At 59.6% G+C, this 53824-nt stretch carries 64 protein-coding genes and 1 tRNA gene (2 of these 65 only partly in view); 19 read left to right on the plus strand and 46 right to left on the minus strand.

Annotated elements, in window-relative coordinates:
* From NTD89_RS15175 to NTD89_RS15240, 14 genes are all read right to left on the minus strand, one after another.
* Positions 1-123, minus strand: the 5' portion of a protein-coding gene (locus NTD89_RS15175; RefSeq protein WP_370881244.1) for a DUF6890 family protein. The gene continues 21 nt to the left of window position 1, outside the view; the window shows 123 of its 144 coding nt (coding positions 1-123); its start codon is at positions 121-123; its stop codon lies off the left edge, out of view.
* Positions 124-143: 20 nt separating this feature from the next.
* Positions 144-431: a putative phage tail assembly chaperone gene (locus tag NTD89_RS15180; protein ID WP_262208457.1), complete on the minus strand. Its 288-nt coding sequence runs from the start codon at positions 429-431 to the stop codon at positions 144-146.
* A gap of 32 nt (positions 432-463) precedes the next feature.
* Complete coding sequence (locus NTD89_RS15185; protein ID WP_262208458.1) at positions 464-922, minus strand: lysis protein; 459 nt, start codon at positions 920-922, stop codon at positions 464-466.
* Positions 922-1455 (minus strand): lysozyme, encoded by a 534-nt coding sequence (locus tag NTD89_RS15190; protein WP_262208459.1) that lies wholly within the window; start codon positions 1453-1455, stop codon positions 922-924. The genes NTD89_RS15185 and NTD89_RS15190 overlap by 1 nt, the downstream gene beginning before the upstream one ends.
* Complete coding sequence (locus NTD89_RS15195; protein ID WP_063033543.1) at positions 1452-1658, minus strand: hypothetical protein; 207 nt, start codon at positions 1656-1658, stop codon at positions 1452-1454. The genes NTD89_RS15190 and NTD89_RS15195 overlap by 4 nt, the downstream gene beginning before the upstream one ends.
* On the minus strand, positions 1655-1873 hold the full coding sequence (locus tag NTD89_RS15200; protein WP_003235240.1) for a TraR/DksA family transcriptional regulator: 219 nt from the start codon (positions 1871-1873) through the stop codon (positions 1655-1657). Before NTD89_RS15200 ends, NTD89_RS15195 begins: the two co-directional genes overlap by 4 nt.
* Positions 1873-2322 (minus strand): DUF2597 family protein, encoded by a 450-nt coding sequence (locus NTD89_RS15205; RefSeq protein WP_262208462.1) that lies wholly within the window; start codon positions 2320-2322, stop codon positions 1873-1875. The genes NTD89_RS15200 and NTD89_RS15205 overlap by 1 nt, the downstream gene beginning before the upstream one ends.
* A gap of 6 nt (positions 2323-2328) precedes the next feature.
* Positions 2329-3456: a DUF2586 domain-containing protein gene (locus NTD89_RS15210; protein WP_262208464.1), complete on the minus strand. Its 1128-nt coding sequence runs from the start codon at positions 3454-3456 to the stop codon at positions 2329-2331.
* Between the two features lie 11 nt (positions 3457-3467).
* Positions 3468-4148 (minus strand): phage virion morphogenesis protein, encoded by a 681-nt coding sequence (locus tag NTD89_RS15215; RefSeq protein ID WP_262208466.1) that lies wholly within the window; start codon positions 4146-4148, stop codon positions 3468-3470.
* Positions 4138-4587: a phage tail protein gene (locus NTD89_RS15220; RefSeq protein WP_262208467.1), complete on the minus strand. Its 450-nt coding sequence runs from the start codon at positions 4585-4587 to the stop codon at positions 4138-4140. The genes NTD89_RS15215 and NTD89_RS15220 overlap by 11 nt, the downstream gene beginning before the upstream one ends.
* Positions 4584-5054 carry a head completion/stabilization protein gene (locus NTD89_RS15225; RefSeq protein ID WP_262208575.1) on the minus strand — a complete coding sequence of 157 codons (471 nt, stop codon included), beginning with the start codon at positions 5052-5054 and terminating at the stop codon, positions 4584-4586. The genes NTD89_RS15220 and NTD89_RS15225 overlap by 4 nt, the downstream gene beginning before the upstream one ends.
* Before the next feature lie 97 nt (positions 5055-5151).
* Entirely contained in the window at positions 5152-5877 is a 726-nt protein-coding gene (gpM, locus tag NTD89_RS15230; RefSeq protein WP_262208469.1) for a phage terminase small subunit, read from the minus strand.
* Positions 5874-6896 (minus strand): phage major capsid protein, P2 family, encoded by a 1023-nt coding sequence (locus tag NTD89_RS15235; protein WP_262208470.1) that lies wholly within the window; start codon positions 6894-6896, stop codon positions 5874-5876. Before NTD89_RS15235 ends, gpM begins: the two co-directional genes overlap by 4 nt.
* 1 nt (position 6897) lies before the next feature.
* Positions 6898-7812 (minus strand): GPO family capsid scaffolding protein, encoded by a 915-nt coding sequence (locus NTD89_RS15240; protein WP_262208471.1) that lies wholly within the window; start codon positions 7810-7812, stop codon positions 6898-6900.
* Between the two features lie 163 nt (positions 7813-7975).
* Between NTD89_RS15240 and NTD89_RS15245 the strand changes: the two genes are divergently transcribed.
* From NTD89_RS15245 to NTD89_RS15255, 3 genes are all read left to right on the plus strand, one after another.
* Complete coding sequence (locus NTD89_RS15245) at positions 7976-10027, plus strand: terminase large subunit domain-containing protein (RefSeq protein WP_262208472.1); 2052 nt, start codon at positions 7976-7978, stop codon at positions 10025-10027.
* Positions 9939-10808 (plus strand): phage portal protein, encoded by an 870-nt coding sequence (locus NTD89_RS15250; RefSeq protein WP_262208576.1) that lies wholly within the window; start codon positions 9939-9941, stop codon positions 10806-10808. The genes NTD89_RS15245 and NTD89_RS15250 overlap by 89 nt, the downstream gene beginning before the upstream one ends.
* A gap of 74 nt (positions 10809-10882) precedes the next feature.
* Positions 10883-11140, plus strand: coding sequence for an ogr/Delta-like zinc finger family protein (locus tag NTD89_RS15255; RefSeq protein WP_262208473.1), 258 nt, complete (start codon positions 10883-10885; stop codon positions 11138-11140).
* A 38-nt stretch (positions 11141-11178) separates the two neighbouring features.
* Here NTD89_RS15255 and NTD89_RS15260 read toward each other — a convergent pair whose 3' ends face one another.
* Complete coding sequence (locus tag NTD89_RS15260) at positions 11179-11364, minus strand: hypothetical protein (protein WP_262208474.1); 186 nt, start codon at positions 11362-11364, stop codon at positions 11179-11181.
* A gap of 75 nt (positions 11365-11439) precedes the next feature.
* The gene (locus NTD89_RS15265; RefSeq protein ID WP_262208577.1) at positions 11440-11733 is read right to left on the minus strand and encodes a helix-turn-helix domain-containing protein; all 294 of its coding nucleotides are present in this window, start codon (positions 11731-11733) and stop codon (positions 11440-11442) included.
* Positions 11734-11874: 141 nt separating this feature from the next.
* On the opposite strand from NTD89_RS15265, the gene NTD89_RS15270 reads away from it, so the two are divergent.
* The 9 genes from NTD89_RS15270 (at position 11875) to NTD89_RS15310 (ending at position 18016) form a co-directional block, all read left to right on the plus strand.
* Positions 11875-12087 carry a DNA-binding protein gene (locus NTD89_RS15270; RefSeq protein ID WP_262208476.1) on the plus strand — a complete coding sequence of 71 codons (213 nt, stop codon included), beginning with the start codon at positions 11875-11877 and terminating at the stop codon, positions 12085-12087.
* 29 nt (positions 12088-12116) lie between these two features.
* Positions 12117-12596 (plus strand): YmfL family putative regulatory protein, encoded by a 480-nt coding sequence (locus tag NTD89_RS15275; RefSeq protein WP_315975610.1) that lies wholly within the window; start codon positions 12117-12119, stop codon positions 12594-12596.
* The gene (locus NTD89_RS15280) at positions 12593-12829 is read left to right on the plus strand and encodes a hypothetical protein (protein ID WP_262208478.1); all 237 of its coding nucleotides are present in this window, start codon (positions 12593-12595) and stop codon (positions 12827-12829) included. Before NTD89_RS15275 ends, NTD89_RS15280 begins: the two co-directional genes overlap by 4 nt.
* Before the next feature lie 74 nt (positions 12830-12903).
* Complete coding sequence (locus NTD89_RS15285; RefSeq protein WP_099312178.1) at positions 12904-13137, plus strand: hypothetical protein; 234 nt, start codon at positions 12904-12906, stop codon at positions 13135-13137.
* A 4-nt stretch (positions 13138-13141) separates the two neighbouring features.
* Positions 13142-15940 carry a toprim domain-containing protein gene (locus NTD89_RS15290; protein ID WP_262208481.1) on the plus strand — a complete coding sequence of 933 codons (2799 nt, stop codon included), beginning with the start codon at positions 13142-13144 and terminating at the stop codon, positions 15938-15940.
* 15 nt (positions 15941-15955) lie between these two features.
* Positions 15956-16249 (plus strand): hypothetical protein, encoded by a 294-nt coding sequence (locus tag NTD89_RS15295; protein ID WP_262208482.1) that lies wholly within the window; start codon positions 15956-15958, stop codon positions 16247-16249.
* Between the two features lie 64 nt (positions 16250-16313).
* On the plus strand, positions 16314-16562 hold the full coding sequence (locus NTD89_RS15300; protein ID WP_262208483.1) for a hypothetical protein: 249 nt from the start codon (positions 16314-16316) through the stop codon (positions 16560-16562).
* Positions 16555-16725, plus strand: coding sequence for a hypothetical protein (locus NTD89_RS15305; protein WP_262208484.1), 171 nt, complete (start codon positions 16555-16557; stop codon positions 16723-16725). The genes NTD89_RS15300 and NTD89_RS15305 overlap by 8 nt, the downstream gene beginning before the upstream one ends.
* Positions 16726-16831: 106 nt before the next feature.
* Positions 16832-18016, plus strand: a complete 1185-nt coding sequence (locus NTD89_RS15310; protein ID WP_262208485.1) for an Arm DNA-binding domain-containing protein — start codon at positions 16832-16834, stop codon at positions 18014-18016.
* Here the strand turns inward: NTD89_RS15310 and NTD89_RS15315 are convergent.
* From NTD89_RS15315 to NTD89_RS15340, 6 genes are all read right to left on the minus strand, one after another.
* The gene (locus NTD89_RS15315; RefSeq protein ID WP_410017219.1) at positions 18000-18212 is read right to left on the minus strand and encodes a hypothetical protein; all 213 of its coding nucleotides are present in this window, start codon (positions 18210-18212) and stop codon (positions 18000-18002) included. The two genes, NTD89_RS15310 and NTD89_RS15315, sit on opposite strands and share 17 nt — an antisense overlap.
* A gap of 35 nt (positions 18213-18247) precedes the next feature.
* Complete coding sequence (locus NTD89_RS15320; protein WP_262208489.1) at positions 18248-18493, minus strand: hypothetical protein; 246 nt, start codon at positions 18491-18493, stop codon at positions 18248-18250.
* Entirely contained in the window at positions 18490-18735 is a 246-nt protein-coding gene (locus NTD89_RS15325) for a hypothetical protein (protein WP_262208491.1), read from the minus strand. Before NTD89_RS15325 ends, NTD89_RS15320 begins: the two co-directional genes overlap by 4 nt.
* Positions 18732-19016, minus strand: a complete 285-nt coding sequence (locus NTD89_RS15330; protein ID WP_106576209.1) for a hypothetical protein — start codon at positions 19014-19016, stop codon at positions 18732-18734. Before NTD89_RS15330 ends, NTD89_RS15325 begins: the two co-directional genes overlap by 4 nt.
* A 159-nt stretch (positions 19017-19175) precedes the next feature.
* Complete coding sequence (locus NTD89_RS15335) at positions 19176-19412, minus strand: hypothetical protein (protein ID WP_262208492.1); 237 nt, start codon at positions 19410-19412, stop codon at positions 19176-19178.
* A gap of 1172 nt (positions 19413-20584) precedes the next feature.
* Positions 20585-20674: transfer RNA gene (locus NTD89_RS15340), tRNA-Ser, on the minus strand.
* Positions 20675-21010: 336 nt separating this feature from the next.
* Here NTD89_RS15340 and NTD89_RS15345 point away from each other — a divergent pair.
* The 3 genes from NTD89_RS15345 (at position 21011) to NTD89_RS15355 (ending at position 23763) form a co-directional block, all read left to right on the plus strand.
* Positions 21011-21703, plus strand: coding sequence for a crotonase/enoyl-CoA hydratase family protein (locus tag NTD89_RS15345; RefSeq protein WP_145159212.1), 693 nt, complete (start codon positions 21011-21013; stop codon positions 21701-21703).
* Between the two features lie 212 nt (positions 21704-21915).
* The gene (locus NTD89_RS15350) at positions 21916-22656 is read left to right on the plus strand and encodes a 1-acylglycerol-3-phosphate O-acyltransferase (RefSeq protein ID WP_262208494.1); all 741 of its coding nucleotides are present in this window, start codon (positions 21916-21918) and stop codon (positions 22654-22656) included.
* Positions 22657-22791: 135 nt separating this feature from the next.
* A complete protein-coding gene (locus NTD89_RS15355; protein ID WP_058420797.1) occupies positions 22792-23763 on the plus strand; it encodes a magnesium and cobalt transport protein CorA in 972 nt (323 codons plus the stop codon).
* Positions 23764-23796: 33 nt separating this feature from the next.
* Here NTD89_RS15355 and NTD89_RS15360 read toward each other — a convergent pair whose 3' ends face one another.
* The 3 genes from NTD89_RS15360 to NTD89_RS15370 all read right to left on the minus strand — a co-directional run bounded on the left by NTD89_RS15360 (position 23797) and on the right by NTD89_RS15370 (position 28110).
* Entirely contained in the window at positions 23797-24525 is a 729-nt protein-coding gene (locus tag NTD89_RS15360) for an amidotransferase (RefSeq protein ID WP_262208495.1), read from the minus strand.
* Positions 24526-24740: 215 nt separating this feature from the next.
* Positions 24741-26888, minus strand: a complete 2148-nt coding sequence (locus NTD89_RS15365) for a 3-hydroxyacyl-CoA dehydrogenase NAD-binding domain-containing protein (protein WP_262208497.1) — start codon at positions 26886-26888, stop codon at positions 24741-24743.
* 16 nt (positions 26889-26904) lie between these two features.
* The gene (locus NTD89_RS15370; RefSeq protein WP_262208498.1) at positions 26905-28110 is read right to left on the minus strand and encodes an acetyl-CoA C-acetyltransferase; all 1206 of its coding nucleotides are present in this window, start codon (positions 28108-28110) and stop codon (positions 26905-26907) included.
* Positions 28111-28757: 647 nt separating this feature from the next.
* Here NTD89_RS15370 and NTD89_RS15375 point away from each other — a divergent pair.
* Positions 28758-29564, plus strand: a complete 807-nt coding sequence (locus tag NTD89_RS15375) for a c-type cytochrome (protein WP_262208499.1) — start codon at positions 28758-28760, stop codon at positions 29562-29564.
* Positions 29565-29808: 244 nt separating this feature from the next.
* Here NTD89_RS15375 and NTD89_RS15380 read toward each other — a convergent pair whose 3' ends face one another.
* The 14 genes from NTD89_RS15380 to NTD89_RS15445 form a co-directional block, all read right to left on the minus strand.
* Entirely contained in the window at positions 29809-30612 is an 804-nt protein-coding gene (locus NTD89_RS15380; protein ID WP_145159228.1) for a transglutaminase N-terminal domain-containing protein, read from the minus strand.
* Complete coding sequence (locus tag NTD89_RS15385; protein WP_106576198.1) at positions 30609-31559, minus strand: alpha-E domain-containing protein; 951 nt, start codon at positions 31557-31559, stop codon at positions 30609-30611. The genes NTD89_RS15380 and NTD89_RS15385 overlap by 4 nt, the downstream gene beginning before the upstream one ends.
* 4 nt (positions 31560-31563) lie before the next feature.
* Complete coding sequence (locus tag NTD89_RS15390; protein ID WP_145159230.1) at positions 31564-32973, minus strand: circularly permuted type 2 ATP-grasp protein; 1410 nt, start codon at positions 32971-32973, stop codon at positions 31564-31566.
* A 483-nt stretch (positions 32974-33456) separates the two neighbouring features.
* Complete coding sequence (locus tag NTD89_RS15395; RefSeq protein WP_003193463.1) at positions 33457-33798, minus strand: ribonuclease E inhibitor RraB; 342 nt, start codon at positions 33796-33798, stop codon at positions 33457-33459.
* Between the two features lie 213 nt (positions 33799-34011).
* Positions 34012-34248, minus strand: a complete 237-nt coding sequence (locus NTD89_RS15400; RefSeq protein WP_106576196.1) for a hypothetical protein — start codon at positions 34246-34248, stop codon at positions 34012-34014.
* A gap of 103 nt (positions 34249-34351) precedes the next feature.
* Positions 34352-34957, minus strand: a complete 606-nt coding sequence (locus tag NTD89_RS15405; RefSeq protein WP_064453725.1) for an START domain-containing protein — start codon at positions 34955-34957, stop codon at positions 34352-34354.
* A 67-nt stretch (positions 34958-35024) separates the two neighbouring features.
* Entirely contained in the window at positions 35025-35279 is a 255-nt protein-coding gene (locus tag NTD89_RS15410; protein ID WP_083357231.1) for a YkgJ family cysteine cluster protein, read from the minus strand.
* Between the two features lie 160 nt (positions 35280-35439).
* The gene (locus tag NTD89_RS15415; RefSeq protein WP_262208501.1) at positions 35440-35934 is read right to left on the minus strand and encodes a translation initiation factor 2; all 495 of its coding nucleotides are present in this window, start codon (positions 35932-35934) and stop codon (positions 35440-35442) included.
* Between the two features lie 117 nt (positions 35935-36051).
* Positions 36052-37491, minus strand: a complete 1440-nt coding sequence (locus NTD89_RS15420; RefSeq protein ID WP_106576193.1) for a PLP-dependent aminotransferase family protein — start codon at positions 37489-37491, stop codon at positions 36052-36054.
* Between the two features lie 273 nt (positions 37492-37764).
* Positions 37765-38580: an OmpA family protein gene (locus tag NTD89_RS15425; RefSeq protein WP_145159233.1), complete on the minus strand. Its 816-nt coding sequence runs from the start codon at positions 38578-38580 to the stop codon at positions 37765-37767.
* Positions 38577-38939, minus strand: a complete 363-nt coding sequence (locus NTD89_RS15430; protein ID WP_242196081.1) for a DUF4398 domain-containing protein — start codon at positions 38937-38939, stop codon at positions 38577-38579. The genes NTD89_RS15425 and NTD89_RS15430 overlap by 4 nt, the downstream gene beginning before the upstream one ends.
* 9 nt (positions 38940-38948) lie before the next feature.
* Positions 38949-39770, minus strand: a complete 822-nt coding sequence (locus tag NTD89_RS15435) for a substrate-binding periplasmic protein (RefSeq protein ID WP_242196084.1) — start codon at positions 39768-39770, stop codon at positions 38949-38951.
* A gap of 81 nt (positions 39771-39851) precedes the next feature.
* A complete protein-coding gene (locus NTD89_RS15440; RefSeq protein ID WP_145159239.1) occupies positions 39852-40781 on the minus strand; it encodes an electron transfer flavoprotein subunit alpha/FixB family protein in 930 nt (309 codons plus the stop codon).
* Between the two features lie 2 nt (positions 40782-40783).
* On the minus strand, positions 40784-41533 hold the full coding sequence (locus NTD89_RS15445) for an electron transfer flavoprotein subunit beta/FixA family protein (protein ID WP_057009251.1): 750 nt from the start codon (positions 41531-41533) through the stop codon (positions 40784-40786).
* A 532-nt stretch (positions 41534-42065) separates the two neighbouring features.
* Between NTD89_RS15445 and NTD89_RS15450 the strand changes: the two genes are divergently transcribed.
* On the plus strand, positions 42066-43730 hold the full coding sequence (locus NTD89_RS15450) for an electron transfer flavoprotein-ubiquinone oxidoreductase (RefSeq protein ID WP_262208503.1): 1665 nt from the start codon (positions 42066-42068) through the stop codon (positions 43728-43730).
* 176 nt (positions 43731-43906) lie between these two features.
* Here NTD89_RS15450 and NTD89_RS15455 read toward each other — a convergent pair whose 3' ends face one another.
* Positions 43907-44797, minus strand: a complete 891-nt coding sequence (locus NTD89_RS15455) for an AraC family transcriptional regulator (RefSeq protein ID WP_106576185.1) — start codon at positions 44795-44797, stop codon at positions 43907-43909.
* A gap of 181 nt (positions 44798-44978) precedes the next feature.
* Here NTD89_RS15455 and NTD89_RS15460 point away from each other — a divergent pair, with 181 nt between their 5' ends.
* A complete protein-coding gene (locus NTD89_RS15460) occupies positions 44979-46031 on the plus strand; it encodes an NAD(P)-dependent alcohol dehydrogenase (RefSeq protein WP_017138342.1) in 1053 nt (350 codons plus the stop codon).
* Here the strand turns inward: NTD89_RS15460 and NTD89_RS15465 are convergent, their stop codons facing one another.
* The 6 genes from NTD89_RS15465 to NTD89_RS15490 form a co-directional block, all read right to left on the minus strand.
* Positions 46032-46835: an IclR family transcriptional regulator gene (locus tag NTD89_RS15465; RefSeq protein WP_106576182.1), complete on the minus strand. Its 804-nt coding sequence runs from the start codon at positions 46833-46835 to the stop codon at positions 46032-46034.
* Between the two features lie 186 nt (positions 46836-47021).
* Positions 47022-47987: an L-arabinose ABC transporter permease AraH gene (gene araH, locus NTD89_RS15470; RefSeq protein WP_106576704.1), complete on the minus strand. Its 966-nt coding sequence runs from the start codon at positions 47985-47987 to the stop codon at positions 47022-47024.
* Positions 47988-48004: 17 nt separating this feature from the next.
* Complete coding sequence (araG, locus tag NTD89_RS15475; RefSeq protein WP_262208505.1) at positions 48005-49504, minus strand: L-arabinose ABC transporter ATP-binding protein AraG; 1500 nt, start codon at positions 49502-49504, stop codon at positions 48005-48007.
* The gene (locus NTD89_RS15480; protein ID WP_242196091.1) at positions 49501-50481 is read right to left on the minus strand and encodes a substrate-binding domain-containing protein; all 981 of its coding nucleotides are present in this window, start codon (positions 50479-50481) and stop codon (positions 49501-49503) included. The genes araG and NTD89_RS15480 overlap by 4 nt, the downstream gene beginning before the upstream one ends.
* A 29-nt stretch (positions 50482-50510) precedes the next feature.
* Positions 50511-51332: an SDR family oxidoreductase gene (locus tag NTD89_RS15485; protein ID WP_262208507.1), complete on the minus strand. Its 822-nt coding sequence runs from the start codon at positions 51330-51332 to the stop codon at positions 50511-50513.
* A 771-nt stretch (positions 51333-52103) separates the two neighbouring features.
* On the minus strand, positions 52104-52583 hold the full coding sequence (locus tag NTD89_RS15490; RefSeq protein ID WP_119742815.1) for a GNAT family N-acetyltransferase: 480 nt from the start codon (positions 52581-52583) through the stop codon (positions 52104-52106).
* A gap of 191 nt (positions 52584-52774) precedes the next feature.
* On the opposite strand from NTD89_RS15490, the gene NTD89_RS15495 reads away from it, so the two are divergent.
* Positions 52775-53824, plus strand: the 5' portion of a protein-coding gene (locus NTD89_RS15495; RefSeq protein WP_262208509.1) for an MFS transporter. It continues 156 nt past the right edge of the window; only the first 1050 of its 1206 coding nucleotides appear in the window; its start codon is at positions 52775-52777; the stop codon falls past the right edge of the window.

Below are 53824 nucleotides of genomic sequence, written 5' to 3' on the forward strand. Positions count from 1 at the left end.
GATGCCATTGGCAATGGCGATTTCCATGCGGCGCCAATGCTCGTCCTCCAGCCACTTGGCCGTTCCCATCACCTCGGCGGTGGGCTCGGCACCTGGTAGCCAGCGGCCGGCCAGAGCCACCAGTTGGCCCAGGCCGTTTTCGGTCAGTCGTTCGGCGTGGTCGAGGGCTTTTTTACGGTGATTTCAACGTCTGGGCCGTACTCTTCCAGGAGCGCGCCGGCCAGTTGCATGACCAACACCGGGTTGCCCAACAGGGGCTTGAGGGTGGCGCGTTGTTCCTGCTTAACGGTGGTCACCAACAGGTTATTCGCCGGCGAAACCTTGTTGGCCTGGGTCACGGCGTTGAAGTACTTCGTCACGTCCTGGGGGGTCAGGGCGAAGGTGAATTCCTTGTCGCCTACTTCCAGGGTGATATCGCGTGTATCGGTCATGGGTGTTGCTCCGTTCAGAGGTTAGGTGTCAGTTATGGTTGGCGCGGGCAAACCCGCAGGGCGTGGTCTTGCAAGCCCAGGATCATTTGCCGGCTGAGGGCGAGTTGATCTCTGAGGGTGAAATAATCCGATCGAGCGTCTGCTGTGAGTTCGGCGGTGCCTGCATGAGCCACGCCGCCGGCGCCGGCACTGGCGGGCACTGGGGCGCTGCAGGTGGCGTTGAGCCGCAACCGCTTACGGCCAGTGGCAACATCGAGACGCAGAGCATCGTTTTCAGCCCGTTCATGGTTCAGTTCCTGGGTACGTTGAAGGTCGATGGCGTCACGCTCTGCCAGCATCACGCCGCTGATGCGCGCCGCCTCTCGCAGGCCGTTCACTTCAAACAGCGCCGCGTCACGCTCTATCCGTGCGGTGTCCCGCTGGTCCTGCAGCAGGTCAAAGCCGAACCAAGCCACCAGGCACAGCACCAGGATGAAAGTGCCTTCGCGCATCACAGGCCCGCCTTACAAAGCTCGGCTTCGGCCAATCGGCGTTTATGCAAACCTGGGACTAATTCCTTCTTGCCATCGGCGGTGGTGATGAAGGCCCATACCGGTGTTTTGCCGTCAGGCGCCCAGGCCAGCGCCTGGCAGCCCTCTTTGATACGGCCGGCATTGATCAAGCCAACGGCGCGGCTCGCGCATGTGCTGGCAGTGCCGAAGTTGTGGCCATGGCTACTCAGGGCATCGAATGTGTTCTGGCCCACGTCCTGGTTGGTGATGCAGTCGGCCAGCTGCAGTTGGCCCCTACTGATCACCAGTTGCTCCACCTCGCTGCAGCGCGCATCCGACCAGTAGTCGCCTACAACCACCGGGTAGGGGCTTGTATGGCGGGTGATGCCCTTGCACACGGTGGGTAGGCCACGGGCCAGCTTGTCCGCATAAACGGTGTTCTGGGCGTTGCCTTCCCAAGTGCCCAGGAAAACCACCAGCGCAGAGCTGCAGAGCGTGACAGCGCCGGCGGCGATCTTGCCGCGCAGGCTCATGGCTTCACCTTCCAGTCGCGCAGCATCTGGCGATACTTGGGAACCAACAGCAGGATCTGCAGCACCATGTAAACGGCAGTCAGCATGTAGGCGACAGCCGACCAGTCGACGGCCCCTGTCGCCCCAGTGGCGGCTACACCGATCGCAGGTGAAGCCTTCGCCAGTGCGATGGCGGTGTCCTGGGCCGCCTGATTCGTGCTCATCGCTGCACTCCTTTTTCGAAAAAAGACTGGCACGGGACGCAGCGGGTCTTGCCGCCGAGCGCCTGGCGCGCTGCCGGAATCTCGTTATCACAGTCCTGGCAGTGAGTAAGGCTTGGGCCCGCTGACTCACGCCGTGCCTGGGCCAACTGGGCGTTGATAGCCTGGTCCCGCTGACGTTGTTCCAGGGCTTGGGCGCGATCGAACGGGCATACCATCAGCTAATGCCCTCGATCTCGGTGGAATCCAGGTAAGGCACGCCGTTGATGCGGATAAAGTCCGGACTGGTGACCTCAAACGGCACCTTGTGCTTGGTCTTCTCGCTGCCCTTCGGATCAATGCTCAGCAGGCTGGAAATCTTCAACTTGCAGCCGAAGGCCTCGATGCGCAGCTCGTCGTCGCCAGCCTTGGCGAAAAACACCACGTCGAACGCATCCAGCTTGCGGAAGCTGCCGGCAGTGCGTGCCGCTTCGACCACCAGGTTAAAGTTGGTCGAGTCCAGCTCAACTTCACCTGCCGCCGCTACGTCGCCGTCGACGTAGCCATCAGGCACGCCCCGGGTTTGCGCGGTCTTGCTGTTGTCGGTGATATCCAGGGTGCAGCTTTCGACGTGTACCTGCAGATCGCCCAGGTTCACGTCAAAGTTCTTGCCGCCAATACGTGACATGGGGGGTTACTCCGAAACGTCGTTGGAAAGATCCAGGGCGATGTTCGCCGTGAGGTCTTTCGGGCAGTTGTGGGGCTTGAGCTTGATGTACGCCTCGACGGCGGTTTTGCTCTTCCAGGTCAGCACGATGTCGCCGTCTTTCGGCGTCTCGATCTCCCCCGGGAACACCTGGCCGGCGAACTTGACCGACTTGGCCATCTGGCGCAGTGGTGCCATCAGCGCGTTGACGTTCACGGCCATGCTGTTGGGGGTGTTGTTCAAGCGACGATCAGCCACACGGCGGATCAGCAGCGGCCGCACCTGGCGCGCCGCCTTGTCCGTGAGGCGCAGATATTCGACTACCTGGTAGTCGCTGCCTGGGGTGTCCAGCATGTTGCCGTCGCCCCAATAAACACCCGGGTAGTCCGGGTAGGTCTGGGAAACAGAAAAGCGAGACTTGTCCAACTCGGCGCGGATCGCGGACGGCAGCGGCACGCCCTCTTTATCGACCGGCACACTGCCCAGACCGGTTACGGCACCGGTGGCCACACGCATTGGGCTGTCGGCAATACTCACGGCAGCGTTGGCCAAGCGACCGGCGAACACGCCCAGGTCATTGCCGTGCAGCTGCGGCACCACCATCACCCGCGGCGCGGCCACGTTGTTGGTAATTGCCTTTTGCTCGGACACATATTCCGACCAGGACTGCAGCACGGTCGGGCTGGCAGTTGCGGCCATCACGAACAAGCGGCGGCCGTAGACGTTATTAACCAGCACCGCCGCGTCGTGCATGGCCGCCAGGTCGTCGCCCTTGGTCACAGGCTGGGTGATAACGACTGCCTCGACCGAAAAGCCCTGCTGCTGGCAAGTTTCCAAAGAGGCGCGCCAGTCGGTATCGGCCACGATCGGTGCCGCCAGACAGGCCCAGCGATCGCCACCGTTCGAGCGAGCGGCAGTGATCTGGGTTTTCAGGTCGCTGGCAGCGATACCCAGGGCGGCATCGAGGTCGCTTTCGGTATTGAGCGGCACAAGTTTGCCGATGTTTTTTGGAGCGGTTTTCGGACCAGGCCCGATAAACAGAAAATAGCGTTCGATCTCAGTCACGGCGCCTTGGCCCAGATTGAGATTGTTAACGCTGACTTTGCCAAGTGCCATGCTGTGCCTCGTTAGCGGGGTGAATTAAGGATTTGTTCAAAGACCTGGTTAACCAGCTCGCGGGTTTCGCCGCTGGTTTCCACGCCCAGGAACTGGCGTTTTGGCAGGGTGATGTCCCAGCTTTGCGCGCCCGTTTTCTCGGTTCGTTCATCGTTCAAAATGCGGATCAAAAGGCCGGCCTTGGCGTAATTCACATGCTCCTGAATCCAAGCCACCGACGGCCTGGCCAGCGCCCTTTTGCCTTTGTGCCGGACACGAAAGCCCAACCGGCGCAGGCGCTTGGCCTGTTTTTCGGTGCATGCAATGCCTGGTGGGACTTTGTTCCAGCGGCGCATCTGTGCAGCGGTGCGCCGCTCGCTGACGCCGTTGTGCTGCTGGGCGGCGACCCAACGGGTCAAGGCGTTTTTCCAGCCCAGTTCGGCTTCATCGGAACTGACGCGGGTGACCTGCAGCAGCTTGGCCAGGCCGGCTTCCATCTTCTTTTTGCCTTTGGCGCTGCCCTTGCGTTCAGCGAACGGGGTGCCGTCGGTGTTCTTCTGCTCACGCACCCGCTTACGGCTCATCGTCCGCACGCGTGTAGTCACTCTGTTCAGCAATCGCCGGCGGAGCTGCGGCGACAACTCAAGCAACGCCAACTGGGCGTCGACGTCCAGCAAGCCCCTGATATCGAGGTTGAGCGGGTTAGCGGCCATTGCTGCCCACCTCGCCATGCTCGGCAATCCACAGATCGAACGGGACGAAGGCCCAAGTTTTGCCGAATGCCTCGATCTCGCCGGCAGGGTCTTGGGCTAGGTACTGCGGCTCGACAAATTCCAGCGACAGTTCAACGTCGAAGCTGTCCTGGTCGAGCGGCTCGACGGTGAACATCGGCGCGGGCAGTTCGTGGCGGTCGCGGTCGGTGTCGTGGGTTTCCAGCCAACTGCCCACCAAGGCCATCAGCCTGGCGGGATGGCCGGTGAAACGCTCCAGGGAAAACGCGGCGCGATAGCGCATGTCAGCCATGTGCAGGCCGTCGCGGTCAGGCTTCCAGATCAGCTCAAGGCTGACCTGTTCGGTCCAGCTGTCGAACTGCTCAGGCGGCACCAGGTTGCGGGCCATCAGGTAGGCGGTCAGCGCCTGCAGCTGGATCATTGCAATGACGCCGTTATGCGGCCACGGCCCTGCAGGGCGCGCACGGCCTGCTGGCTGAAGGCCAAGAACGTTTCCGCCCGCTCGGGGGCTTCCTTGCCGGTGTTTTCGGCGCTTTCGCGACGGGTCACGGTGGCAAACTGGGGCAGCGAATTGCCCTTGGCTCGGCTGTAGACGGCGCGTTTATAGAGCGTGACTTTGTGGGCATAGGCCCATTCAGCCGGAGTCGCCACACCTGCAACTGCCTGCAGATTCGAAATACCAGCCGCCTGCAGCGCCGCCTTCACGCGGGCCAGGTCGGTATTTACCTCGAACATTGCGCTTTTCAGTGTGTCGGCCAGCAGCTCAACCAGGTACTCAGCCGGCAGGCGTTGTTCCTTCTGGAATTCGGACACAGAGAGGTCTGGCCAGAAGCCGTCGTTCTCGATCGTCAGTTCCACGAAGGTGGTGGTTTTCCCGGAAAAGCTCATTGCTGGCCGCTCAAATAGGGCGGGAAGCCTGTTTTCAGTGGGACGGTCCATAAATGGACGGCTCACTTCCACAGGTTCCCGCTGGGGGGGTAGTCGGTTATTCGGTAGCCGGGTTAACGGCCGCTTGTTTTGCCAGGATCTTGCGAATCTTTTTGATGCGAGTGTCGTTCCCGGCCGGCGCGTGCAGCTGAGTGGAGCGTTCCAGATGCTTGAGCGCGGTGTCCCACTGCTCGGCCTCCATGGCGCGCATGCCAATCAACTTGTGGTACTTGCTGGGGATCTGCTCTGTCAGGTTCCACTCGCCGTCAACGCGCGGCAGTAGGTCGGACAGATAAGGCTCCGGGCTGCGCTTGGCGTTGTATTCGGCATAGGCCCACTCGCACACGGCGTCAGCAACAAACGTCCGGATGTCCCGACGCTTGAAACGCTCAGGCATTTCCTGGCCCTGTTCCATCAGGAAGTCGGCTAGCTCCAGGGCGTCTTCGAACTGGGCGGTGTCGAACAGCCAGACCATCACCTGCACCGCGACGCGGTTGGGAAAGTTCAGCCCCGATTCGCAGTAGCGCTGGACGTATTCCTGGTACTTGGGCAGCAGCTCTTCCCGCTTGAGCGACTGTTTGCTGGCCAGGTTCTTGAGATCACTCAGGCGCGCCAGGTCCTGGTCCAATGCCGCTTCCTGCAACAGCAAGTGTTTACGTGCGTTGGCGGGGCTGCTCAGGGCATCAGCCGGGGAGTAGGCCAAGCCTGCAGTAGCGGCGAGCGCCGCTACTGCAGTGCTGCCCAAGGCCAGGGTGCGGCGCTTGTGCGCCAGTGCCAGGCTCACGCGGCCACCAGCTCAACGTTTTCGGTGAGCGCGATCTTTTCCAGTTGCTCGATCACGTAGCCTTCATTGCGGCTGTTGTAGTCCTCAACGCGGGAGCGCTTCGGGTTCTCGATCGTCTGCTTACGCCAGCTGGTGTCCTGGAAGTAAATCGAGAGGTTGTCCCAACTGGTGACCAGCACCGCATTGACCGGAAAGTTCGGCACGCTGAACGCCGGCAGACCGCCATAGGTCGCAATGACCTGCGCGTCTTCGATGCGCTCTTTTTCGGTCGGCTTGTCGCCTTGCTTGGTGTAAAGCTTGGCTTTGTCAGCCGCCAACAGATCGGTGCCGATAATCGCTACCAGGTCGCCGTCTTCGCGCAGGATCTCGTCGACCATCTGTTTGGTGTCGTGCACCAGGGCATCAAGGTTGGCGTAGTCACCACCGGCGCCCAGCGTGACCTTGCCGGCGGCGCCTCCCTCTTTCAGCACCTGCTGCGGGGCCTGCTCGCGCAGTTGCTGCAGCCAGCCTTTGTTCACGTCCTGCAGCTTGGGGAATTTCTCCAGGTCGGTCTGCGTAGCGGCGTGGGTGCCATGGAAACCGATAACGATTCGGTCCTGCGCGATGCGCTTCTGCACTGCGGCGGAATAACGCTCTTTGAAGTCTGGAAACTTCGCCCAAGCATCGATCTTGGCGTATGGAAGGCCCACGTCCGACTGGGTATCAGCCAGTTCGTATTGGGTGTTGTCCAGCGCCGAAGCGTCCTTGGCTTCTCGATCGGTGGTCTTGGTGTTGGTGCGGCCAGTAACTGGGCCATTCACACCGATGAAGACCTTTTCACCCTTGATCTCACTCACCGGAACGATGTTGATACGCTCCAGGAAATCAGCCTTGGCGGTGATCGCGTCGTTCAGCTCCTGGGCGATCGTGGGTTCCACACTGAACATGCGGCTCGATCGCTCGACGCCATAGGCTTCGGCCATCGCTTCCTGCAGCTCGGCATATTGTTTGGCGCCACGGGCGCTTAATGGCTGGGCCATATCAGAGCACCCGCTTTTTGGTGGTGGTCACCGGGCCGGCGTTGCGGGGCAACTGGCGACCGGTGGAGGTGTTCTGCAGTGCGGAGAACTGCTTTTGCAGCTTCTCCAACTGAACCAGAACGGCCTTGTTCGACCCACCGCTACGGCGGAACTCACGTTCCTCCTCGGCGGTTGTGACGATATCGTCCACGGCCGCGCTCACGTCGTCGATGGGTGCTTGGTCTGGTTCTGGCGCATCTGCGGCGGCGGGTTCAATCACAGCCTGAATGCCGGCAGCGACGACAAGCAGCTGCTCCAGCAGGGCTTTAAGGGCCGTTGCGGTAGCTTCATCCATTGGGGTTTTGCTCTCAGTTGGGGTGGTGGGTTCGGCGGGCTCGGCATCCGTGGCAAAGCGCTTGAATAGGCCAGTGAGCAAACCGATCAGCTTGCCGACCTCGCTCTGCGGTTCGGCTTCAAAGGAGCCCAGCTCGACGGAGGCGGCATAGAAGGAGTTTTGGTGGGTCTGCTTGGAAAAATAGAGTTCCTGGGTGCCCAGGCTGGCGGGCTCATCGGTGACGCCAAGACCTGTCAGGTAGGCTTTTCCGCTGCCGGCGAAGTTCGGGGTGATCTCGATGCTGGAGAAGAGCTTTTGGCCCTGATCATTCAGCTGCAGTAGGCGATCATTGGGCTTGAGCTGTGCCTCCAAGGCGATTTGCCCAGGTTCAAGGTCTTCGCCCTCTTCCACCAGGCGCACCGCAAAGACGGTACCGTGGGAACCGCTCCACCGTTCGTGGTCGCACCAGATCACCGCCGTGTATTTCGAAGGCTTGTAGGTTTCAGCGATATCGCGCAGTTCCTGGGGAAGGATCTCGCGACCATCGGCGGTGGTGCCGCTGGTGGCGACACGTTTCCAGTACGAAACAAGGGAACGGGGCATGGGCGTTAACTGCGCTCAATCGGTTGAATGAGCCGCCAAGATAGGGAGCCCTCAGCCCTCAAACAAACGGTTCAAATGCGCGTTTCTCCTATATCCGCTATATAGGTGAATCACGGAATTTAACCCCGCGTTTCAAGCGTTTTCGCCGCATAGACTGCGGCCCATGTACTACTCGACCGAAGTTAAAGAAGCCGCTAAACGCTTGTTTCTACGCCGCTGTAAGGCCAAGGAAATTCAGGCGCAGCTCAACCTGCCAAACATCCGCATCGTCTACTACTGGATACGCCAGGGCGGTTGGGAAGACATGCTGTCGGATGAAGAACCGCTGACGGCCGTAGGCCGGCGAATCACCCTCCTCCTGGACAAAACCGGCAGTCTGACCAAGGACGACCTCAACGAGCTGGACCGGCTGACCACCGTGCGCGAACGGCTGTTAAAGCAAGCAGCCAAACCCTTGCCAGCACCGATCGAGGAAACTTCCGGCGAGCCACAGGAAGGCCGCCAGCGGTCTCGGGGCGAACGCTCGGCGCGTGGCGATAGCAGCGGGAAGAAACGCGAGAAGAAAGCCAAGAACGACATTAGCGGGCTGACCGAAGTCGACTTCCTGGATAAGTTCATCAGCAAAATGTACCGCTATCAGCAGGAGTTGTTCGCAGCCAAGCAAAACCCGCTGACGTGCCGAATCCGCAATATCCTGAAAAGCCGGCAGGTGGGCCTGACGTACTACTTCGCCGGCGAAGCGTTCATGGACGCCGTGCTGACCGGCGATAACCAGGTGTTCCTGTCGGCCAGCCGCTCGCAGTCGGAAATTTTCCGCAGTTACATCATCCAGTTTGCCAAGCAGTGGTTTGACATCGAGCTGACCGGTAACCCGATTACGCTCAGCAATGGCGCCGAGCTACGTTTCTTGTCGACCAACAGCAGCACCGCACAGGGCTACCATGGCCACGTTTACGTCGATGAGTATTTCTGGATACGTGACTTCGACAAACTCAGCACCGTGGCCAGTGCCATGGGCACCCACAAGAAGTGGCGCAAAACCTACTTTTCGACGCCCAGCGCGGTCTCGCACCAGGCGTACCCGTTCTGGTCGGGCGAGGAATTCCGCAATAGCAAGCGCGGCAAGAAGGCCGGCGGCACCTGGCCCACCGAGGCGTCATACACCCAGGGCGCACTGTGCCCCGACGGCCAATGGCGCAAGACCATCACACTGGACGACGCCATCGCCGGCGGCTGCGATCTGTTCGACCTCGAGCAGCTGCAGCTGGAGTACGACGAAGACAAATTCCAGCAGTTGTTCTACTGCAAGTTCATCGACAGCAGCCAGAGCGCGTTCGGGCTCAAGGATCTGGAGCGGTGCTACTCCGACCTGTCGTTGTGGGAAGACTTCAACCCGGATCTGGATCGGCCGTTCGGCAATAGCCCGGTGTGGCTTGGTTACGATCCGAGCCGCACCCGCGACGACGCCACTTGCGTGGTGGTCGCTCCGCCACTGGAACCCGGGGCGAAATTCCGCATCCTGGAAAAACACAGTTGGCGTGGGCAGTCGTTCAAGTACCAGGCCGAACAGGTCAAGAAACTTACCGAGCGTTTCAACGTGCAGCACATCGGCATCGACACGACCGGTATTGGCTACGGCGTGTTTGACCTGGTGCGCGACTTCTATCCGCGTGCGACCGCGATCCACTACAGCCTTGAAACCAAAAACACCCTGGTACTCAAGGCCCAAGACACGATCCAGGGGAGCCGCATCGAATGGGACGCTGGCTGGACCGATATCGCCCAAGCGTTCCTGACCATCAAGCGCGGCACCACCACCAGCGGCCAGGTCACCTACAGCGCTTCGCGCACTGACGCCACCGGCCACGCCGACATTGCCTGGTCGATCATGCACGCCCTGTTCAATGAACCCCTCAACACCAACAAGCGGCGCCGTAGCCGCTACGTCACGAGCGGAAACAATGCCCAAGCAACGACACAAAAAGCCCCAAATCAACCAACCGGCGCGACAGCCACAGCCCATGCGGGCGTTCACGTTCGGGGAACCCGAACAGGTGCTGTCCGGCAACATCGGCGAATACCTGGGGGTGTTTCTCAGCGACGACGGGGAAATCTACAAGCCGCCGGTGTCCCGGGCGGGCCTCGCCAAGTTGCTACGCGCCAACGCGCATCACGGCGCCATTCCAAAGTTCAAACGCAACCTGCTGCTGCGTGAGTTTATTCCGTCCGAGGGGTGCAGCACTCAGACCATGGGCCGGGCCAGCCTGGACTATATGGTGTTTGGCGAGGCCTATTTTTACCGCGATACCAACGCCTTTGGGGAAGTGCTGGAGCTGCAGCACCTGCCAGCGATCAACATGCGGGTGAAGGTCGACGGCGGATTCAGGATGTTGCTGCCAGACAGCAACTACATGGACTTCGACCAGGACGAAATCGAACACGTCCTGGACTACGACGTGGAACAGAACATCTACGGTGTGCCTGACTACCTGGGCGGCTTGCAGGCGCTATTGCTCAACGAAGCCGCGACCCTGTTCCGCCGGCGGTACTACAGCAACGGCGCACACGCGGGATACATCTTCTACACCAACGACCCGGACCTGACTGAGGAAGACGAAGAGAACCTGCGCGCCCAGATCAGCGCCAGCAAGGGCGTGGGCAATTTCCGCTCGATGTTCGTCAACATCCCCAACGGCAAGGAAAACGCAATTCAGATCATCCCAGTGGGGGACTTTCAGGCCAAGGACGAACTGGAGAAGGTGAAGAACATCACCCGTAACGATGTGATCGCCGCCTGGCGGATGAACCCTGCCCTGGCCGGGATCATCCCGGAAAACAACGGCGGGTTCGGGGATATCGAAAAGATCGATCGCGTTTATACCAGCAACGAGATTAGGCCGATCTGTCAGCTGTTCAGTCAGCTGAATGAGGTGCTTCGACGTGACAGGCGTATCAACTGGAAAAAGATCGATAGCACAGGGGAAACCTCTGTCTGACGCCTAAGAAATAGAGAAATATACTGCACTACATGCGAACATAGTGGCAATAGGCTGCACCCTGGGGAGGGAATATGAGAGTTACTTGCAAATGCGGACACAAAGGGCGAATTGCGTCACGTGAGGTTCTGTCAGACGATTTCGCGAAGCTTTACTGCCAGTGCCTCGATGCAAAGTGTGGGCACACCTGGGTCGCTAATCTCACTTTTTCTCATACGTTAAGCCCGTCCGCTCAGACGTTCGACAGGCTGCTGATGGATCGTCTTAGAGACATGCCAAGAGCCCAACAGCAGGAGCTGTTTGAAAAGCTTGGATCGCAGGCCGTCGCATGAAGCGCGCCACCGACAATCGAGTGCCGGCGGCGCTGGATTCAGCCTTCGTCCGAATGATCCGGGTTGCTTATCAGCGCTTCGGTCAGTCTTCTCAACTTCTCTTTGTCGCGAGGGCTCAACTGACGATACAACCCAATCAGACGTCGCTCAATGTGCGAAAGCTCATACCGCGCAGATGCCGCAATTTCAACGTAAACAACATCCGCGTTTGTGCGATCCAACATGCTTACCACTCCATAAAATCCATTGCTGTAGCAATGATATGGGGGCAAGCCGCTGGTAAGACGGGACCAGAGGGGTCAGCTCACTCCTTTGGCAGCATCGTCAGCCAAGGCCTGAATAAACCGCCGAATCGCTCTTTGATCATCCGCAGGGATACTGCGGTATTGCTGAACAATTCTGTCCTCAATCTCATCCAGCGAATCAAGGGCCAGGGTGCTACGCCGTCCGGTGAGGATGTAGGGCACATCGAATTCGAACTGGACCGCCACCTTACTCAGGTAGGACGCCGTAGCATCGCTAGATCCCGCCTCGTAGTTCGCCTGTGTGCGCTTCGCAATCCCAAGTGCTTCCGCGACCTGGTTCTGTGTCATGCCGCTTCGCTTCCGTTCTTCTTGCAGCCGAGAACCGATATCTTCAGAAAGATGCACTTTTTTTCATCCTTACTATTTACAAGTGCACCTAAGTGCATCATTGTGCATCTCACACCACATGAAATTGCACGGATCTGCACTATGCCGAACACCAGCGTTAACGAGCAAGCCCGTCATAAAGCACGGGAAGCATTAGAAAAACGGGGCCAGTCAGCTAAGGACTTCGCGGCCCAACATCAACTCAACCCCAGCACCGTCTATGCGGTATTGAGCGGGCAAAGCCAATGTCGTCGCGGGGAGGCTCATCGCGCAGCCGTATTACTCGGGATCAAAGACGGCGTGATCGAACAGTAATGGCCAGATCTCTGAGGGAACAACAGAAGATGAAAAGTCAGGTTCTGAAAACACGGCGTGAGGTCGTCAGTGCGATCATTTGCACCTTCGAAGGTGGCCGCGAAAGCGCCGCTGCGCGCATCGGCCTACCACTCAAGAAGTTCGATAACCACGCTTACGAGAACAACAACTGCCGCCCGTTGACGGACCTACAGATCTTTCAACTGGAACAGGTCACAGGCACTCAGCACCTGGCCAACTACGTTGCGGCAATGTACGGCGGAATGTTCGTGCCGGTCATCCAACCGGAAAATCTAGACAACGTTGAGATGTACGCGCGGGCAGTGCAGACCTCGGCCAAACAGGGCACGGTCGACCAGGTTATCGCTCAGGCTATCGAGGATGGCGTGATCACCGAAGACGAGGCGGAATTAATCCTGAACGCGCACATCTTGCACATAGCTGCACGTACTGCCGAAATTCATGCCGCCATCGACCTCTACCGCGCTAAGTCAGGGAAAGGCCAATGAACATTCAGACAAACGCTTTGGACTACCAACAATGCGTGCAGAACGCTGCACTGGCATTCCTTAAGCGCCACCAAGCCGAACACTTAGGCGACTTGTCGGCACTGTGTAAACGGGCGGTTATTCATCTGGTGGAGAACCTCGACGTGTCCGAACCGGTTGCAACCAAACTGACAGACCTTGCCCACATTGAGTTGTTGGACCTGGCACACCGCCAACGCTCCGCGAACTCGTAACACTCAACCCTACCAATCGCCGGCCCCACGTCCCGTGGGTTTGGGTGAGCTGCGCCCGAAATTGAGGTTTAACGATGACAAACGCCGTAATTGTCACCACACAACTGCCTCCAGCCGAGGCCGAAGCGTTGCTGGCCAACCTGCGTGAACAGTATCGCTTGAGCCTCAACGAACACTGGTACGCCGACCAATTCCGCCTCGTTGCAGCCGGTCTGCGCCACGGCGCGATTCTCGCCCATATCCCGGTCATGGCTGCGCAAAAACGCCTCATGGCAGCCCTGTCCCACAGTCTCAAAGCAGTGAAGTAACCCCATGAAAGAAGACCTTCGTCACGACGTGCTGCAACGCCTTCAGGCCGACTTCGGGCTCAAGCACCGCGCGGGCACCGACTACATGCGCGGCGGCACCTGCCCGAAGTGCAAAAAGAAAGAACTGTATTCCCGCTTTGATACGCCATGGATGGTGATATGTGGTCGCCCCGAAAAGTGCGGCCACACCCTGCACGTGAAAGAGCTTTACGACGATCTGTTCGAAGACTGGAGCAAGCGAGCGCCGGCGACAGACCAGCACCCTAACGCAACGGCGCGCGCCTACCTGGAGTTTGCCCGGGGCTTTCGGTTTGAACTGATCCAGGGCTGGTTCACACAGGAAACGTTCTACTCCGCTGAACACAACGCAGGCAGCGCGACGGTGCGCTTCGCCCTGGAAAAAGGCGGTTGGTGGGAACGTCTGATCGATCAGCCGCACCGCTTCGGCAAGATGAAAGCCCGCTTCAAATCCAAGGACAGCTATCGCGGCGTCTGGTGGTGCCCGCCCTGCGTCGACCTTCTTGAAGCTAAGGAAATCTGGATTGTCGAAGGGATCTTCGATGCCATCGCTTTGGTGCACAACGACATCGCGGCTGTCTCGGCCATGTCCTCTAATGCGTTCCCAGGGGATTCGCTTAAAGCGTTGGTGAAGATCCGCGATGGCGGGAAGTTGCCCAAGCTGGTTTGGGCGCTTGATAACGAACCCAGCGCCAACGCATACACCCGGCGCTGGGTACGCGAAGCCCGCGCTCTGGGCTTTGTTTGTGAGTCTGCGCAGATCCCACAACGTGACGGCCGCAAGTCAGACTGGAACGACCTTCATCAGCGCTGGAGCTTCATCCAGGACGACACCAAGCGTGCCGCACAGATCGCTGCTGACCTCAAGCAAGCCCGTCACCAGGGCGCCCTGTTGCTGGCAGAGAGCGCAGCGGAAAAGGCGTTGCTGATGTACGACTGGAACAAGCGCGGGGAATTTCACCTGGGCTTCGGTAGCCGCCTGTACTGGTTCAAGTTGGACATGGAGAAATTCAACCGGGCCATGTCCGACATCGAGGACAGCGAGAACCACGACGACCAACTGCTCAACCAGGCGCAACAACGCGAAAAAGCCCTGCAGCAGTCCGGTAGTGTTGTGGAGATTGCCAACTGCTACCCACAAGCCCTGTACTTCCAGCGTAACGAGGTAACAGACGAATCCTGGTACTACCTGCGCGTGGACTTCCCGCACGACTCCGAAAGCGTGAAAAACACCTTCACCAGTGGCCAACTGTCTGCCGCGAGCGAATTCAAAAAACGGCTGCTCGGCATGGCGGCAGGTGCGATGTTTACCGGCAGTGGCCAGCAGCTCGATAAGCTCATGAAGGATCAACTGTTCGGCATCAAAACTGTGTCGACTATCGACTACGTGGGCTACAGCAAGGAATACGCCTGTTACGTCTACGGCGATATCGCGATCAAGGACGGCACCACCTACAAGGTCAACAGCGAAGACTATTTTGAGTTCGGCAAGCTGCGCCTAAAAACGCTGCAGAAAGGCGTCCCCATCAAGCTGCAGCGCGAAGCAAAGGGCTTTGATGAAAAGTGGGTGCAGTTGCTGTGGACCTGTTTCGGCGCCCAGGGCTTCGTCGCGCTGGTGTTCTTCTTCGGCTCGCTGTTCTGCGAGCAGATCCGCGCTCGTTACCAGTCCTTCCCGTTCCTAGAGGCCACCGGTGAGGCCGGCGCCGGTAAAACCACTCTGCTGAACCTGCTCTGGAAGTTACTCGGCCGCGAAGGCTATGAGGGCTTCGACCCCATGAAATCGACCAAGGCCGGACGCTCGCGCCTGATGGGCCAAGTCTCTGGCATGCCGGTTGTGTTCCTGGAAGCCGATCGCCACAGCGATGATAGAGCGAACGCTAAAACCTTCGAATGGGACGAGCTAAAAGACTTCTACGGCGGCGGCACCTTGGCCACCAAGGGCGTTAAGACAGCGGGCAACGAGACGTATGAACCTCCATTCCGAGGAACGATAGCGATCAGTCAAAACGCGGCCGTGGTCGCCCACGAAGCGATAATGACGCGCATCGTAAAGCTGCACTTTGTACGCCCCATCGTCACACCGGAAAGCCGCGCTGCAGCTGATCAGTTAAATGCGCTGGATGGAGGCATCCTTAGCCACTTCCTGTTGCGGGCAGTGGGCAGAGAGTCCGCGGTGCTTGAGCTGTTCGCCCGACGCATGCCGGAACACGAAGCGAAGCTGCGTCGCCTGCATACCCAATGCTTTGCTTGCGGCACTGCCTATACCAGCGATCAGGGTAACTGCAGCAGTTGCGGTTATGACTTACGTGGGTACATCCGTGTCGAGCGCATCAGCAAGAACCACGCGCAATTGCTTTCGCTGCTGGATTGCCTGCGTCTGGTGCTCAAACTGAGTGATCCCCAGGTCGCTGCCACCCAGCGCCAGATCGTGCGGATGGCCATCGAACGCCAGGCTTCGATCAGTTCCGATCATTCGGCCGTGGCCGAGTTTTGGGAGGTTTACGACTACCTCGAATCCTTGAGCGAAGACCCGGTGGTCGACCACAGCAGCGACCCCACCGTGATCGCTATCAACCTCAACGAGTTCTGCGAGCGCGCCGCCGAACACAAACAGAAGTTGGCCGACGTGGCCACGCTGCGTGATCTGCTCAAGGAATCCCGTTCCCGAAAGTTTCTCGACAGCAACAAGGCGGTGCACAGCGCTGTACGTGCCGCCTTCAACACCCGAAACCCATGTTCACAACCCCGGCCGACCACAGTTAAGTGCTGGACCTTCAAGGCGTAAAGGAGAGTAAGACCGATGCAAATCCAAGTGTTTATGGGCAGTGCCGGCGATGGCAAAGCCAGCAAGCTCCAGTCAGTTCAGGACCGTCTGGAATTTACGGCAGAAAGTGCGCAGATCATCCACGCCGAGGCTTATGGAGAGGATGGTTTGCTGGAGATTTTAGAAGTGCGCGCAGCCGGTGGCCAACGCGAAATCCTGGTGGACGACTGCAGCCGGCAACAGATCTTGAGGGTGCTGGAATGGCAATCATGTGTAGAGCATGAGTCGGATTTTGATGGCCTGGTAATCCACCTGGCCCGCAAGGACTGACCATAAAAAACAGTGCCGAGGAGTTGCAGCTCCTCGACACCCGACCGCAACAGAGGGCTATACCATGCAAGCACAGAACCTAAGCAGCAGCGCCGCGAAGGCTACCACACCGGCGCGGCACCTGGTGGTCACCGCGATTATCGGCGCGGCCGTCATTGGCTACCTAGTGCACAAAACCCCTGCATCACGCATCCGCCTCGAGAGCCTCAGCCAGATGGCCAGCACTCTGGGCGACCTGAGCGAAACAGATGCGGCTGTCGTTGCGCAGCTGCTCGCCAATAGCTCACCCCGGGGGACGGCGCGCCATGCCTAAGCAATCCCCTGCAACTCGCGCACGACGCTTTCCCTGGAACATCGACTACACCAGCGTTTGCGACGTATGCGGTCGGTGGCGCGCCCAGGGCAACCACGAGCAATGCAGCCGGCAACGCCAGCGTCTGAATGCCCATCTGCGCAACCACAAGCCCAAGCCATAAGCCGCGTCCACCAGAAGATGCGCTTCCAGATACTTGGCCCGGGAACGGGCCTTTTTGTTTCCGATCGTCAGACTGTCGCTATACGAGTGCAGCGTTAGGGGTTTACATGAGTGGGGTCGAAGCTCGCGGTAATTCCGTGAGAATCTATTTTCAATACGAAGGCAGTAAATGCCGCGAATCGCTACCAGGAGGAAACACGCCGGCGAACGTCGCCCAGGCTAAACGCCTACTTGCCATCATCGAATACGAAATCCTCGCCGGCACTTTTGACTACGCGCGCCACTTCCCCAATTCAGCCAGGCTGGTGGAAAACACCTTCGGGCATTACCTGGACCTATGGTTGCGGATCAAAGCCAACAGCGTAGCCGCATCCAGTTACCGGGGTTACGCCAACAAGGCCGAAGTGCATGTGCGGCCGCGCTGGGGCAAAGTGCAGATCAATGCGATCGATCACCTGGACCTGCAAGAGTGGATCCAGGGCACGCTGTCCAAAACCCTCAAAAATAAGACCATCCGCGACATCATCAGCAACGTGCGTCAGGTGTTCCGGCTGTACCGCACGAGGATGAAAGTCGCGCACGATCCCACCGAAGGTTTAATGGTGCGCCTGCCCGATCCCGAAGCACCGGACCCGTTTACCCGGGCGGAAATCAAACAGATCCTGGAAACACCGACCACCCGCACGCTTGAGTTGCTGATGGTGCAATTCATGATTTGGGCCGGGCCCCGGGTATCCGAGACCATCGCCCTGGCGTGGGAAGACGTCGACCTGGAACACGGCACGGTGACCTTCCGTCGATCGAAGGTGCGCGGCGCTTATCGCGTCACGAAAACTCGGCGCTCGATGCGCAAGGTTCGTTTACTGGCGCCGGCCTGGGATGCGCTGCGCAAAGTCGAGGCACTGACACGCAAAAGAAAAGCCGAAACCGTTGAAATCGTCGAGCGGGACAATAAAACCGCGCGCCGGCACACGTTGCATTTTGTGTTCTTAAACACCAAAAGCGGTTTGCCACACGCCAACGATTTTGTCGTGCGTGACCGTTTTTTTAAAGCTCATTTGCTCGCAGCCGGGGTCCGCTATCGCGGTCCAGGGCAGTGCCGTCACACTTACGCCAGCCAGCTGCTGACGACGGGCATTGCCTCAATTGATTGGATCGCCGAACAGATGGGGCACACCAACGGCAACATGATCCGCCAGCACTATGGGACATGGATCAACGAGGATGGGCCGGACGTGGTTGGCATGCTACAGCTGGCACTAAAGCTCTCGCCGGTCACAGTTCTACACTGAACGCCGTAATGCCCAACGACTCGGCGAAACGACCCACCGCCGTAAGGCTGGCCCAGGTGCGCAAGGGCTCCCGCCGGGAGCGCACCGGCACCAGGCGCGCGGTGGGACCGCCCAGACGGATAGAGAGCGTCCACTTAGCATCGTCGCCGGCCACGCGGCCTACTACCGCTTCACGGATCGCGTGCTGACTGACCAGAGCCTTTAGCGTGTCCGACTGGATGGCCTCCCCGATCACGGCCTCAGCTCCCGGTGCCGCGCGGCGGCCGCGTCTTCAACGGCGATATACAGCGCCTCGATGGTGGCCGGGGTCAGCGCGCGCGCTGTCTCTACCCCTTCGACAAAACCTTGGGCGCGCGCCTGGGCCAGCTCCAGGGCGTGTAGATCCTCAGCATGGCCCAGGCGCGACAAATGGTTTTGCATCTTCGTGCGCATCCCCGGCGGCAGACTGATGGCATCCAGTTGTTGACTAAAGCTCATACGGGCACCGGTGGTAGGTCGGCCAGTAGAGCGCGCAGCTCAATCCATGGATATTTGGCAAAGTCGCTGGCCAGGTCGCAGCCTTCGACGTGTAGGAACGGCCTGCGCGCGTCGTCGACCCGCTGCTGTGCGTGACACACGACGCAGGACACGTACAAACGGTCCAGCGTCCAGTGGTCGTGCCAAAACTCCAAGGCGTCCTGCATGCGCTCACTGGCGCCGCTTACTTCGTGATTGTTCATGTCTTCATCCATGCGGACTCAAAGCCGAGGACCAGGCGGCGGTGGAAATCGTGGCCCAGGTTAGGGGATAGGACCTCGCAGGCCACTAAAGCGTCCAAAAAACCGATCAATTGGTTAAAAAGGCTGGGGGGCGCACGCTCATTTAGGGCTTGAATGCGGTAGGCCTCGATACGGTGTCGAATGCGATAGTGCGCATACTCGGGGTCGGCCAGCGTCATCAGATCGTTAAACCACTGTTGGGCATTGTCCAAAGCCAGAGGGTCAGTGAGCGGCGCGTACATGTCAGGTGTGGCCTTTGAAATAAAGTGAGTGGGGGGAACTGCGTAAAACCATTCATAGGGGTGCTGGTATGCCAGTGTAGGGGGTTCTGGTTTCCGCTGGCACAAAAAAAGGCCCCCACACCTGGCGTAAGTGTGGGGGCCTTTTTGACATAAGCGGCGTTATTCGAAGTTCACCACCTTGGCCACGCCACCGGCCCTGACCATTAGCTCACGTACCTGGTCTTCGGTAGCAGGTTCGTCTGCCCCTATCGTCCAGCCATCGCCGTCGCACACCACCCAAGTATCACTGACCTCCCAAGTAATCGGTCCTGATTTTTCGAGAAGCATGCGGCGCAATTTTTCCATAGACAAAAGGTGCAACGGATCGCACGGTGGTGGGGTTTGCTCAATGCTCATTAGAACGGGTTCCTTTCTGCTCATCATGTCATTCGCTTTGGATCTATTTATGCAAATTGTTTAAAGCGCTCATCGACATGCATTTGGGCGACGATTTTTCACGGCTATTTACAGGATTTTAGGGACAAAGCGCCACCTTAAAACACGATTCAAAAAACACTGTAAAATGCCATCATCACAAGAATGGAAGCTGGCTAGATTGACGATCCTCACGCTGAAGACAAATCAACTGATAGAGCACCCTCAAGGGGGGCACGAGTTCGGAACAATCCCTTCGATAGCACGACTCGGTTTCGGTGAGGCATCCATTTATTTGCGTGCGGGTATGCATCGTGTCAGACCTGGAGGCGCGCCAGCCGGTTTCGGTGTAAAGCATATTTGGGAAGGGAAAAAGCGAGAGTTACGGCAAAGGGGCTGTACTACACCTGACGACGTTCCTCAATTCATTGCGAATCTGATCGTTTTAGGCGCAGAAATTTATCACGATCCTGCACACAGCCGGGCAGATATGAAACGGATAACTGTACTGAGAACGCAGGAAGGCACATTAACGCTTGAACCTATGCCCGCGGACCGTAACCTTGGTTTTTATTATTCAATCGTGACGTGGACACCTAGAAACACTCCGAGAGGGATCAAGGTAGGGACAATTGATAAAATCAGGACATAAAAAAAGCGACCCAGTGGGCCGCTATCTTTTAATTTATGAGGCATAGTCGCAGCGATTCTTTAGCTTTAAGACTAAATCAGTCTGTTGGGTCAGAATCCAACCGAATAACTGGCCATATGGTGGGGCCTATCAGTTGTCCCTACGTCAGTGAGTACCAGTTTCACTGCTGCCGAAAGTCCGAGGGGCCCATACTGGAAAGCCAAAGCTCGGAAATGCGCGTTTGCAGTCCTCGAAACAAAGGTTATTCGCCCTTGATTGACATGTCAATGACTATGTCAACTATGAAGCCCGTGAACAGTCATCCGCGGACAGCCAAAAATCAGGTCATTGCACATCCGAAACGCCAAATCGTCTGTGACAGCGACCTTACGAAATAGCACCTTCTCTGCACCAAAAAGAGGCGCCAGTCCCATGGCGGTCCCATGAGGCTATTTTTTGGCAAGTAAAAACCGAAAACCCCCGACTTTCTCTAGGAAAATCAGGGGTTTGCGTTTTTGCAATTTGGCGGTGAAGGAGAGATTCGAACTCTCGATACAATTTCTTGTATACACACTTTCCAGGCGTGCTCCTTAAGCCACTCGGACACTTCACCGTATCTCGTCAAACCAGTTCAGTCTGTCGAGGCGCGCTAATGTAGTCGAAAGCCTTTCTGATGGCAAAGGTTTTTTTCAGAATTTTCATGCGCTTAGACGGTTATGCCGTTACCCACCCAGCGAGGGACGGTGAATCTGCCATTCTCGGGCATCGGCGGTACGCGTTTGGTGGGGCTGCTGCGCCCTGCTCCGGGCCGTCTACCCTTGGGGATGCAGGAAAAGTCTGACTGTGTAGTCAGTCACGGCGCTTTACCGGGGCGGGTGTGGTGGGTAACGTCTGCGCATGCGCTTCTATAAGCAGCCTATCTATAACAAATCCTACAAGGAACCGCGTCATGAGTGAGTTGATTGCCTACCACCTCGAAGACGGTATCGCGACCCTGACCTTGAGCAACGGCAAGGTGAATGCCATTTCTCCGGCCGTCGTCAGTGAGTTTAATGCGGCACTGGATCAGGCCGAGAAGGATCGCGCGGTGGTGATCATCACCGGCACGCCGGGGATTCTGTCGGGTGGTTATGATTTGAAGGTGATGACAGCCGGCCCTAAAGAGGCCATCAGCCTGGTGACATCGGGCTCGACGTTGGCGCGTCGCCTGCTGTCGCACCCGTTTCCGGTGATTGTGGCGTGCCCTGGGCACGCGGTGGCCAAAGGTGCATTCCTGCTGTTGTCGGCCGATTACCGCATTGGTGTGGAAGGCCCGTTCAGCATTGGCCTGAATGAAGTGGCGATCGGCATGACCATGCATCACGCCGGTATCGAGTTGGCGCGGGATCGTCTGCGCAAGTCGGCGTTTCACCGTTCGGTCATCAATGCTGAAATGTTTGACCCGCAAGGTGCCTTGGCAGCCGGCTTCCTGGATAAAGTGGTTGCGCCAGAAGAGTTGCACGCGGCGGCCCTGGAAGCGGCGCGCCAGTTGAAGAAGATCAACATGAACGCTCATAAGCACACCAAGTTGAAGGTGCGTAAGGCACTGCTGGAAGCCTTGGATGACGCAATCATCCAGGATCAGGGGCATAACCTGATCTGATGCCTTACCCATGTTGTGCCAAAGCCCGACCTTGAGTCGGGCTTTTTCTTACAAAAATGGGGATACGTCTTAAACCGCTCTAGCTGGGCGCTGCCGGCACATATTGAAACATGTGCTTAAACATCGCCTATCTCCCACGTCTGTAGGGGCAATTGCCGAATACAGTGCACATCCGTACACTGCGCCACCTTTTGTCCCTACGGGCTGTGCCGATGCTTTTTCTGTTACGTATGTTGTTGATGGGCCTGCACTTTATGGTCGCCGGTGTGCTGGGTGTGCTGCTGGGCATCTGTCGGCCGTTCAACCCGGATAACAGCCGTTTGTGCGCTCGCCTGTATGGGTTGCCCGCGATGTGGATGTTGCGACTGAACGTGAGGGCGGACGTCGACTCGCTGCGTAATAAGCCCGGCACGTGCGTGATCATCGCCAACCACCAGTCCAACTACGACCTGTTTGTGCTGGGCACTGTGGTGCCGCATCGCACGGTGTGCATTGCCAAAAAAAGCCTGAAATGGGTGCCGCTGTTCGGCCAGTTGTTTTGGTTGGCGGGCAATGTGCTGATCGACCGGGGCAACGCGCACAAGGCGCGGCGCGCGATGCTCACCACGACGCGCACTTTGCAGCATGAAGACACATCGATCTGGGTGTTCCCGGAAGGCACACGCAACTTGGGCAAGGGGCTGCTGCCGTTCAAGAAAGGCGCGTTTCATATGGCGATTGCGGCGGGTGTGCCCATCGTGCAGGTGTGTGTCAGCAATTACGTCACGCACATGCAGCTTAATCGCTGGGACAGCGGTGATGTGCTCATACGCTCGCTGCCGCCGATTCCTACCGTAGGACTGACTTCGGATGACATCCCGGCGTTGATGCAGGCGTGTCAGAAGCAGATGGATGAGTGTATTGCGCAGATGGACCGTGAACTGCAGGCCGCTTGGGCACCTGCGCCTTTGTGATTTTTTGAGGGCGCTTTGCCCCCCGTACAAACAAGCGTGCTCGCCACAAAAAGCGTGCCTGCATGAGCAACAAGGGAACGCCATTCACGCTAAGCTGCCCAACACCTGTCCTCCCAATAAGAAGCGATCAGCACCATGGGTAGAGTTGTTGCGGCGGCCGTTTACAGCGCCGGAAAGAAAGTCACTGATATCACCCTCGATGAAGGCGCAGCCTGGGCCGCCAAGCCCGATCACTTTGTGTGGATCGGCCTTGAAGAGCCCAGCGCCCAGGAGCTGGCCAACCTGCAACGCCAGTTCAACCTGCACGAACTGGCCATCGAAGACGCCCTCGAAAAACACAGCCGCCCCAAGCTTGAAACCTTCGGTGATGCGCTGTTTATCGTCACCTACTCACCGGTGCGCGAGAACGGCAAGCTGGAGTTTATCGAAACCCATATTTTTGCCGGCAACGGCTACATCATTACCGCCCGCAACGGCCACTCGGCGTCCTACGGCTTTGTGCGCCAGCGCTGTGAGGCGCGGCCGTTGTTGCTGGAGCACGGGGAAGATTTCGTACTCTATGCGCTGCTGGATTTCGTCACCGAGAATTACCAGCCGGTGAGCGAAGCGATCCACGCCGAAATTGATGAGCTGGAGCGCAATGTGCTGTGCAGCTCGCTGAGCGAGCGTGATATCCAGAACCTCCACGGCCTGCGCCGCGACGTGCTGCGGCTTAAACGCTATGTGGCGCCGATGGTGGAGATCAGTCAGGAACTGCAAAAACTGAGCTTCCCGTTTATCGACAAAAACATGCGCCCGTATTTTCGTGACGTGCAGATCCACGTGACGCGGCAAATGGAAGACCTCACCACCTTGCGCGATATCGCCAGCCAGACGATTGAGATTGGTGTGTTGCTCGAAGCCTCGCGTCAGAGCGTGGTGCAGCGCAAGTTCGCCGCGTGGGCGGCGATCCTGGCGTTCCCCACCGCGGTGGCGGGGATTTATGGGATGAACTTCCAGAACATGCCCGAGCTGCAATGGCATTACGGTTACTTTGCGGTGCTCGGGTTTATTGCGGTGGGCTGCACCAGTCTGTGGGCCAGCTTCAAGCGGTCGGGCTGGTTGTAAATCAACGCCGGCCGGCCCCCGCCTCGGCGTGATTCAAGCCACGTCGGCTTCGGGCTTGTGCGCCACAAAACGCATCATCCATTCCGCCACGGTTGCGCCGTGGTGGTCACGCGCCAGACTGGCCACGCCATTGTTGTAGATCTTCTCGCCCAACGTTGTCTGAAGAATTTCCAGCAGCTCGCGGGAATAGTCGTGGATGAATTCCGGGTGGCCCTGGAAGCACAACACCTGGTCTTCAATGTGGTAAGCGGCGTACGGGCAGAAATCGCTGGAGGCAATCACGGTAGCGTTTTCCGGCAGGCGGGTGACCTGGTCCTGATGGCTGATCAACAAGGTCAGCTCTTCCACCACCGGGCTCATCCACGGCGCCTTGGCGTTGAGTTTGTAGTCGTGGATGCCCATGCCCCAGCCCTTGCTGGCCCGCTCGGTCTTGCCGCCCAACAGCAGCGCGAGCAGCTGGTGGCCGAAGCACACGCCCAGCAACTTGTCGCCGCGCTCATAGCGTTCAAGCAGGTAGGTTTTGAGGGTCTGGATCCACGGGTCGGTGCCAAAGGAATCGGCCTTGCTGCCGGTGATCAGGTAGGCGTCAAACGCCTCGTCATCCGGCGGGTATTCGCCCTGAACCACGTTGTACACAACAAACTCGGCAGCAATCGGCTGCTTGGAGAACAGGCGCTTGAACATCTGCCCGTACCCTTGGTATTGATCGATCAAGCCTGGACGCAGGATATCGGTTTCCAGGATACAGACGCGTAGCGACATAAAAAATACCTGACACGGTGGTGGGAATAATGCACACCCCAGAGCCTGCCTTGAAACACCCCTGCAAAGCAAGTCTCGCCAAGTGCCTCAGTGTGGGGGCGGGCTTGCGTGCGATGGCGTTATATCGGCCGAAATTTGCATTGGCTGACACACCGCTATCGCGGGCAAGCCCGCTCCCACATGGGTTCTATATCGCTCAGGCTAAGGTGTTTAGGTCAGGCGAATATGTCTCCTTGTGCCGCTTTTTCCAGCAGCAGAGCCGGGGGCGAGAAGCGCTCCCCGTACTGCTCGGCCAGGTAGCGCGCCCGGGCGATAAAGTCGTTCAGGCCGTACTGGTTGATAAACTGCAGCGCGCCGCCGCTCCACGCGGCAAAGCCTATGCCGAAGATTGAGCCGACGTTGGCGTCAGCCGTCGACCTCAACACGCCCTCCTCCACACAACGCACGGTTTCGATGGCCTGGATGAACAGCAAACGGTCGCGCACGTCCTGTGGCGAAATTTGGTTGTCGGGCTGTTCAAAGCGCGCTTTCAGCTCCGGCCACAGGTGTTTCTGCGCCCCTTGGGGGTAGTCGTAAAAACCACCGCCCGCCGCCTTGCCCGTGCGTTTGTACTCATTCACCAACAGGTCGATCACCAAGGTCGCGGGATGCGTCGGCGGCGCCTTGCCTTCAGCCTGTAGATCTTTCGCGGTTTGCTGCCGGATGTGGCTCATCAAGCTCAGCGACACCTCATCCGACACCGCCAACGGCCCCACCGGCATGCCGGCCTTGCGCGCTTCGGTTTCGATCATCGGCGCGGCCACGCCTTCGCCGAGCATGGCAATGCCTTCGTTGGTGAAGGTGCCGAACACCCGCGAGGTGAAAAAACCACGACTGTCGTTGACCACGATCGGAGTTTTCTTGATTTGCAGGACGAAATCAAAACCTCGGGCCAGGGTTTCGTCGCGGGTATGGGCGCCCTTGATGATTTCCACCAGCGGCATCTTGTCGACCGGACTGAAGAAATGCAGACCAATGAACTTGCCTTGATCGGGCACGGCGTTAGCCAGGCCGCTGATGGGCAAGGTCGAGGTGTTGGAGGCGATGACGGCGTCGCTGCCGACCACACGTTGCGCGGCGGCCGAGGCCCTGGCCTTGAGCTCACGGTCTTCGAACACGGCTTCGATGATCAGGTCGCAGCCGGCCAGGTCGGCGTCGTCCTGCGTAGGATGAATCCGCGCCAGAATGGTGTCGCGCTGTTCGGCCGTCAGTTGCCCACGGCTGATCTTCTTGTCCAGCAGCGCAGCCGAATGCGCCTTGCCCTTTTCAGCCGCGGCCAGGCTGACGTCCTTGAGCACCACGTCGATGCCCGCACTGGCGCTGACATAGGCGATGCCCGCCCCCATCATCCCCGCGCCCAGTACGCCGACTTTGCGCGTGACGTACGGCGCAAAACCTTGTGGCCGTGAGCTGCCGGCGTTGATGTCATTGAGCTGGAACCAAAAGGTGCCGATCATGTTTTTCGCCACCTGGCCGGTGACGAGTTCGGTGAAGTAGCGCGTTTCGATCAAGTGCGCAGTGTCGAAATCGACTTGGGCGCCCTCCACGGCAGCGCAGAGGATTTTCTCCGGAGCCGGGAAGCAGCCATGGGTTTTGCTGCGCAAAATCGACGGCGCAATCGCCAGCATTTGCGCCACCTTCGGGTTCGACGGCGTGCCACCTGGGATCTGATAAGCCTTGTTGTCCCACGGTTGTCTGCCCTCGGGATTGGCCAGAATCCAGGCGCGGGATTTAGCCAGCAGCTCATCGCGATCCATCGCCAGCGCATTGATCAACCCGGCTTGCAGCGCCTGCTGCGGCCGCACCTTCTTGCCTTCCAGCAAATACGGCAGGGCCTTTTCCAACCCGAGCATGCGCACCATGCGCACTACCCCGCCGCCGCCCGGCAACAAGCCCAAGGTGACTTCAGGCAAGCCGAGCTGTGTCGAGTTGTCATCCAGCGCGACGCGGTAATGGCACGCCAGGCAAATCTCCCAACCGCCGCCCAACGCCGCACCGTTGATGGCGGCCACCACTGGCCTGCCGAGGGTTTCCAGACGGCGCAGTTGGGCCTTCAACACCAACACGCCGTCGTAAAACTCCTTGGCGTGGGCCTTGTCGACTTTGATCAATTCATTGAGGTCACCGCCGGCAAAAAAGGTTTTCTTCGCCGAGGTGATCACCACACCGGCGATGCCGTCCTTTTCTGCCTCCAGGCGTGCGACCGCGGCCGCCATGGCCTCGCGGTACACGCCGTTCATGGTGTTGGCGCTCTGGCCGGGCATGTCGAGGGTCAGCACCACGATCTGGTCCTGGCCTTTTTCGTAACGAATGGCGTCGGTCATGACAGGTTCCTTGGGCTCAGAGGCGTTCGATGATGGTGGCGATGCCCATGCCACCGCCGACACACAGGGTGGCCAGGCCGTAGCGCTGCTGGCGCACTTCCAGTTCGTCGAGCAGGGTGCCGAGGATCGCGCAGCCCGTGGCGCCGAGCGGGTGCCCCATGGCAATGGAGCCGCCGTTGACGTTGACCCGCGCAGCGTCGATGCCCATGTCCTTGATGAACTTGAGGACGACTGAGGCAAACGCTTCGTTGACTTCAAACAGGTCGATGTCTTCCACGCGCAAACCGGCCTTGGCCAGGGCTTTGCGCGTGGCCGGTGCCGGGCCGGTGAGCATGATGGTCGGGTCGGTGCTGGTGACCGCCGTGGCGACGATGCGCGCCCGCGGTCGCAAGCCCAGTTCGCGGCCTTTGGCCTCGGAGCCGATCAACATCAGCGCGGCGCCGTCGACGATGCCGGAACTGTTGCCTGGCGTGTGCACGTGATGGATGCGTTCCACATGGCTGTAGACGCGCAAGGCGGTGGCATCGAAGCCCATCTGGCCCATCATCTCGAAGCTTGGCTTGAGCTTGCCGAGGCCTTCAAGGCTGGAGTCGCCACGAATGAACTCGTCGTGGTCCAGCAGCACGATGCCGTTTTGGTCCTGCACCGCGATCAGCGACTTGTTGAAAGAACCGTCCGCACGCGCCCTGGCCGCTTTCTGCTGGGAATGTAGGGCGAAGGCGTCGACGTCCTCGCGGGTGAAGCCTTCCAGGGTCGCGATCAAGTCCGCGCCGATGCCCTGGGGCGTGAAGTGACTGTGCATGTTGGTCTGCGGGTCGAGCCCCCAGGCGCCGCCATCACTGCCCATGGGCACGCGCGACATGGATTCGACGCCGCCGACCACCACCAGGTCCTCAAAGCCGGAACGCACTTTCATTGCGCCCAGGTTCACCGCTTCGAGGCCCGAGGCACAGAAACGGTTGATTTGTACGCCGGCGACACTGATGTCCCAGTCCGCCACCAGTGCGGCGGTTTTGGCGATGTCGGCGCCCTGGTCGCCCACCGGGGTGACGCAACCGAGCACGATGTCATCCACCTGGCGTGTGTCGAGGTCGCTGCGCTGCGCCAGCGCGGTGAGCAGACCGGCCACCAGGTTTACCGGTTTGACGCTGTGCAGGGCGCCGTCGGCCTTGCCTTTGCCCCGGGGCGTGCGTATGGCATCAAAGATCAAAGCTTGGGTCATGACATCCTCGAACGCAGTGCGTGTGTGCCCCTACCTTAGGCCCGATTGACACGGTTTCAATGACGGATGCGCTCATTGCTTTTGACCCTCACGCTCGGACGAACGGTAGGGTGCTATGGGAAAGCGCGGGTTAATCGTTTTAGCGGTCTAGCCAAGGCATTGGCGCCAAGATGGCGATATGCCTCATGCCTTTTTAATTAGAAATTCTGATTAGCTGATATTAAATGGATCTAAGCGACGCAGAACGAGGGCTCTAAGGTTCAATCAGTAAGAAGTTGCTGCCGGGTTTTGCTGGAGCAACTGTAAGAAAAGCGACACGTCACGTTGCGATACTGAAATTGACCGGCACGCATTTGACGCTCAGGAATAACAACAAAAGGCAGTCAGCCATGTTCAAACATTCGAAAGTACGTCAGGCGGGACTTATTCTGTTCGCCACCACACTGATTCTGATCTTGCCCAATTTAACCAAGGTTATTGGGTGACGACTCGATCCTCACATTCCGTGCACACATTGCATCAGGACTGCAGCTTTTGGCAGCACCTGCCGGGACATTGCGTATAGCGGTCCTGTTGCAGGGGCTGTCTTTTTGCGTGCCGATTTCCGGTATCGTGGACGCCATCGCCACTTCAAACCGGGCTCACTCTTGAAACTGATCCTCGCCTTTCTCGCCGCGCTGTTGGCCCTTCCCACTGCGGCCGCCCAGTTGACCATCGACTTGGACCGCGCCAGCAAAACCTGGCAGACCGAAGATCTGCTTAAGCACCCGCAGGCGCAGACGGTGCATATCGTCGATGACGTTTCCTACAAGCGCGACATGACTTATCGCGCGGTGCCGCTGGCGGCTCTGTTACCGGGCCTCTCGCCGGAAAATCATCTGCAAGCCGTCGCCCTCGACGGGTTCGCCGCCGAGCTGACGGCGGCGCCTTTGCTGCAAAAACACGGTGCCCGTGCCTGGCTGGCAGTGGAAGACCCGGCTCATCCATGGCCCGCGCTGGCCGAAGGCAAGCCAAGTGCCGGGCCGTTCTATCTGGTGTGGACCGACCCGCAAGCCGGGAACATCAGCCCTGAGCAGTGGCCCTTCCAGATGTCCGGGATCAAGCAATTGAAGACAGTGGCCGAGCGCTTTCCAGCCCTGTTGCCTGACCCGAAACTCGCCGCGAATGACCCGATCAACCAGGGCTTTGCGCTGTTCCAGAAAAACTGCCTGGCCTGTCACCGCCTCAACGGCGCCGGCGATGCGCAGGTGGGGCCGGACCTGAATATTCCCTACAACCCTACGGAATATTTCAGCGGGGATTTCCTCAAGCGTTATATCCGCGACCCGCAGAGCCTGCGGCACTGGCCCCAGGCGAAGATGCCAGCGTTCGCAGCCAGTGTGTTACCGGACGGCGAGCTGGATTTGCTGGTGGGGTATTTGAAGCATATGGCGGGGCGTAAGCAGCAGCCTTGAGCCTTACCAAGCTCCCTTGCTCAACGGGACTGCTGTGGCGAGCGGGCTTGTCGTGGCGAGCGGGCTTGCCCCGCGTTGGGCTGCGCAGCAGCCCCAAAACCAGACGCTGAGGAGTGCCTGACACACAGCATTCTGCTTTATTAGGGCCGCTTCGCAGCCCAACGCGGGGCAAGCCCGCTCGCCACAGCAAGCCCGTCCGCCACGACAAGCCCGCGCCCAGGTTTGAGCTGCTCCGTTCGGGAGATTATTGCTGCTGCACCGAAATCACCGGCGTCGGCGCCACGAACACTTTGGCGTGCATCTGCTCATGCCCGCCGCCTCGGCGCATGCCGCGTACCGGGCAGGCATCCAGGTAATCCAGGCCTACCGCCAACTTTAAATGCCGCTCGGGCCGCGCCAATTGGTTGGTCACATCAAAGCTGTACCACGCGTCATCCAGCCAGGCTTCGGCCCAGGCGTGGCTGGCCAGATGCGTGCTGTCTTCGGTGTACAAATACCCCGACACATATCGCGCTGGAATGCCCAGGCTGCGTGCGCAGGCCAGGAATGCATGGGTGTGGTCCTGGCACACGCCTGCGCGCCCCGCGAATGCCGTGGCGGCGCAGGTGTCGACTTCAGTGGCGCCCGGCGTGTAGACCATCGACTGGTTGAGCGCATGCATCAGGTCGATCAACGCAGAGCGGTCCCGGCGTTGACGGCAATGCTGGTCGGCAAAGCCGCGCAACGCGTCGTCCGGCTCGGTCAGTCGCGTGCTGCGCAGGAACGGAAACGCCGACTGGCTTTCGTGCTCAGCCTCGCGCAATTCATCGATATCCACTTGGCCACGGGCGCCGATGATGATGGCGTCGTGGGGCTCATCAAGGGTCAGCACATGCAGGATGTTGCCAAACGGGTCGACCTGCGCGCGCACCGGGCGCGGCAGATCGAGCTGCCAACTGAGCACGTGCTGGCGTTCGCTGTCGTGGGGCGTGAGGCGCAGGTACTGGATGCTGGCGCGCACCTGGTCTTCGTAGTGGTAGGTGGTTTCGTGGCTGATGGAAAGTCTCATGCCGCCTCCAGGTAGGAACTGTAGATGGCGTCGCCCAACTGGCGGACCAAGGGGATAAAGTCGGTCAGCCAGGCATGCAGGCCTTCCTCGAGAATTTCGTCGATGGCGGTAAAGCGCAGGCGCGCGTCCATCTCGGCGGCCAGGCGCTGGGCCGGGCGCCCGTTGAGGCCCGGCAGGCTGGCAAGGATCTGGTCGATCTCTTCGCTGCAGGCACGCAGCGAGCGTGGGACATCAGCGCGCAACAACAGCAGTTCGGCTACTTGCCGGGCGCCGGGTGCGTCACGGTAGATCTCGGTGTAGGCCTCAAACGACGACAACGCGCGCAGCAAGGCACTCCACTGATAATAGGCATGGGCCGTGCCGTCGCTGACCGCAGCGGCTTGGTCGCCAGCCATTTCGTAGCGCGCATCCAACAGGCGCAGGGTGTTGTCGGCACGTTCGATGAAGGTGCCCAGGCGAATAAAACGAAACGCGTCGTTACGCATGATGGTGCCGTAGGTGGCGCCACGGAACAGGTGCGACCGCTCCTTGACCCACTCACAGAACCGGCTCATGCCGTAGCGGCTCAGCCCTTGCTGGGCGATATCCCGGATATCCAGCCAGGTGGCGTTGATGTTTTCCCACATGTCGGCGGTGATTCGCCCACGCACCGCATGGGCGCTGGCGCGCGCGGCGCCGAGGCAACTGTAGATGCTCGCCGGGTTAGCCGCGTCCAACGCAAAGAAGTGCAGCAGGCGCTCGGCATGCAGTTCGCCGTGGCGCTCGTGGTAATCCTCCAGGGTGCCGGTGATCAGCAGCGGCATGGCCAATTCGTGCAGGCCATCACCGCGCCCATCCTGGGGCATCAGCGACAGCGAATAACTGACATCAAGCATGCGGGCGAGGTTTTCCGCGCGTTCCAGGTAGCGCGACATCCAGTACAAATCCGAGGCAGTTCTACTCAACATGGCATCAGTCCTCGACCACCCAGGTGTCTTTGGTGCCGCCGCCCTGGGACGAGTTGACCACCAGCGAGCCCTCGCGCAGGGCCACGCGGGTCAAACCGCCGGGCACCACGCGGGTTTCCTTGCCGGACAACACGAACGGCCGCAGGTCGATATGGCGCGGCGCAATGCCGTTTTCGACGAAGGTCGGACACGTGGATAAACACAGCGTCGGCTGCGCGATATAGGCGTGGGGCTTGGCCTTGATGCGCGCGCGGAAGGCTTCGATTTCCGCTTTTGTCGACGCCGGGCCCACCAGCATGCCGTAGCCGCCGGAACCTTGGGTTTCCTTGACGACCAGGTCCGGAAGATTGGCCAGCACGTGGGACAATTCGTCGGGCTTACGGCATTGAAACGTAGGCACGTTCTTCAGAATCGGCTCTTCATCCAGGTAAAAACGGATCATCTCGGTGACGAAGGGATACACCGACTTGTCATCGGCCACCCCGGTGCCAATCGCGTTGGCCAACACCACATTGCCCGAGCGATAGGCCGCGAGCAGGCCGGGCACGCCGAGCATGGAGTCGGGGTTGAAGGCCAGTGGGTCGAGAAATGCGTCATCGAGGCGACGGTAGATCACATCCACGGCCTTGGGGCCGTCAGTGGTGCGCATGAATACGCGGTCATCGCGCACGAACAAGTCGGCGCCTTCCACCAGTTCCACGCCCATTTCCCGCGCCAGGAAGGCGTGCTCGAAGAACGCGCTGTTAAAGCGCCCCGGGGTCAGCACCACCACGCTGGGGTTATCCAGAGGGCTCGAGCTTTTCAGGGTGTCGAGCAACAGGTTGGGGTAATGGTCGATGGGCGCGATGCGCTGGGCGGCGAACAACTCGGGGAACAGGCGCATCATCATCTTGCGGTCTTCGAGCATGTAACTCACGCCGCTCGGTGTGCGCAGGTTGTCTTCCAACACGTAGTAGGTGCCGTCGCCATCGCGTACGAGATCAACACCGGAGATGTGGGAATACAGATCGCGGTGCAGGTCCAGGCCCTGCATGGCCAACTGGTATTGCTCGTTGGCCAACACCTGTTCGGCGGGGATGATCCCGGCCTTGATGATGCGTTGCTCGTGATAGAGGTCGGCGAGAAACAGGTTCAGCGCTTTGACCCGTTGAATGCAGCCGCGCTCGACAATTTGCCACTCACTCGCCGGAATGCTGCGCGGGATGGTGTCGAAAGGAATCAGGCGCTCGGTACCCTGCTCGTCCCCGTAAAGGGTGAAGGTGATCCCGGCGCGGTGGAACAGCAAATCGGCTTCACGCCGGCGCTGGGCCAGCAGTTCGGCGGGAGTTTCAGCTAACCAGCGGGCGAACTCGCGGTAATGGGGGCGGACCTGCCCTGCCCCGTCGTACATTTCATCGTAATAAGTGCGGATCATGCCGTACTCCTTGTCACCCGGGCGCGAGAACCGTCGCAAGGCCCGTGCCAGCGGCATAAACACTTAAAAATCAGTGAGTTAAATAACCTGCAGGTTTTGCGCGCACCGTCCTGGTGCGCAGAATGCCCGCTGTCCTGTACCACGCTTCATCGCAATGCGGGCTTTGACTATCAACAGCATAGTCAGAGTTGATTTCACTGCCCGGTTGCGCTTGCGGATAATCCCCACATCGGCTGACCAGGATGTTTCCTGAGATGTCAGCGAACCGCTCTTCCCTTTAAGCCACCCTCTTTGGGTGGTTTTTTTTGCGCCGTAGAAAGCCAAGAGCCCGATTTGCCGGCGATCGCGACGTTAAAGACGCTATCGGCAGCAGGCCGGGCTCGTAGTAGGTGGCGATGTTAAGGGTGCAGTTGTGGGGAGTGCACAAACAAAATCGGCCGACCCAAAGGTCAGCCGATACGCTGTGTTGCTCATCGAATGCCGCTACATGGGTAACCCACGCACCTCCTGCTTGACGCCCCATCCCTCGATGATCCCGCCCAAAGGCTCGACCACCGCTTCAAAGTCTTGCTCGAAGTCTCCTATGCCGTCGTAGGTTGCGAACATGATTTTGCTCAGTTCCAGGTACCAGGCGCCATCGTCGCGCGCGCTGACCTGGGCATTCAGGGATTCCCCACGAAATCGACCCGCAGCCCTGCGCGCCCGTTCCTCATCCGGGAAAATGGCGTAGAACTCGATGGGGTGGAACCGTGAGAAGTCGAAACCGCCTTCTTTCATGCGGCGCAGTACGTTGGTGCTGATGTCTTCTTGATAGGCTGTGCTCATGAAACGTCCTCCTCAAACTGATGGATAGACTTTCCGTGCTTCCCGAAGACCGCGCCCTGCTGGCGCGGGTGCTACGGCATTAACGACACCGCGGGAAAACAAGCATGTAGCTGACAAGACCAGACCTTAGCGATTCATTCGCTGATCTCGGTTGCAGAGTAGCGCGAAGCTATCACCTCCACCAGAGGTGCTTGAAGGACATACAGGCAATGTTCAGGCGGCGGGCGAAATGTCGAGGATTTGAATGCTGTTCTGGTCTTTAAGAATCTTGACCGTAGGCTCGGGTTTGCGCCCTTCCAAGTCATTCAGGTCAAGTTCGGCGGCCACTGGCACCAGCTTGTTACGAATCATGTGTGCCGCATCTTCGAGGCTGGGCTTCTGGTCGCAGCTGAACTGCTCGACGGACTGAACGCCGTGATCATCAACGAAGGTAATCTGCCACTTTTGCATCGGTGCCTCCTCGATAAAACCCATGTGTGGGCTTACAACTATCTGGACCTTGAGGGCTCTGCAAACGTTCCACTCAAGTCAGGAGGCACTTGATTAATTACACTTATTTTTCAGCGTGTTCTTTCAAGGCTTTCAAGGTGTTGAACGGCGCGTCCACCACGAACTTGTTGGCCAGCCACGATGGCACGCTGCCGCCTGGCTCGGTGTGCACCTGGTAGGTCACTTCGGTCTGGTTGTCGCCTTTGGGTACCAGCTTCCAGTAGCCGTCTACCTGGGCAACGCGCACGTAACCTTTCACTTCTGGCTGATAGGTCGGCACTTCCAGCAATTTGCGGGTCACGGTGCCGTCGGCAGCCTTGGAAGTGGTGATTTCGAGGATCGAATCGCGGTCGGTCACCGGGAACGGTGCCTTGAACTGGGTGTAGGTCCAGCTCTTGTCGCCTTCGGTCTTGAGCAGTTTTTGCGATTTGCATTCGTGGATCCAGGAGCAGGCACCGGCCACGTCTTCCTGCAGGGCCTGGATCTTGGCGACAGGCGCCTTGATCAGCGCCACACCGCGGTAGGCCTTGTATTTGGAGCCGGCAATTTCGCTCAGGGACACCTTGATACCGTCTTCGTCCTTGGCGACCTGCCAATCCTCAGCCTGCGCAGTGGCAGCAAACAACACCGTAAAACCGCACAACACAGCCATTCGTTTCAGCGAACCCATTGTTGTATTCCTTATTGTCGAAGTTCTGAAAGTAAGTTCTGAAAGTAAATTCCGATAGTAAAGCCCATCAAGCCGCCGTCATCTGCTCCCACCAGCCGATCAACCGGATCGCATCGGCCTGGTCGTTGCCACAGACATCCAGATCTGCTTTGAAATCACTGCACACCGCTGGGCGTTCCGGTTGGCCAAACAGCAGGCATAGCTGTTCGACCGACAGGTGCAGGCAGCGTTCGCCCGCGGGTTTGCCGTGCGGCATTCCCGGCAATGGCGAACTGATGGAGGGGGCAATGCAGCATGCGCCACAGCCTTCACGGCATTTCATGACCAACAGGTCCTCGACGACTCAATGTGGATGGCCGGGCTAGAGTACGCCCTTAAACAGCCGTTTTAAAATGGTCTAACAGGTGTTTTTCGCACAAAACAAAAGTGACTGACCAGTCTGCGACAGATGGTCGATGAGCGGCGTCACCTTTGCGCGAAATTTATTGCTTGAACTCGAAATCCAGCGCCGCGCCTTCGATATCGCGACGTTCATCGTTACGCAACTGCAGCTTCATCTCGTTGCTGAGCAAGCGGCCGTTGATCTGGAACGCGCTGTTGTCGGTAGGTTTCTCGCCAAACATCGGCGGCAGCAAGGGCACGCTCTTGGGCTTGGGCATGGTGCCTATGGGCTGCAAGTGCCTGACCATGTCCGTAGGCAGTGTCAGGTCCAACTGTGCCGGTGGCAGTTTGGTCTGTGCCACTTCATGGGCTGACTTGGATTTGCTCGCGACGGGAGCGCGCTTTTTCACCGTGGCGGCTTTCTTCTTGGCCGCCGGAGCCTTTTTGGCGGGCGCCGGTTTTTTCGCGGGAGTGGCCTGCTCGGTACTGGCGGCGGGCTTGCTTTCAGACACCACAGGCGTTGCCGCCAGCACGGTGCCGACGTTACACAGGCTTAACAGGCCAACCACTACAGCAGCGCGAAAAATAGATGTCATATCGCCAACAGCATTAACGGCAGAGGGCCATATGCTCGCTTGTTGTGCGCGGCATGACAAGTCTGGTGATTAGCCAGCTATCGGTACTGTCCCCATTACACGCCTCAGCCACCGGCCTCAAAGCCCGGCTGCAGTTTCCTGGCACAGCTGGCTGGCAAGCATCCCCAAGGTCATCAGCGCCCGCTCTGCCTCGCGGTTCCACGGCGTGCCGCAGTTGAGGCGAATACAGTGGTTGAACTGTTCCGTATTACTGAAAATCACCCCCGGCGCAATGCTGATGCCCTGCTGCAATGCGCGCACGTGCAGTTCCTGGGTATTGACCCGCCCCGGCAAACTGACCCACAAGATAAAGCCGCCGTTGGGACGCGTCATCTGTGTGCCTTCCGGGAAATACTGCTGCACCGCCAGCTGAAAAGCGCTGAGGTTCTTGCGGTACTCCTGGCGGATATAACGCAGGTGGCGGTCATAGCCGCCGTTTTCCAGGTAGGCCGCAACGCCCATCTGGGTCACGCTGCAGGCCGAGTGGGTGCTGAACATCTGCAGCCGCTGGATTTCCTGCTGGTATTTGCCGGCAATCATCCAGCCGATGCGCACGCCGGGAGACAAGGTCTTGGAAAAGCTCGAGCAGTAGATCACCCGGTCGAGGCGGTCATAGGCTTTCAGCGCCTTGGTGCGGCCCAGTTCGAACATCAGTTCGCCGTAGATATCGTCCTCGACGATCTGGATATCGAAATCCGAGGCCAGGCGCAGCAACTGTTTCTGGCGTTCTTCAGGCATGGTCGCGCCCAGGGGATTGCTCAGGCGCGTGGTCAGCACCAGGGCCTTGATCGACCACTGGTTGGCCGCCAGTTGCAAGGCCTCAAGGCTCATGCCGGTGGACGGGTCGCTGGGGATCTCGATGACTTTGAGGCCCAGCAGATCGGCCAATTGCAGCAAACCGTAATAGGTGGGTGATTCGGCGGCGATCAGGTCGCCCGGGCGGGTCAGCACGCGCAACGACATCTGCAACGCATCGACACAACCGTGGGTGATCACCACTTCGGAGGGATCCACCACTACGCCGGCGTCGCGCATGCGAATCGCCACTTGGCGGCGCAATGGCTCAAAGCCCGGGCTGAACATGTAACTGAATGCGCGCGGGCTCTGGAAGCGGGTGACTTTGGCCAATTGCTGGTGCAGCGCCCGCACAGGCAGGTAATCCACACTCGGCACGGCGGCGCCCAACGGGAACACACCTTCGCGGCGCGACTCGACCAAGACTTGCTGGATGATGCTGCTGCGGGTGACCAAACCCGGGCGCTCGACCCGCGCGATGTCCGGCGTGGGCGCCGTCAACGCAGGTGTCTGGTGCACGTAATAGCCCGACTGCGGCCGCGCCCGGATCAGCCCCTGGTCTTCCAGGTTGGCATAGGCCTGTAACACCGTGGCGTGGCTGACGTTGAGCTGGGAGCTCATTTTGCGCACCGAGGGCACACGCTCACCGGGTTGATAGACACCACGGCGGATGTCCTCAGCCAGTTGCTGGGCGATACGTTGGTAGAGCAACAGATTGGTCATGACGCAGCACTCGATTTCACGGGTATTTTATTTTTGTGTGAAACATACCGGCACAGTTTAGAAGTGTACGGGGACAGTTGCGAGAATAGTCGAGCTCGGGCGGCAGTGATAGAAAAAACTGTGCGGGTGTTGAACATGAAAAACCCGATCAGCGATCGGGTTTGCTTGGGGTGGGAGCTGGCTTGCCTGCGATGGCATCACCTCGGTTAGCCAGATCCACCGAGGTGCCCGCATCGCAGGCAAGCCAGCTCCCACAGAGGACCGCGCAGGGCGTCAGCGCGCAGCGCCCAGCTGGCCCTTTTCATCGGAGAACACAATCTCCACCCGACGGTTCTGCGCGCGGCCACGCTCGGAGGCGTTGGCTTCGACCGGGTACTGGTCGCCATAGCCTTCGACCTGGATACGTTTTTCATCGATCCCCAGGTCCATCAGCACATCGGCCACCGATTGCGCACGGTCGCGCGACAGCTTCAGGTTTTCCTGCTCGCCACCGGTGTTGTCGGTGTAACCCTCGATGCGCACCACGCGCTTGGGGTTCAGTTGCAGGAACTGCACGATCTTCAGCACCGTCCGATTGGCCGAGTTTTCCAGCTGCGCATCACCGGTGTCGAACAGCACATCGCCGAGGGTCATCACCAGGCCGCGATCGGTCTGGGTGGTGGTCAGGCTGGCGATTTGCTCTTCGAGCCACTTGCCCTGTTGCTGCACGCTGGCGAGTTTGTTTTCGCGCAGGGCCAGTTGCAGGCGTTGGCGTTCCAACTCGAGCTTGGTGCCGCGCTCGGCGTTAAGGCCCTGTTCGGTGTGTTCGCGGGCGATCGCACTGTACCGCTGGCTCAGGTAAGCGTAATGCACCACGTCGGCACCGCTGCCCCAGTAGCTGGACAAACGATCGGCGCGCGCCAGGGATTCACCGGCGCGAATGACGTCCTTGGGTGCAAAGCGCAGCACATTGGCGTCTTCCTTGACCTTCTGGAAATCAGTGCCGGCCTGTTGCAAGGCCTGCTCGCTGCTCGGTTGGCTGGCGCAACCGCCCAGGGCGGCGCTGCCCAGCAGCACGACACAGCTCAAACCACGGATCATCGGGCTCATTGGGCTTCTCCCAACTGCAATTGCTTGCGCAGGCGGGTGATGCGGGTGTTGAGCACGCTCAGTTGCTCCTGGCTCTTTTGGGTCAGAACCTTGGCTTCGGCAAGGCGCGCGTCCAACTCGGCCTGTTCGGCCCGCATGCGCGCATGCTTGTAGGACTCATCGGCCATGTCGGCCTTGGCCCTGGCGAACTTGTCTTCGGCCAGTTTCAGCTCAGGCGAATCGTCGACGCTGGCCCCCACGGCGCTGGCTTGTTCCAGGGCTTGCTGGGTGAGGCGTATTTGCTCATTCGGCGCAGGATCGGCTGCACATCCCGCCAAAGCGACAACGGCGAGGGCCGCGAAAAGAGGTCGAATAGTCACTGTAAATCCTTACTTTGCTGGGGTGCCGACGGGTTGCTGCAATTGCGCTTTCCAGCGCTCGAGGTTGCGCTGCATTGCTGTTTGCACCACACCGGACGCGGGCAATTCTGTCATCTTTTTGGCCAGCTGTCCGCGCAGCCACGGATCATTGCAGGCCGAGTTGTGGGAAATCGCCAGGTACAAGCCGGGTTGATCGACAGGCACTTCACGCGCGATCAAGTCGTTGCTCATGCCCAGCGTCTGGGCCATGGCCATACCCGAATAACGCCCGGCGAGCACGTAGTCCACTTCCCCCAGCAGCAGTTTCTGAAAGGCCGGCGTCAAGGTGGGGAAGCGTTGCAGGTTGAGCTGTTGGCTGGCGAAGGTGTCGAAATCGGCACTCAAGCGTGCGCGTTCCGAGACTGCGCCCTTTTGGCCGTGCAGGTCGGCCGCCGTGGCGTAGACCAGCGCCGAATCCTTGCGGGTCCAGACCAGGTAGTCGATCTGCATCAAGGCCGGGTGGATGTAGTCGAGGGTTTCCAACTCGCCCAGGTTCAGCGGCGCATCGGCGAGGATGTCCATGCGCCCGCTGCGCACTTCATCCAGGGCCAGGGCGCGTTTGCCGCCATAGAGCAGGTCGATTTTAAGCCCCAGCTCCTTGGCCACTTGTTGCAGCACATCGGCGGTGGCGCCGATCAGGTGCGTCGGGTCTTGTGGGTCACGCCATAACAAGGGCGGCGCGTCCGGGCTGCCGGTGATCACCAGGCGCTCACATTTGCCAGCGGCCAGCGCCAGGCTCGGCAGCAGCGCCAATCCAAGTGTCAGTGCCAGCACTACGGGACGCAGATCCATGGCGGTTCTCCAGATTAAAAAGGGGCGCGCAAAAAAAAGCCCGGTCCAAAGACCGGGCTCTTTATAAGTGAAGCGGCTGGATTAGACCAGCTTCTCCAACTCAGGTACGGCTTCGAACAAGTCCGCCACCAGGCCGTAATCAGCCACCTGGAAGATCGGCGCTTCTTCGTCCTTGTTGATCGCAACGATCACTTTGGAGTCTTTCATACCGGCCAAGTGCTGGATCGCGCCGGAGATACCGACGGCAATGTACAGCTGTGGCGCAACGATTTTGCCGGTCTGGCCGACCTGCATGTCGTTGGGTACGAAACCTGCATCGACGGCCGCGCGGGACGCGCCCACCGCAGCGCCCAGCTTGTCGGCCAGGGCGTACAGGTGCTTGAAGTTGTCACCGTTCTGCATGCCACGCCCGCCGGAAACGACGATCTTGGCAGCGGTCAGCTCAGGACGATCCGACTTGGCCAGCTCTTCGCCAACAAAGCTGGACGTACCCGCGTCGTGGGCGGCGGAGACGGCTTCAACGGCCGCCGAACCACCTTCAGCAGCAACCGGGTCGAAACCGGTGGCACGCACGGTGATCACTTTTACCGACGCGTTGGACTGCACGGTGGCAATGGCGTTACCGGCGTAGATCGGGCGCTTGAAGGTATCAGCGCTTTCAACCGAGATGATCTCGGAGATCTGGTCAACGTCCAATTGCGCGGCAACGCGTGGCAGGATGTTTTTGCCGTTGGAAGTAGCGGCAGCCAGGATATGGCTGTAGCCAGCGCCCAGCTCTGCAACCAGAGGAGCAACGTTTTCCGGCAGTTGGTGAGCGTAGGCGGCGTTGTCGGCCAGCAGTACTTTGCTCACGCCAGCGATTTTCGCCGCGGCGTCAGCCACGGCGCCAGCGCCCTGACCTGCTACCAGCACGTGAATGTCGCCACCGATTTTCGCAGCGGCAGCCACGGTGTTCAGGGTGGCCGGGGCCAGCACCTTGTTGTCGTGTTCTGCGATTACCAAGATAGTCATGATTAGATTACCTTCGCTTCGTTTTTCAGTTTCTCGACCAGTTCAGCCACCGACTTGACCTTGATGCCCGCGCTGCGTGCAGCCGGCGCTTCAACCTTGACGGTCTTGTTGGTGGAGGCGGTGGAAACGCCCAAAGCTTCTGGAGTCAGCGACTCAAGCGGCTTCTTCTTGGCTTTCATGATGTTTGGCAGGGACGCATAGCGCGGCTCGTTCAAACGCAGGTCGGTGGTGACGATGGCCGGCAGTTTCAGCGAAACGGTCTGCGCGCCGCCGTCGATTTCACGGGTAACCGCAACGCTGTCGCCGCTCACTTCGACTTTGGAGGCGAAGGTGCCCTGGCCGTAACCGGTCAGTGCAGCCAGCATCTGGCCAGTCTGGTTGTTGTCGCTGTCGATGGCCTGTTTGCCGAGGATCACCAGCTGAGGCTGTTCCTTGTCGACAACGGCTTTGAGCAACTTGGCAACGGCCAGGGAGGTCAGCTCTTCAGCCGATTCAACCAGGATGGCGCGGTCGGCGCCCAGTGCCAGGGCGGTACGCAGCTGCTCTTGGGCAGTGGTAGGACCGATGGAAACCACAACGATTTCAGTCGCTACGCCTTTTTCTTTCAGGCGTACGGCTTCTTCCACGGCGATTTCACAGAATGGGTTCATCGACATCTTGACGTTAGCAAGGTCGACGCCGGAATTGTCCGCCTTGACGCGAACTTTCACGTTGTAATCGACAACGCGTTTGACAGCTACAAGAACCTTCATGGATTCCTCGTTACTCTCCGGTGAAAAGAAAGTCGCCTAGGCGAACCTGGCGGTTGATGCTCATCGGCACACAAGGGCACCTCCAAAAACGTCGGCGGATGACCTTACTCACGGGAAATGATGACCGTTCGTCAGTGGTGACTGAGAGGTCATTCTTTATCGCGGCGTGTAAACTGCGCGCCATCAATGAAACGCGCGTCACCTGTTTTGCCTTGGCCCTGCTTTTGGACGTGCTCTTGAAACCTGCGGTATGCCTACGGTATGCGCAAAACCGACCGTATATTGACCGGAACGCCTATTCTGGTCAATACGCCAAAATAGCCAGTCATAAGCCGCGTTGCTTTGATTTACCTAGCTTCCAAGCAATTCAAACAAACGTTTGTATTGGACGCTGCCAGTGGTGTAGATATAATGCGCCACCTAGAGAGAAAGGTGGGTCATCCCGTGCTCCGAATGCACTGATGACGGATGCGACACCGAACCTCCACCCATTAAAAAAAAAGCCTGTTGAGCCTTGAGTAGGAGATAGCCTGTGGAACGCGAATACATGGAATTCGACGTGGTCATCGTCGGCGCTGGCCCGGCAGGCCTGTCTGCCGCCTGCCGACTGAAGCAGAAGGCCGCCGAAGCCGGTAAAGAAATCAGCGTCTGCGTGGTCGAGAAAGGCTCCGAAGTCGGCGCGCATATCCTTTCCGGTGCGGTGTTTGAACCCCGCGCCCTGAACGAACTGTTCCCGGACTGGAAAGCACTTGGCGCCCCGCTCAACACTCCCGTGGTGCGCGATGACATCTATGTACTGCGCAGCCCGGAAGCCGCCACCAAGGTTCCCGACTTCTTTGTGCCCAAGACCATGCACAACGAAGGCAACTACATCATCTCCCTGGGCAACCTGTGCCGCTGGCTGGCCCAGCAGGCTGAGAACCTGGGCGTGGAAGTCTACCCAGGCTTCGCCGCTCAAGAAGCACTGTTCGACGAAAACGGCGTGGTCCGCGGGATCATCACCGGCGACCTCGGCGTCGACCGCGAAGGCCATCCAAAGGAAGGCGTCTATACCCCAGGCATGGAGCTGCGTGGCAAGTACACGCTGTTCGCCGAGGGCTGCCGTGGCCACATCGGCAAGCAACTGATCCAGCGCTTCAACCTGGACAGCGACGCCGACGCCCAGCACTACGGCATCGGCCTCAAAGAAATCTGGGAAATCGACCCCGCCAAGCACCAACCTGGCCTGGTGGTACACACCGCCGGTTGGCCGCTGGACATCATGAGCAACGAGAACACGGGCGGTTCTTTCCTCTATCACCTGGAAAACAACCAGGTGGTCGTGGGTCTGATCGTCGATCTGTCCTACAGCAACACCTTCCTGTCGCCGTTCGATGAGTTCCAGCGCCTCAAGCACCACCCGGTTCTCGCCCAGTACCTGGAAGGCGGCAAGCGCATCAGCTACGGCGCGCGTGCCCTGGCCAAAGGCGGCATCAACTCGTTGCCGAAGATGGTCTTCAAAGGCGGCGCCCTGATCGGCTGCGACCTGGGCACCATGAACGTGGCCAAGATCAAAGGCAGCCACACCGCGATGAAGTCCGGCATGCTCGCCGCCGACGCGGTGGCCGAACGCCTGTTCGCCGAGTCTGAAGGCGGCGACGAACTGACCAACTACGTCGACAGCTTCAAAGCCAGCTGGCTGTACGAAGAGCTGTTCGCCAGCCGCAACTTCGGCCCGGCGATGCACAAGTTCGGCCCGATCCTCGGCGCCGGCTTCAACTGGTTCGACCAGAACATCCTCGGCGGCAAAATGCCGTTCACCCTGCACGACACCAAGCCGGACTACGCCTGCCTGAAGCTCGCCAAGGACAGCAAGAAGATCGATTACCCAAAACCCGACGGCAAGCTGAGCTTCGACAAGCTGAGCTCGGTGTTCATCTCCGGTACCAACCACGAAGAAGAACAGCCGTGCCACTTGAAGCTCAAGGACCCGAGCATCCCGATCGGCACCAACCTGCCGCTCTACGATGAACCGGCGCAGCGCTACTGCCCGGCCGGCGTGTATGAAGTGATCACCAAGGAAGACGGCGAGAAGCGCTTCCAGATCAACGCCCAGAACTGCGTGCACTGCAAGACCTGTGACATCAAGGACCCTTCGCAGAACATTACGTGGGTGACACCGGAAGGCGCCGGCGGGCCGACTTACCCGAATATGTAAGTCATTGGCTTGAACAAAAAGGCTCCCAATCGGGAGCCTTTTTTATGCCCAGCACAGATCAAATGTGGGAGCTGGCTTGCCTGCGATGGCGGAGCATCAGTCAACCAACCTTTAGCTGACCCACCGCTATCGCAGGCAAGCCAGCTCCCACATTGACCGCGTTGCATCAACAGAATCTAGGCAGCCCGCTCTTCGCCCGGGTTACGCAAAAAGTAGCGCTTATATTCGCGACTGAACTGCGACGTACTCTGATACCCCACATTGTGTGCCGCCTGCGCCACACCCATGCCCTCCACCAGCAGCAACTGCTGCGCCTTGAGCAACCGCAACCGCTTCAAATACTGCACCGGCGACAACAACGTACAGCGCTTGAAATGCTCGTGAAACGTCGACGCGCTCATGTGCGCATAACCGGCCAGCGTCTCGATATTCAGCGGCTCGGCGTAATGGGCATGCAGGTGATTCAACGACGTGGCGATGCGCGAAAATTGCCCCTGCTGCTCCACCAATGCCCGCAACACATCGGCCTGCGGCCCGCGCAACGCGGTGAACAACAATTCGCGCACCCGCGCCGGGCCCATGATCCGGCTTTCCAGCGGATCGTGCAGGCACTGCAACAGTCGCTCGACGCACCCACGCATCGCATCATCGAGCACCACCGAACTCATCGATTCCAGCGTCTGCGCTGCCGGCGGCGGCCCGGCCTGAATGCCCATGGCCATGACCAACTCGCCCAGCACCACCCGATCAATACCCACCGTCACGCCATACAACGGCGCGTTCGGCAGGGCAAAGGTCTCGCATTCAAACGGCACCGGCATCGCCTGGATCAAATAATGCCCGGCGCCATACTCCAGCGTACGCGGGCCCAGGTAGGCGACTTTGCTGCCCTGGGCCACGATCATCAGGCTCGGCTCGTAGATCTGCGGGCCGCGCGCCACGTCGCAGCTGGCGCGCAGGACCTGCACGCCGGGAAGGTTCGTCGGCGAAAATCCGTCGCAGGGCGTAAGCCCTTTTATCAAGGCCACCAACGTGGCGTTGGCGTCGAGATGGCGGGTCAACAACATGGCAAAAAACTTCGCGAAAAAGGGATGAGAGCATCATCGCAGGTCTGACGGCACATGGATCCAAACAAGGGGCACTCCCGGACGAATAGGCATGAGACTCGGAGCAATCGCCATGGCCGCATCGGGGCGCGGCGCGGAGAATGCGCCGCCTCCCTAGTTATTCCTGTTGCGAGGTTTCCTCATGTATACCGCCATCGGTTATGCCGCCCAGTCGGCGACCACTCCCCTCGCCCCCATGTCCTTCGAACGTCGCAGCCCGCGCGCCGATGACGTGGCCATCGAGATTCTCTACTGCGGCGTGTGCCACTCCGACATCCACCAGGCGCGCAACGAGTGGGGCATTGCCGTGTACCCGCTGATGCCGGGCCACGAGATCGTCGGCAAAGTCACCGCCGTCGGCGCCAGCGTCACCGCGCACAAAGTCGGCGACCTGGTCGGCGTGGGCTGCATGGTTGATTCGTGCCGCCACTGCGACGCCTGCCACGCGGACCTGGAGCAATACTGCCTCGAAGGCCCGACCATGACTTACGCCACCCCGGACCGGGTCGACGGCAGCAACACCATGGGCGGCTACTCCGACAGCATCGTGGTCAGCGAGCACTTCGTGGTGAAAATCCCGGCCAAGCTCGACCTGGCCAGCGCCGCACCGATCCTGTGTGCCGGCATCACCACCTACTCGCCACTCAAGCATTACGGCGTGAAAGCGGGCGACAAAGTCGGCGTGCTGGGCATGGGCGGCCTGGGCCACATGGGCATCAAGTTCGCCAAGGCGATGGGCGCAGAAGTCACGCTGTTCACCCGCTCCGCGAGCAAGGCTGAAGAAGGCCGTCGCCAAGGCGCCGATCACGTGATCGTGTCCACCGACGCCGAGCAAATGAAAGCCGCCGCCGGCAGCTTCGACTTCCTGCTCGACACCATTCCGGTGCAGCACGACCTGAACCCCTACCTCGACGTGCTGCGCTTTGACGGCGTGCACATTCTGGTCGGCCTGATCGAACCGGTCGATCCGCCGGTCAACGCCGCCAAGCTGGTGTTGGGCCGTAAAGTGCTGGCCGGTTCGTTGATCGGCGGTATTGCCGAAACCCAGGAAGTCCTGGATTTCTGCGCCGAGCACAACATCACCTGCGACATCGAAATGCTCGACATCCGCCAGATCAATGAGGCTTACACCCGCATGATCGCCGGTGATGTGAAGTACCGCTTTGTCATCGACATGGCGACCTTGAAGGCCTGATCAGGCCTTCGCGCCCAACTCCGCTGAGAGCCGCGCTGCGACCTGTTTGATCACAGGGATCAGCTCGGCCATTTTTTCCAGCGGCATGTAGGGCACGGTACTGGCGATGCTGATGCCGGCGACGATTCGCCGGCTGGCATCGCGCACCGGTGCCGCCACACAACGGATCGACGGTTCGTTGTCTTCCAGATCGAACGCATACCCCCCCGCCACGTATTCGCGCATGCGCTGCTCGAACTGCGCCCAGGATTGCTCCGGGTGCTGCGGCCACTGCTGGCTTTTGCCACCGGCCGGAAGGCTGGCTTCATACAGGCGCTGCCACTCCTGCACCGAGTCGTCCAGCAACATCGCCTTGCCCACACCCGTGCGCGCCAGTGGCATGCGATGGCCCACCCGCGAGCGCATTTCCGGACCGTTACGGCCGGGATTCTTGTGCAGGTAAAGCACGTCGTCGTATTCGCGAATCGCCAGGTGGATGGTGTCGCCGGTCAGCGCCGACAACTCATCCAGATACGGCACCGCGAGGCTCACCAACGGCAATTCTTCACGGGCCTGGAAGCCCAACTCGATCAGCTTGGGCCCCAACAGGTAACCGACTTGCGGCACCACACGCAGGTAACGCTCCTCCACCAGGCAACTGGCCAGGCGGTGGGTGGTGCTGCGGGTGGTGCCGATGCGCCGGGCGATCTCTTTCAGATCCCGCGCACCGGCCGCCACTGCCTGCACCACGCCCAGGCCACGCAACAGAGTCTGGGTGCCGGTGGGCGCGGCGTCTTTGACGGGGATGTGGGCGTTTTCCTGCATATCGGGCCTATTGGGAAGTACGAAAACGGCGCCATTATGGCAAAAGCAGCCCTCCTGAACAGAGGAGATCCACTGTGGGAGCTGGCTTGCCTGCGATGAGGCGTGTCAGGCAGTCAATGTGCAGGCTGACACGCCGCTATCGCAGGCAAGCCAGCTCCCACATTTGGATCTCCACAGGGCAAGGCTTCAGCGTTGTTTCATGCGGTCGATAATCACCGCCAGCAACAGGATCGAACCGCGGATCACGTACTGGTAAAAGGTGTCGATGTTCTTCAGGTTCATCGCATTCTCGATGATCGCCAGAATCAACACCCCGGCAATCACATGCCGGATCATGCCGATGCCGCCGCTCAGCGAGACGCCGCCCAGCACACAGGCAGAAATCACCGTCAGCTCAAAGCCCTGCCCGATCATCGGCTGGCCGGAGGTCATGCGCGAGGCCAGAATCACCCCCGCCAACGCGCCGATCAAACCGTGCACGGCAAAGATGATGATCTTGGTGCGATCGACATTCACCCCGGCCAGCAACGCCGCTTCCTGGTTACCGCCGATGGCCATGGTGTTGCGCCCGTAGGTGGTGTAGTTGAGCAGCCAGCCGAAGAACACAAAGCACAGCACGGTGATGATGATCGGCACCGGCACGCCCATCAATTGGCCGTTGCCGAACACGAAAAAGCGTTCGTCCATCACGCCGACGGCCTTGCCGTTGGAGAAGATATAGGCCAGGCCGCGCACGATCTGCATGGTCGCCAACGTGGCGATCAACGCATTGATGCGCAGCTTGGCGATCACAATGCCGTTGATCAGCCCCACCACCAGGCCCATGGCCAACGCCGCCGACACGCCGAGCACCACGCTGTCGGTGTCACGAATCACAATCCCCGCCACGACGCCGGCGCAGGCAATCACCGAACCCACCGACAAGTCGAAGTGCCCCGACGCCAGGCAGAACAACATCGTGCACGCGGCGATGCCCACCGTGGAAATCGCCAGGCCCAGCCCGCGCATGTTCAGCGGCGAGAGGAAGTTGTCGATAAACAACGCGCTGAGCACAAAAATGCTCAACGCGGCGAGCAGCATCACCCAATCATCAAGAAACTTGCGCTGGTTAAAACCCGGCCAGAAGCTCTTTGCAGTTTTTATTTGCGACATCATTCACCTCGAATTCTTCAAGCCCGCGTACGCGGAAGTGCCAATTGCAATAGCTGTGCTTCGTCCGCCTGATCGCGGTTCAACTCGCCGGTCAGTACGCCTTCGCTCATCACCAGGATGCGGTCGGAGATGCCCATGACTTCCATCAAGTCGCTGGACACCACGATCACCGCGATGCCACTGGCAGCCAGGTTGTGGATGATCTGGTAGATCTCCGACTTGGCGCCGATGTCGATGCCGCGCGTCGGCTCATCGAGCAGCAGCACCTTCATCGGCATCGACAGCCAGCGGCCGAGAATGGCCTTCTGCTGGTTACCGCCGGACAGGTACATGATTTTCTGTTCGGCGTTCGGCGTTTTGACTTTCATCGCCTTGATTTGATGGTCGGCGTTGCCCTTCTCCCAGCCGTCACGCAAGAGCCAGCCAAACGTGGAATGGGCGCCGCGTGCGCTGATGTTGATGTTCTCGGCGACGCTGGACAGCGGGATGATGCCTTCCTTTTTACGGTCTTCCGGGCACAGCAGCACGCCCGCATTGATGGCATCACGCGGCGAGCGCAGGTGCAGGTTTTCACCAAAGAGCTGCAGCTGCCCGGCGGTGGAACGCGTCAATCCGCTCAGCAGCCGAAACAACTCGGTACGCCCCGCGCCAACCAACCCGAACAGGCCGAGAATCTCGCCTTTGTGCACCTCAAGGCTGACCGCTTCGCGCAAGCCCGGGCCCAGCAAGCCCTCGACCTTGAGCGCCACCTCGCCGCGCTCACGCGGGCGGTAGTCGTAGATGTCCTGAATATCCCGGCCGACCATGCACGTCACCAATTGGTCGTGGGTCAGCGTGGCCATGTCGTCAAAGGTGCGCACGAAGCGGCCGTCCTTGAACACCGTCACCGCATCGCAGATACGAAACACCTCTTCCATACGGTGCGACACGTAGAGCACCACTTTGCCCTCGTCACGCAGGCGCGTGATGATCGCCATCAAACGGTCGATCTCCCGCGCCGACAGACTGCTGGTGGGTTCGTCGAAGGCAATCACATGGGCGCCACGGGACAATGCCTTGGCGATTTCCACCAGCTGACGCTGGCCCAGCGACAACCGCCCAAGTTTTTCCTGCGGGTCGATCTCATCGGCCAGGCCTTTGAGACACGCCAGCGCCTGCTTGCGCAGCAGCCCGCCATTGACCACGCCGAAACGCGACGGCAAATGCCCGAGGAACAGGTTCTCAGCCACGGTCATTTCCGGCACCAGGTGCAGCTCCTGGTGGATCACCGCGACGCCGCTGGCAATGCTGTCGGCGGCAGACTTGAAGTCCATGGTCTGCTCGCCGATCTGCACCGTGCCGCTGCTCGGAATGTAGGCGCCGCCGAGGATTTTCAGCAGGGTCGATTTGCCCGCGCCGTTCTCGCCCATCAGCGCGTGCACCGAGTGCGGTCGCGCTTCAAAGCTGATCTGCGCCAAGGCTTTGACCCCGGGAAAATCCTTGCCGATGCCGTTGAACCGCAAGGCCGCGCCGGTCATTTCCACAGACCGATTTTGCTCAACTCTTCCTTGAAGTTGGCGCGGGTGATCAGGGTCACGTTGTCCAGGGCGGTGAACTTGGCCGGCTCAGTGCCTTTGGTCACCCACTCGAACATCGCCGTGGCGGTTTTGTAGCCGGAAGCGTCCGGGCTCAGCAGCATCGAGCCGTAGAAACCGGTGTCTGATTTCTTGAGCTCTTCGATGGCATCGGTGCCATTGATGCCCACACCAATCACATTGGCCGCCTTGAACCCGGCGCTTTCGGTGGCGCGCACGCCGCCGAGCACGGTGCTGTCGTTCATGCCGCCGATGATCAGATTTTTCGCGGTGCCCGGCAGTTTCACCAGTGCCGAGTTGGTCGAATCCATACTGCCCGGTACGTCGAGGGTTTTCTGTGCGCTGAACAGGATGTGATCGGCGGGCAAGCCGGCGGCCTTGAGGCCTTCTACCGAACCGTCGGTGCGCTTCTTGCCGGTTTCCAGCTCGTCAAAGGTGTTGATGACGGCGTAGGTTTCCTTCCAGTCCCAGTTGCGGTGCTTGGCTTCGGTGGCCATGGCTTCACCTTGTTTCTGGCCGATCTTGTAGGCGTCCAGGCCGACGTAAGGGACGTCTTCCATGGGCTTGCCTTTGGCGTCGACGAAACGGTCATCCACCGCCAGCACTTTCAAACCGTTGAGCTTGGCCTTGGCCATGATCGCCGGGCCCAGTGACACGTCCGGCGGGCAGATCACAAAGCCTTTGGCGCCGTTGGCGGCGAGGGTGTCGATGGCCGACAGGGTTTTCTCGCCATCGGGCACGGCGATCTTGATCACGGTGAAGCCCTGGTCCTTGCCGGCCTTTTCGGCGAAGGCCCATTCGGTCTGGAACCAGGGCTCTTCTGCCTGCTTGACCAAAAAGCCGATCTTTACCTCTTCGGCAGACACGAAGCCGCTGAAGGCTGCGGCGAGCGTCAGGGCGCCGAGTGTTTTCTTGAACATGAACCACCTCTTCTTGTTATCGAAAAATTTTAGTCGTGGTACATCACAGAACGCCCGCCATCGATCATCAGGCAGGTTGCGTTGATAAAGGGCGCCTCGTCAGTCGCCAGGAACAGCGCCGTCATCGCCACCTCCGCCGGCTGGCCGATGCGCTTGGGCGGGTGCAAATCGAAGGCACGCTGGCGCTCGGCATGCGGGTCGGGAAAACCGTTCCAGTAATCGACGTTGAGCTGGGTTTCGATATAGCCCGGCGCGATGGCATTCACACGGATGCCCTTGGGCGCGTACTCGATGCCGAGCGCGCGGGTCAGGCCGAGCAGGCCGTGCTTGGCGACCGGATAGGGAAAGCAGCCGGGGATGATGTGGCTGGAATGGGTGGAGGCGATGTTGATGATGTTGCCGATGCCCTGCTCAATCATGTGCGGCAGCACCGTACGGCAGCCGTACCAGGCGCCGTCGAGGTCGATGGCGAAGCAGCGGCGCCAGTCTTCGTCGGTCATTTCCAGTGGGTCGCGGAACACGTTGACGCCGGCGCAGTTGACCAACACATCCACACGGCCAAAGCGCTCGATGGCCAGGTTAACCAGCGACTGCCATTGCTCTTTGGACGTGATGTCGACGGCCTGCGCGACAATGTCGGCACCGCGTTCGCGCCAGTGGGCGGCGACGTTCTGGACTTTTTCACCTTGGATATCCGCGATCACCAGACGGGCCTGCTGGGCCTGGAAGCAAGCGACAATCGCCTCGCCAATGCCTTGAGCGGCGCCGGTGATGATCACCACTTTGTTTTTCAGCCGCTCGCCGTAGGTGGGTTCCGGCACGGCGGGTAATGACAAAGGTTGGGGCTGCATCGCTTCACCTGTTTTATTTTTGGTAGTGAGTGCTGATGCAGGCGACTATAAACCCATCTTTTGAAATATCTCAATATATAAATTTGCATCCCATATAGTGAAACAAAAGCTGAGAAGTGCGGGTGTGGGGTTGCTTGGGAATGCGGTGGGTCAGAGGTGAAGGGTTGGCCGGACGAGCGCCATCGCGGGCAAGCCCGGCTCCCACAATTGGGCTGAGGTGGATGCGGAATTTTGCTCTGTCGCTCATTAGTGGGGAGCTGGCTTGCCTGCGATGGCGGTGGGTCAGGTGGCTTGGTTGGTACAGATACACCGCCTTCGCGGGCAAGCCCGCTCCCACATTTGGATTGCGGGGGGTGCGGAGATTTTGGTCTGTCACCAATAAAGGTGGGAGCTGGCTTGCCTGCGATGGCGGTGGGTCAGGCGGCTTGGTTGATACAGATACACCGCCTTCGCGGGCAAGCCCGCTCCCACATTTGGGCTGCGGCGGGTGCTAGATTTCGGTCTGTCGCAGAGTAAGTGTGGGAGCTGGCTTGCCTGCGATGGCGGTGGGTCAGGCGGCTTGGTTGGTACAGATACACCGCCTTCGCGGGCAAGCCCGCTCCCACATTTGGGCTGCGGCGGGTGCGAGATTTCGGTCTGTCGCAGAGTAAGTGTGGGAGCTGGCTTGCCTGCGATGGCGGTGGGTCAGGCGGCTTGGTTGTTACTGATACACCGCCATCGCAGGCAAGCCCGCTCCCACATTTGATCTTTTGGGGTTACAGCGCGTTGGCTTCAGCCCTGGGCGAAATCGCGCAGTGCGTCGCCTTCCATGCGGTAACGCACCCATTCTTCCTGCGGTTGTGCGCCGATGGACTTGTAGAAGGCGATCGCTGGCTCGTTCCAGTCCAGCACGCTCCATTCGAAACGTCCGCAGCCGTTGTCGCAGGCGATCTTCGCCAGGTGGCGCAGCAATTTCTTGCCCGCCCCGCCGCCGCGCTGTTCGGGGTTGATGTAGAGGTCTTCGAGGTACAGGCAATTGCTGCCCAGCCATGTGGAATAGCTGAAAAAGAACACCGCAAAGCCAATCGGCAGGCCGTCCCGCGAGCAGATCAGGCCGTGGGCGGTGGCGCCCTCGCTGAACAGGCTGCGCTCGATATCCGCCACACTGGCGATCACTTCATGCCGGGCCTTTTCGTACTCGGCAAGCTCGGTGATGAAGGTCAGGATCTGCGCAGCATCGCTGGGCACGGCAGGGCGAATCTCGATGGTCATGGGCGGGCCTTGGGCAATTTTAAAGCCCACATACTAAGGCGCTTTCATGACTGATTGCAGCGCATTTTCGTGCAGGCCAGGGAGGCTTACTCCAGCGGGTGCTAAAGCAAGCACCACCAAGCACAGAACAATCGGTCGCAGCGTGCGTGGTAAAAGTTGGCCACAACTCCAACTATTCCAAGGCTTACCCCATGCACGCCACTGCACCCGAAAAAAAGCAAGGCGCGACGCTCTTCGCCCTGTTCTGCCTGGCCAGCTTCCTGTTGTCGCTGTCGTACGGCTCGACGTTTCTGCTGTCACTGCTGATCCATTCACGCGGTGGCAACGAGCATGATGCGGGCAGTGTGATCTCCACGGCGATGCTCAGTACCTTTGTGGCCGTAGTGTTTTCCGGGCACCTGGCCGATGCGGTCGGGGCCGCGCGGGCTATTGCGGGAATGGGCGTATTGCTGGTTGTGGCCTGCCTGGGTTTCGCCCTGACGCCGGGGTTCGGCCAAGGCTTAATGGTGTTCGGACTGGCCCTTGGTTTGGGCTGGGGCGTGTTCTACACCCTGGGCCCGATCATCGTGAGCTTGCTGGTGGAGCCCCAGCAGCGAGCCAAATACTTTGCCCTGCTGTCGGGCAGCATGTTGAGCGGGATCGGCTCCGGCCCGTTGCTCGGCCGAGCCGCCAGTGCGCTGGACCTGCCGCTGACAACGGCCTTCTATATTGCCGGGCTGGCCAGCTTTGCCGGGGTGCTGATGTTCTGGCGCATGGGCGCCCGCCTCAAACAGCACGCAAATGTGCCGGCCTCGAGGATTTCCTGGGCCGCCAGCCGTCGCGTGCTGTCATCCAAGGCCGGGTTTGCAATCCTCATGGTCGGCCTGGGAGGGTGTGTGTTCGGCGGGCTTTCGTCATTTCAAACCAGCTATGCGGCCGCGCATGGCCTGGACTACTCGCTGTTCTTCGCCGGGTTCCTGAGCGCTGCGATCACCAGCCGTCTGTTGATCGCAGGCCACGTGGTCAAACGTGATGCCTACCGGGCGGCGTGTGTGTTGTCGGGGATCATGCTCGGGTCGATCGTGCTGTTTGCGGTGGGCGTGAGCGGCAATTTCAGCTACTTGCTGGCCGCCGCCACGCTGGGAGTGGGTTACGGCCTGACGTATTCGGTGATCAACGGGCTGGTGGCCAACGAAGCACCGCCCGGCACCACGTCCCAGGCATTGCTGCTGTTCAGCCTGGCGTACTTTGTCGGCGTGTTC

Origin of the sequence: Pseudomonas sp. 14P_5.3_Bac1 (genome assembly GCF_025466135.1) — a bacterium.
GTDB lineage: Bacteria > Pseudomonadota > Gammaproteobacteria > Pseudomonadales > Pseudomonadaceae > Aquipseudomonas.

Excerpts from the sequence above, each read along its gene's own strand:
- NTD89_RS15205 (WP_262208462.1), bottom strand. The coding sequence starts at position 2,322 with ATGTCACGTATTGGCGGCAAGAACTTTGACGTGAACCTGGGCGATCTG.
- NTD89_RS15365 (WP_262208497.1), bottom strand. The coding sequence starts at position 26,888 with ATGACCGACGCCATTCGTTACGAAAAAGGCCAGGACCAGATCGTGGTG.
- araG (WP_262208505.1), bottom strand. The coding sequence starts at position 49,504 with ATGACCGGCGCGGCCTTGCGGTTCAACGGCATCGGCAAGGATTTTCCC.
- NTD89_RS15405 (WP_064453725.1), bottom strand. The coding sequence starts at position 34,957 with ATGGGTTCGCTGAAACGAATGGCTGTGTTGTGCGGTTTTACGGTGTTG.
- NTD89_RS15275 (WP_315975610.1), top strand. The coding sequence starts at position 12,117 with ATGAAAAGTCAGGTTCTGAAAACACGGCGTGAGGTCGTCAGTGCGATC.
- NTD89_RS15320 (WP_262208489.1), bottom strand. The coding sequence starts at position 18,493 with ATGAGCTTTAGTCAACAACTGGATGCCATCAGTCTGCCGCCGGGGATG.
- NTD89_RS15435 (WP_242196084.1), bottom strand. The coding sequence starts at position 39,770 with ATGGATCTGCGTCCCGTAGTGCTGGCACTGACACTTGGATTGGCGCTG.
- NTD89_RS15280 (WP_262208478.1), top strand. The coding sequence starts at position 12,593 with ATGAACATTCAGACAAACGCTTTGGACTACCAACAATGCGTGCAGAAC.
- NTD89_RS15480 (WP_242196091.1), bottom strand. The coding sequence starts at position 50,481 with ATGTTCAAGAAAACACTCGGCGCCCTGACGCTCGCCGCAGCCTTCAGC.
- NTD89_RS15285 (WP_099312178.1), top strand. The coding sequence starts at position 12,904 with ATGACAAACGCCGTAATTGTCACCACACAACTGCCTCCAGCCGAGGCC.
- NTD89_RS15485 (WP_262208507.1), bottom strand. The coding sequence starts at position 51,332 with ATGCAGCCCCAACCTTTGTCATTACCCGCCGTGCCGGAACCCACCTAC.
- NTD89_RS15355 (WP_058420797.1), top strand. The coding sequence starts at position 22,792 with ATGGGTAGAGTTGTTGCGGCGGCCGTTTACAGCGCCGGAAAGAAAGTC.
- NTD89_RS15445 (WP_057009251.1), bottom strand. The coding sequence starts at position 41,533 with ATGAAGGTTCTTGTAGCTGTCAAACGCGTTGTCGATTACAACGTGAAA.
- NTD89_RS15380 (WP_145159228.1), bottom strand. The coding sequence starts at position 30,612 with ATGAGACTTTCCATCAGCCACGAAACCACCTACCACTACGAAGACCAG.
- NTD89_RS15210 (WP_262208464.1), bottom strand. The coding sequence starts at position 3,456 with ATGGCACTTGGCAAAGTCAGCGTTAACAATCTCAATCTGGGCCAAGGC.
- NTD89_RS15180 (WP_262208457.1), bottom strand. The coding sequence starts at position 431 with ATGACCGATACACGCGATATCACCCTGGAAGTAGGCGACAAGGAATTC.
- NTD89_RS15330 (WP_106576209.1), bottom strand. The coding sequence starts at position 19,016 with ATGTACGCGCCGCTCACTGACCCTCTGGCTTTGGACAATGCCCAACAG.
- NTD89_RS15225 (WP_262208575.1), bottom strand. The coding sequence starts at position 5,054 with ATGAGCTTTTCCGGGAAAACCACCACCTTCGTGGAACTGACGATCGAG.
- NTD89_RS15400 (WP_106576196.1), bottom strand. The coding sequence starts at position 34,248 with ATGCAAAAGTGGCAGATTACCTTCGTTGATGATCACGGCGTTCAGTCC.
- NTD89_RS15290 (WP_262208481.1), top strand. The coding sequence starts at position 13,142 with ATGAAAGAAGACCTTCGTCACGACGTGCTGCAACGCCTTCAGGCCGAC.
- NTD89_RS15440 (WP_145159239.1), bottom strand. The coding sequence starts at position 40,781 with ATGACTATCTTGGTAATCGCAGAACACGACAACAAGGTGCTGGCCCCG.
- NTD89_RS15410 (WP_083357231.1), bottom strand. The coding sequence starts at position 35,279 with ATGAAATGCCGTGAAGGCTGTGGCGCATGCTGCATTGCCCCCTCCATC.
- NTD89_RS15385 (WP_106576198.1), bottom strand. The coding sequence starts at position 31,559 with ATGTTGAGTAGAACTGCCTCGGATTTGTACTGGATGTCGCGCTACCTG.
- NTD89_RS15295 (WP_262208482.1), top strand. The coding sequence starts at position 15,956 with ATGCAAATCCAAGTGTTTATGGGCAGTGCCGGCGATGGCAAAGCCAGC.
- NTD89_RS15465 (WP_106576182.1), bottom strand. The coding sequence starts at position 46,835 with ATGCAGGAAAACGCCCACATCCCCGTCAAAGACGCCGCGCCCACCGGC.
- NTD89_RS15335 (WP_262208492.1), bottom strand. The coding sequence starts at position 19,412 with ATGAGCATTGAGCAAACCCCACCACCGTGCGATCCGTTGCACCTTTTG.
- NTD89_RS15345 (WP_145159212.1), top strand. The coding sequence starts at position 21,011 with ATGAGTGAGTTGATTGCCTACCACCTCGAAGACGGTATCGCGACCCTG.
- NTD89_RS15350 (WP_262208494.1), top strand. The coding sequence starts at position 21,916 with ATGCTTTTTCTGTTACGTATGTTGTTGATGGGCCTGCACTTTATGGTC.
- NTD89_RS15265 (WP_262208577.1), bottom strand. The coding sequence starts at position 11,733 with ATGACACAGAACCAGGTCGCGGAAGCACTTGGGATTGCGAAGCGCACA.
- NTD89_RS15325 (WP_262208491.1), bottom strand. The coding sequence starts at position 18,735 with ATGAACAATCACGAAGTAAGCGGCGCCAGTGAGCGCATGCAGGACGCC.
- NTD89_RS15200 (WP_003235240.1), bottom strand. The coding sequence starts at position 1,873 with ATGGTATGCCCGTTCGATCGCGCCCAAGCCCTGGAACAACGTCAGCGG.
- NTD89_RS15360 (WP_262208495.1), bottom strand. The coding sequence starts at position 24,525 with ATGTCGCTACGCGTCTGTATCCTGGAAACCGATATCCTGCGTCCAGGC.
- NTD89_RS15425 (WP_145159233.1), bottom strand. The coding sequence starts at position 38,580 with ATGAGCCCGATGATCCGTGGTTTGAGCTGTGTCGTGCTGCTGGGCAGC.
- NTD89_RS15460 (WP_017138342.1), top strand. The coding sequence starts at position 44,979 with ATGTATACCGCCATCGGTTATGCCGCCCAGTCGGCGACCACTCCCCTC.
- NTD89_RS15420 (WP_106576193.1), bottom strand. The coding sequence starts at position 37,491 with ATGACCAATCTGTTGCTCTACCAACGTATCGCCCAGCAACTGGCTGAG.
- NTD89_RS15240 (WP_262208471.1), bottom strand. The coding sequence starts at position 7,812 with ATGCCCCGTTCCCTTGTTTCGTACTGGAAACGTGTCGCCACCAGCGGC.
- NTD89_RS15270 (WP_262208476.1), top strand. The coding sequence starts at position 11,875 with ATGCCGAACACCAGCGTTAACGAGCAAGCCCGTCATAAAGCACGGGAA.
- araH (WP_106576704.1), bottom strand. The coding sequence starts at position 47,987 with ATGTCGCAAATAAAAACTGCAAAGAGCTTCTGGCCGGGTTTTAACCAG.
- NTD89_RS15255 (WP_262208473.1), top strand. The coding sequence starts at position 10,883 with ATGAGAGTTACTTGCAAATGCGGACACAAAGGGCGAATTGCGTCACGT.
- NTD89_RS15220 (WP_262208467.1), bottom strand. The coding sequence starts at position 4,587 with ATGATCCAGCTGCAGGCGCTGACCGCCTACCTGATGGCCCGCAACCTG.
- NTD89_RS15235 (WP_262208470.1), bottom strand. The coding sequence starts at position 6,896 with ATGGCCCAGCCATTAAGCGCCCGTGGCGCCAAACAATATGCCGAGCTG.
- NTD89_RS15185 (WP_262208458.1), bottom strand. The coding sequence starts at position 922 with ATGCGCGAAGGCACTTTCATCCTGGTGCTGTGCCTGGTGGCTTGGTTC.
- NTD89_RS15390 (WP_145159230.1), bottom strand. The coding sequence starts at position 32,973 with ATGATCCGCACTTATTACGATGAAATGTACGACGGGGCAGGGCAGGTC.
- NTD89_RS15415 (WP_262208501.1), bottom strand. The coding sequence starts at position 35,934 with ATGACATCTATTTTTCGCGCTGCTGTAGTGGTTGGCCTGTTAAGCCTG.
- NTD89_RS15190 (WP_262208459.1), bottom strand. The coding sequence starts at position 1,455 with ATGAGCCTGCGCGGCAAGATCGCCGCCGGCGCTGTCACGCTCTGCAGC.
- NTD89_RS15490 (WP_119742815.1), bottom strand. The coding sequence starts at position 52,583 with ATGACCATCGAGATTCGCCCTGCCGTGCCCAGCGATGCTGCGCAGATC.
- NTD89_RS15245 (WP_262208472.1), top strand. The coding sequence starts at position 7,976 with ATGTACTACTCGACCGAAGTTAAAGAAGCCGCTAAACGCTTGTTTCTA.
- NTD89_RS15215 (WP_262208466.1), bottom strand. The coding sequence starts at position 4,148 with ATGGCCGCTAACCCGCTCAACCTCGATATCAGGGGCTTGCTGGACGTC.
- NTD89_RS15455 (WP_106576185.1), bottom strand. The coding sequence starts at position 44,797 with ATGTTGTTGACCCGCCATCTCGACGCCAACGCCACGTTGGTGGCCTTG.
- NTD89_RS15300 (WP_262208483.1), top strand. The coding sequence starts at position 16,314 with ATGCAAGCACAGAACCTAAGCAGCAGCGCCGCGAAGGCTACCACACCG.
- NTD89_RS15195 (WP_063033543.1), bottom strand. The coding sequence starts at position 1,658 with ATGAGCACGAATCAGGCGGCCCAGGACACCGCCATCGCACTGGCGAAG.
- NTD89_RS15310 (WP_262208485.1), top strand. The coding sequence starts at position 16,832 with ATGAGTGGGGTCGAAGCTCGCGGTAATTCCGTGAGAATCTATTTTCAA.
- NTD89_RS15305 (WP_262208484.1), top strand. The coding sequence starts at position 16,555 with ATGCCTAAGCAATCCCCTGCAACTCGCGCACGACGCTTTCCCTGGAAC.
- NTD89_RS15395 (WP_003193463.1), bottom strand. The coding sequence starts at position 33,798 with ATGAGCACAGCCTATCAAGAAGACATCAGCACCAACGTACTGCGCCGC.
- NTD89_RS15370 (WP_262208498.1), bottom strand. The coding sequence starts at position 28,110 with ATGACCCAAGCTTTGATCTTTGATGCCATACGCACGCCCCGGGGCAAA.
- NTD89_RS15260 (WP_262208474.1), bottom strand. The coding sequence starts at position 11,364 with ATGTTGGATCGCACAAACGCGGATGTTGTTTACGTTGAAATTGCGGCA.